The 57,186-nt window shown below is 72.8% G+C and carries 47 protein-coding genes and 3 tRNA genes (2 of these 50 only partly in view); 26 read left to right on the top strand and 24 right to left on the bottom strand.

Annotated elements, in window-relative coordinates; all coding sequences use genetic code 11:
- The 5 genes from AC27LF_RS11625 to AC27LF_RS11605 all read right to left on the bottom strand — a co-directional run.
- Positions 1 to 1,395: the 5' portion of a copper resistance CopC/CopD family protein gene (locus AC27LF_RS11625; protein WP_479656869.1), read on the bottom strand. The gene continues 699 nt to the left of window position 1, outside the view; the window shows 1,395 of its 2,094 coding nt (coding positions 1-1,395); it begins with the start codon at positions 1,393 to 1,395; the stop codon falls past the left edge of the window.
- A gap of 13 nt (positions 1,396 to 1,408) precedes the next feature.
- Positions 1,409 to 1,897, bottom strand: coding sequence for a copper chaperone PCu(A)C (locus tag AC27LF_RS11620; protein WP_479656868.1), 489 nt, complete (start codon positions 1,895 to 1,897; stop codon positions 1,409 to 1,411).
- A complete protein-coding gene (locus AC27LF_RS11615) occupies positions 1,894 to 2,547 on the bottom strand; it encodes an SCO family protein (RefSeq protein ID WP_479656867.1) in 654 nt (217 codons plus the stop codon). Before AC27LF_RS11615 ends, AC27LF_RS11620 begins: the two co-directional genes overlap by 4 nt.
- Positions 2,548 to 2,638: 91 nt before the next feature.
- Complete coding sequence (locus AC27LF_RS11610; protein ID WP_479656866.1) at positions 2,639 to 3,385, bottom strand: YcnI family copper-binding membrane protein; 747 nt, start codon at positions 3,383 to 3,385, stop codon at positions 2,639 to 2,641.
- A gap of 141 nt (positions 3,386 to 3,526) precedes the next feature.
- Entirely contained in the window at positions 3,527 to 4,432 is a 906-nt protein-coding gene (locus tag AC27LF_RS11605; RefSeq protein ID WP_479656865.1) for a hypothetical protein, read from the bottom strand.
- Between the two features lie 182 nt (positions 4,433 to 4,614).
- Between AC27LF_RS11605 and AC27LF_RS11600 the strand changes: the two genes are divergently transcribed.
- A complete protein-coding gene (locus AC27LF_RS11600; protein WP_479656864.1) occupies positions 4,615 to 5,058 on the top strand; it encodes an ATP-binding protein in 444 nt (147 codons plus the stop codon).
- A gap of 83 nt (positions 5,059 to 5,141) precedes the next feature.
- On the opposite strand, the gene AC27LF_RS11595 is transcribed toward AC27LF_RS11600, so the two are convergent.
- Complete coding sequence (locus AC27LF_RS11595) at positions 5,142 to 6,602, bottom strand: aminopeptidase P family protein (protein WP_479656863.1); 1,461 nt, start codon at positions 6,600 to 6,602, stop codon at positions 5,142 to 5,144.
- Positions 6,603 to 7,044: 442 nt separating this feature from the next.
- Positions 7,045 to 8,463 carry a PP2C family protein-serine/threonine phosphatase gene (locus AC27LF_RS11590; RefSeq protein WP_479656862.1) on the bottom strand — a complete coding sequence of 473 codons (1,419 nt, stop codon included), beginning with the start codon at positions 8,461 to 8,463 and terminating at the stop codon, positions 7,045 to 7,047.
- A 612-nt stretch (positions 8,464 to 9,075) separates the two neighbouring features.
- On the opposite strand from AC27LF_RS11590, the gene AC27LF_RS11585 reads away from it, so the two are divergent.
- On the top strand, positions 9,076 to 9,741 hold the full coding sequence (locus AC27LF_RS11585; RefSeq protein WP_479656861.1) for a bifunctional DNA primase/polymerase: 666 nt from the start codon (positions 9,076 to 9,078) through the stop codon (positions 9,739 to 9,741).
- Positions 9,742 to 9,796: 55 nt separating this feature from the next.
- Positions 9,797 to 10,390, top strand: coding sequence for a hypothetical protein (locus AC27LF_RS11580; RefSeq protein ID WP_479656860.1), 594 nt, complete (start codon positions 9,797 to 9,799; stop codon positions 10,388 to 10,390).
- Positions 10,391 to 10,634: 244 nt separating this feature from the next.
- Here the strand turns inward: AC27LF_RS11580 and AC27LF_RS11575 are convergent, their stop codons facing one another.
- The 3 genes from AC27LF_RS11575 to AC27LF_RS11565 form a co-directional block, all read right to left on the bottom strand.
- Positions 10,635 to 11,624 (bottom strand): DUF5926 family protein, encoded by a 990-nt coding sequence (locus tag AC27LF_RS11575; protein WP_479656859.1) that lies wholly within the window; start codon positions 11,622 to 11,624, stop codon positions 10,635 to 10,637.
- Positions 11,625 to 11,951: 327 nt separating this feature from the next.
- Positions 11,952 to 12,590, bottom strand: a complete 639-nt coding sequence (locus AC27LF_RS11570; RefSeq protein WP_479656858.1) for an ATP-binding protein — start codon at positions 12,588 to 12,590, stop codon at positions 11,952 to 11,954.
- Positions 12,591 to 12,779: 189 nt separating this feature from the next.
- Positions 12,780 to 13,607: a glycerophosphodiester phosphodiesterase gene (locus AC27LF_RS11565; RefSeq protein WP_479656857.1), complete on the bottom strand. Its 828-nt coding sequence runs from the start codon at positions 13,605 to 13,607 to the stop codon at positions 12,780 to 12,782.
- Positions 13,608 to 13,895: 288 nt separating this feature from the next.
- Here AC27LF_RS11565 and AC27LF_RS11560 point away from each other — a divergent pair, with 288 nt between their 5' ends.
- Both AC27LF_RS11560 and AC27LF_RS11555 read left to right on the top strand, forming a co-directional pair.
- Positions 13,896 to 15,365, top strand: coding sequence for a S1C family serine protease (locus AC27LF_RS11560; protein ID WP_479656856.1), 1,470 nt, complete (start codon positions 13,896 to 13,898; stop codon positions 15,363 to 15,365).
- Positions 15,366 to 15,426: 61 nt separating this feature from the next.
- Positions 15,427 to 15,513, top strand: a tRNA-Ser gene (locus AC27LF_RS11555).
- A gap of 174 nt (positions 15,514 to 15,687) precedes the next feature.
- Here the strand turns inward: AC27LF_RS11555 and AC27LF_RS11550 are convergent.
- The 4 genes from AC27LF_RS11550 to AC27LF_RS11535 all read right to left on the bottom strand — a co-directional run bounded on the left by AC27LF_RS11550 (position 15,688) and on the right by AC27LF_RS11535 (position 20,313).
- Positions 15,688 to 16,641 (bottom strand): hypothetical protein, encoded by a 954-nt coding sequence (locus tag AC27LF_RS11550; RefSeq protein ID WP_479656855.1) that lies wholly within the window; start codon positions 16,639 to 16,641, stop codon positions 15,688 to 15,690.
- Positions 16,638 to 16,985: a PadR family transcriptional regulator gene (locus tag AC27LF_RS11545; RefSeq protein WP_479656854.1), complete on the bottom strand. Its 348-nt coding sequence runs from the start codon at positions 16,983 to 16,985 to the stop codon at positions 16,638 to 16,640. Before AC27LF_RS11545 ends, AC27LF_RS11550 begins: the two co-directional genes overlap by 4 nt.
- Positions 16,986 to 17,244: 259 nt before the next feature.
- Positions 17,245 to 19,125 (bottom strand): thioester domain-containing protein, encoded by a 1,881-nt coding sequence (locus tag AC27LF_RS11540; RefSeq protein ID WP_479656853.1) that lies wholly within the window; start codon positions 19,123 to 19,125, stop codon positions 17,245 to 17,247.
- A gap of 321 nt (positions 19,126 to 19,446) precedes the next feature.
- Positions 19,447 to 20,313, bottom strand: coding sequence for a bifunctional DNA primase/polymerase (locus AC27LF_RS11535; RefSeq protein ID WP_479656852.1), 867 nt, complete (start codon positions 20,311 to 20,313; stop codon positions 19,447 to 19,449).
- A 373-nt stretch (positions 20,314 to 20,686) separates the two neighbouring features.
- Here AC27LF_RS11535 and AC27LF_RS11530 point away from each other — a divergent pair, with 373 nt between their 5' ends.
- From AC27LF_RS11530 to AC27LF_RS11495, 8 genes are all read left to right on the top strand, one after another.
- Entirely contained in the window at positions 20,687 to 20,998 is a 312-nt protein-coding gene (locus AC27LF_RS11530) for a hypothetical protein (protein WP_479656851.1), read from the top strand.
- 213 nt (positions 20,999 to 21,211) lie between these two features.
- Positions 21,212 to 22,375: an acyl-CoA dehydrogenase family protein gene (locus AC27LF_RS11525; protein ID WP_479657008.1), complete on the top strand. Its 1,164-nt coding sequence runs from the start codon at positions 21,212 to 21,214 to the stop codon at positions 22,373 to 22,375.
- Positions 22,376 to 22,623: 248 nt separating this feature from the next.
- A complete protein-coding gene (locus AC27LF_RS11520) occupies positions 22,624 to 23,649 on the top strand; it encodes a bifunctional MaoC family dehydratase N-terminal/OB-fold nucleic acid binding domain-containing protein (protein WP_479657007.1) in 1,026 nt (341 codons plus the stop codon).
- Position 23,650: 1 nt separating this feature from the next.
- Positions 23,651 to 24,724 carry an acyl-CoA dehydrogenase family protein gene (locus tag AC27LF_RS11515; RefSeq protein ID WP_479656850.1) on the top strand — a complete coding sequence of 358 codons (1,074 nt, stop codon included), beginning with the start codon at positions 23,651 to 23,653 and terminating at the stop codon, positions 24,722 to 24,724.
- 30 nt (positions 24,725 to 24,754) lie between these two features.
- Positions 24,755 to 25,147: a MaoC family dehydratase gene (locus AC27LF_RS11510; protein ID WP_479657006.1), complete on the top strand. Its 393-nt coding sequence runs from the start codon at positions 24,755 to 24,757 to the stop codon at positions 25,145 to 25,147.
- Positions 25,147 to 26,313, top strand: coding sequence for a lipid-transfer protein (locus AC27LF_RS11505; RefSeq protein WP_479656849.1), 1,167 nt, complete (start codon positions 25,147 to 25,149; stop codon positions 26,311 to 26,313). The genes AC27LF_RS11510 and AC27LF_RS11505 overlap by 1 nt, the downstream gene beginning before the upstream one ends.
- A 147-nt stretch (positions 26,314 to 26,460) precedes the next feature.
- The gene (locus tag AC27LF_RS11500) at positions 26,461 to 27,054 is read left to right on the top strand and encodes a SigE family RNA polymerase sigma factor (protein WP_404023808.1); all 594 of its coding nucleotides are present in this window, start codon (positions 26,461 to 26,463) and stop codon (positions 27,052 to 27,054) included.
- A gap of 114 nt (positions 27,055 to 27,168) precedes the next feature.
- Positions 27,169 to 28,845, top strand: a complete 1,677-nt coding sequence (locus tag AC27LF_RS11495) for a long-chain fatty acid--CoA ligase (protein ID WP_479656848.1) — start codon at positions 27,169 to 27,171, stop codon at positions 28,843 to 28,845.
- A 116-nt stretch (positions 28,846 to 28,961) separates the two neighbouring features.
- Here the strand turns inward: AC27LF_RS11495 and AC27LF_RS11490 are convergent, their stop codons facing one another.
- Entirely contained in the window at positions 28,962 to 33,644 is a 4,683-nt protein-coding gene (locus tag AC27LF_RS11490) for a response regulator (RefSeq protein WP_479656847.1), read from the bottom strand.
- A 461-nt stretch (positions 33,645 to 34,105) separates the two neighbouring features.
- On the bottom strand, positions 34,106 to 34,663 hold the full coding sequence (locus AC27LF_RS11485; protein WP_479656846.1) for an SSI family serine proteinase inhibitor: 558 nt from the start codon (positions 34,661 to 34,663) through the stop codon (positions 34,106 to 34,108).
- A 170-nt stretch (positions 34,664 to 34,833) separates the two neighbouring features.
- On the opposite strand from AC27LF_RS11485, the gene AC27LF_RS11480 reads away from it, so the two are divergent.
- Positions 34,834 to 34,924, top strand: a tRNA-Ser gene (locus AC27LF_RS11480).
- A 198-nt stretch (positions 34,925 to 35,122) separates the two neighbouring features.
- Positions 35,123 to 35,195, top strand: a tRNA-Arg gene (locus AC27LF_RS11475).
- Positions 35,196 to 35,459: 264 nt separating this feature from the next.
- On the opposite strand, the gene AC27LF_RS11470 is transcribed toward AC27LF_RS11475, so the two are convergent.
- Positions 35,460 to 36,092 (bottom strand): TetR/AcrR family transcriptional regulator, encoded by a 633-nt coding sequence (locus AC27LF_RS11470; protein WP_479656845.1) that lies wholly within the window; start codon positions 36,090 to 36,092, stop codon positions 35,460 to 35,462.
- A 242-nt stretch (positions 36,093 to 36,334) separates the two neighbouring features.
- Here AC27LF_RS11470 and AC27LF_RS11465 point away from each other — a divergent pair, with 242 nt between their 5' ends.
- Entirely contained in the window at positions 36,335 to 37,156 is an 822-nt protein-coding gene (locus AC27LF_RS11465) for an SDR family NAD(P)-dependent oxidoreductase (RefSeq protein ID WP_479656844.1), read from the top strand.
- Positions 37,157 to 37,208: 52 nt separating this feature from the next.
- Here AC27LF_RS11465 and AC27LF_RS11460 read toward each other — a convergent pair whose 3' ends face one another.
- The 3 genes from AC27LF_RS11460 to AC27LF_RS11450 all read right to left on the bottom strand — a co-directional run bounded on the left by AC27LF_RS11460 (position 37,209) and on the right by AC27LF_RS11450 (position 39,403).
- Positions 37,209 to 38,066, bottom strand: a complete 858-nt coding sequence (locus AC27LF_RS11460) for a hypothetical protein (protein ID WP_479656843.1) — start codon at positions 38,064 to 38,066, stop codon at positions 37,209 to 37,211.
- Entirely contained in the window at positions 38,063 to 38,863 is an 801-nt protein-coding gene (locus AC27LF_RS11455; RefSeq protein WP_479656842.1) for a MerR family transcriptional regulator, read from the bottom strand. Before AC27LF_RS11455 ends, AC27LF_RS11460 begins: the two co-directional genes overlap by 4 nt.
- 183 nt (positions 38,864 to 39,046) lie before the next feature.
- Positions 39,047 to 39,403, bottom strand: a complete 357-nt coding sequence (locus AC27LF_RS11450) for a winged helix-turn-helix transcriptional regulator (protein WP_479656841.1) — start codon at positions 39,401 to 39,403, stop codon at positions 39,047 to 39,049.
- Positions 39,404 to 39,499: 96 nt separating this feature from the next.
- Between AC27LF_RS11450 and AC27LF_RS11445 the strand changes: the two genes are divergently transcribed.
- Entirely contained in the window at positions 39,500 to 40,381 is an 882-nt protein-coding gene (locus AC27LF_RS11445) for an NAD(P)-dependent oxidoreductase (protein ID WP_479656840.1), read from the top strand.
- Positions 40,382 to 40,446: 65 nt separating this feature from the next.
- On the opposite strand, the gene AC27LF_RS11440 is transcribed toward AC27LF_RS11445, so the two are convergent.
- Positions 40,447 to 40,959: a hypothetical protein gene (locus AC27LF_RS11440; RefSeq protein WP_479656839.1), complete on the bottom strand. Its 513-nt coding sequence runs from the start codon at positions 40,957 to 40,959 to the stop codon at positions 40,447 to 40,449.
- 411 nt (positions 40,960 to 41,370) lie between these two features.
- Here AC27LF_RS11440 and AC27LF_RS11435 point away from each other — a divergent pair, with 411 nt between their 5' ends.
- The 9 genes from AC27LF_RS11435 (at position 41,371) to AC27LF_RS11395 (ending at position 53,760) form a co-directional block, all read left to right on the top strand.
- The gene (locus AC27LF_RS11435; RefSeq protein WP_479656838.1) at positions 41,371 to 41,928 is read left to right on the top strand and encodes a YciI family protein; all 558 of its coding nucleotides are present in this window, start codon (positions 41,371 to 41,373) and stop codon (positions 41,926 to 41,928) included.
- Between the two features lie 355 nt (positions 41,929 to 42,283).
- Positions 42,284 to 43,192, top strand: coding sequence for a DUF2797 domain-containing protein (locus AC27LF_RS11430; RefSeq protein WP_479656837.1), 909 nt, complete (start codon positions 42,284 to 42,286; stop codon positions 43,190 to 43,192).
- An 84-nt stretch (positions 43,193 to 43,276) separates the two neighbouring features.
- Complete coding sequence (locus tag AC27LF_RS11425; RefSeq protein WP_479656836.1) at positions 43,277 to 44,176, top strand: amidohydrolase family protein; 900 nt, start codon at positions 43,277 to 43,279, stop codon at positions 44,174 to 44,176.
- A gap of 267 nt (positions 44,177 to 44,443) precedes the next feature.
- Positions 44,444 to 45,184 carry a response regulator transcription factor gene (locus tag AC27LF_RS11420; protein ID WP_479656835.1) on the top strand — a complete coding sequence of 247 codons (741 nt, stop codon included), beginning with the start codon at positions 44,444 to 44,446 and terminating at the stop codon, positions 45,182 to 45,184.
- Positions 45,181 to 46,827, top strand: coding sequence for a sensor histidine kinase (locus tag AC27LF_RS11415; RefSeq protein ID WP_479656834.1), 1,647 nt, complete (start codon positions 45,181 to 45,183; stop codon positions 46,825 to 46,827). Before AC27LF_RS11420 ends, AC27LF_RS11415 begins: the two co-directional genes overlap by 4 nt.
- A gap of 14 nt (positions 46,828 to 46,841) precedes the next feature.
- Entirely contained in the window at positions 46,842 to 49,181 is a 2,340-nt protein-coding gene (locus tag AC27LF_RS11410; RefSeq protein WP_479656833.1) for a bifunctional glycosyltransferase family 2/GtrA family protein, read from the top strand.
- Positions 49,178 to 51,391 (top strand): ArnT family glycosyltransferase, encoded by a 2,214-nt coding sequence (locus AC27LF_RS11405; RefSeq protein ID WP_479656832.1) that lies wholly within the window; start codon positions 49,178 to 49,180, stop codon positions 51,389 to 51,391. Before AC27LF_RS11410 ends, AC27LF_RS11405 begins: the two co-directional genes overlap by 4 nt.
- 100 nt (positions 51,392 to 51,491) lie before the next feature.
- Positions 51,492 to 52,874, top strand: coding sequence for an MFS transporter (locus AC27LF_RS11400; protein WP_479656831.1), 1,383 nt, complete (start codon positions 51,492 to 51,494; stop codon positions 52,872 to 52,874).
- A gap of 112 nt (positions 52,875 to 52,986) precedes the next feature.
- Positions 52,987 to 53,760, top strand: coding sequence for a TetR/AcrR family transcriptional regulator (locus tag AC27LF_RS11395; protein WP_479657005.1), 774 nt, complete (start codon positions 52,987 to 52,989; stop codon positions 53,758 to 53,760).
- 224 nt (positions 53,761 to 53,984) lie between these two features.
- Here AC27LF_RS11395 and AC27LF_RS11390 read toward each other — a convergent pair whose 3' ends face one another.
- From AC27LF_RS11390 to AC27LF_RS11380, 3 genes are all read right to left on the bottom strand, one after another.
- Positions 53,985 to 54,455, bottom strand: a complete 471-nt coding sequence (locus AC27LF_RS11390; RefSeq protein ID WP_479656830.1) for a PPOX class F420-dependent oxidoreductase — start codon at positions 54,453 to 54,455, stop codon at positions 53,985 to 53,987.
- A gap of 49 nt (positions 54,456 to 54,504) precedes the next feature.
- Entirely contained in the window at positions 54,505 to 55,326 is an 822-nt protein-coding gene (locus AC27LF_RS11385; RefSeq protein ID WP_479656829.1) for a YceI family protein, read from the bottom strand.
- Between the two features lie 139 nt (positions 55,327 to 55,465).
- Positions 55,466 to 57,186, bottom strand: the 3' portion of a protein-coding gene (locus AC27LF_RS11380; RefSeq protein WP_479657004.1) for an MFS transporter. 757 nt of this gene lie beyond the right edge of the window; the window shows 1,721 of its 2,478 coding nt (coding positions 758-2,478); the start codon falls outside the window, past its right edge; its stop codon occupies positions 55,466 to 55,468.

Below are 57,186 nucleotides of genomic sequence, written 5' to 3'. Positions count from 1 at the left end.
GCGCTCCTTACCGGCTTGCGCTTTCCCGGCCTGCGTCATCCCGGCTCGGTCCTTCCCGGGCTGCTCCGTGCCGGCCTGCGTCTTCCCGGCACGGTCCTTCTTCGGCTGCTGCTCCTTCTCCTGGCGTGCCCTCCCGGACCGGGCGGTCCCGGCCGCCGCACCGGTCGCGTCCGTGAGCCGGGCCGTCCACCGCCGGGAGATCGACGCGATGCCGACCAGCAGCACCACAAGACCGATCTTGACGATCAGCAACTGCCCGTACCGGGTGTCGGTGAACGCCGACCAGGCGCCGAGCTGCCGCCAAGACTGGTAGACGCCGGTGGCGACCAGCGTGAGCACGGATCCGAAGGCGACGGTGGAGAAGCGGCGTACGGCGGCGGCGTCGACCGGCGTTCCGGCGGGCGCCCGGTACAGCGAGACGAGGAGGGCGACCAGACCGCCCAGCCAGGTGGCGACCGCCAGCAGGTGCAGCACGTCGACCGGCATGGCGATGCCGGGCTGCAGACCGGTCGAGGCGTGCTCGGCCATGGCCCAGCTCGCCGCGAGCCCGGCGGCCACCACGGACCCGCCGACCGCGAGCCCGAAGGTCAGATCGCGCTTCTCGCCGTCCTCGCGCTTGTCGTAGGCGCCGAAGAGGACGGCGATGAACAGCGCGGCGGCGGCGAGCAGCAGCAGCCGGGAGACCAGCGCGGCCCCGGTCTTGGTCTGCAACACCTGACCGAGCAGGTCCAGGTCGAAGATGTCGCCGAACGCCCCGGAGCCGGTGTAGGAGCCGCGCAGGAGCAGCAGCCAGAGCGTGGCCGCGGTGAGCGTGACCCAGCCGCCGACGACCAGCCGCTGCACCGCCCGCACCCCGGAGCCGCGCTGCCAGCAGGCCAGCACGAAGGCGGCCCCGCCCACCAGCACGATGAAGCCCGCGTACGACACATAGCGGCCGAACCCGTAGAGCCAGCCGACGACCCCGCCGCCCACGGTCTCGCCGGACACCGAGACCGTGGTCGTGGACGGGGCGCCCACGGAGAACGTGTAGGCACCGGCGACGGGATGGCTGTCGGCGGAGACGACCTGGTAGGCGACGGTGTACGTGCCGTCGGCCAGGCCGGCGACGAGCCGCACCGCGTACGTCGTGCCGCTCACGTTGGACGGCTCCCCGGAGTCGACCCGCTTGCCCTTGGGGTCCAGGACCCGCAGTGAGCCGCTGCTCATCGACACCTGCTCGGAGAAGGTGAGCGACACCTGGTCCGGCGCCTTGTCGACCACCACCCCCTGTGCGGGGTCGCTGCCGGTCAGCGCGGCGTGCGCGGAGGCCGGACCGGCGCCGGCGAGCAGCGCGCCGGTGACGGCGAGGAACAGCAGCACCAGGGTCCGCAGGCGGGGGGTGATGGTCCGCGTCAAGGGTGATCCCTCCTCAGTGTCCGGTCGACGGGTTGTACGTGGCCGACTTCACCGGCATCTCGACGGTGAGGGGGCCGGATTCGGCGAAGTTCAGCCGGAGCGTGATCGTGTCGCCCTGCTTCGGCTTGCGCTTCAGGCTCTCGAACATCAGGTGGTTGCCGCCGCTGCTGAACACGAGCCGGCCGTGGGCCGGGACCGCGAAGGAGGCGGCCTCCTGCATGGACCCGCCGGTGGTGGAGTGCAGGGTGACCCGCTCGGCCACGTCGCTGCTGGCCGAGGTCAACTCGTCTTTCGTACCGCCCTTGTTCACTATCGTCAGGAACCCGGCCGCCATGTCCGCGGAGACCGGCTGCGGCATGTAGGGGGAGCCGACCGAGAGGTCCGCCGCCGAACCGGCCTTCGCCTCGGCCTTCGCGTCGGCCTTCGCGTCGTCGGAGCCGCCGCAGCCCGCGAGGGCCAGCGCGGCCGCGAGCGCGGCGGCGGGCACGGCCAGACGCCTCACGGTTTGGCTCCCTTGACGATCTCGGGGAGGTCCTTGGTGTAGTCGTCGACCGTGGCGTCCTCGCCGTAGAGCAGATAGCCCCCGTCGGTCTTCGGCGAGAACGCGACGACCTGGGTGCCGTGGACGGAGACCAGCTTGCCGTTCTTGTCCTTGGTCGTCGGCTCGATGGAGATGCCGAGGGAGCGGGCACCGGCCTGGATGGTGGGGAAGTCGCCGGTCAGGCCGATGAACTGGGAGTCGATGCCGTTGAGCCACTTGCCCAGCTCGGCGGGGGTGTCACGGTCCGGGTCGGTGGTGACGAACACCACCCGCAACTGGTCCTGTTCCGCCTTCGGCAGCGCCTTCTTGGCGACCGCGATGTTGTTCATCGTCAGCGGGCAGACGTCGGGGCAGTGCGTGTAGCCGAAGTAGACCAGCGTGGGTTTGCCCTCGGTCTCCGCGCGCAGGTCGTACTTCTTGCCGTGCGTGTCGGTGAGGACCAGGTCGGGCTTCTCGAACGGCTTGTCGAGGATGGTCACGGCCCTGTCCGAGCCGGACTCCTCGGAGACCACGGCGATCGGCGACTTGCCGTCGTCCCCGCTGCCGCAGGCGGAGAGGGTCAGGGCGGCGGCGGCGAGCAGTCCGGCCGCGGCGAACGTCTTCTTGCGCATAGAAAAATGTCCCAGATGTGAGATATCCGGCGGGCACCGGGGGTCGTGTCCAGGACACCCGGCCCCCGGTGCGCGCCGCTGGTGAACAGGCTCAGGCGGTGGTCCGCCGGCGCCCGGCGGCCACGCCGTACCCGACGCCCGCCACGCCGACGACGATGCCGACGATGCCGAGCACGCGCGCGGTGGTGTCACTGCCGCCGGAGGAGTCGGTGGCCTTGGTGTCGGCGGCGGCGTTCTCGGTCTTGCCCGCGGTGTCCGCCTTCTCGGAGGCGGCGTCGGCGCCCGAGGAGTGCCCGTCCTGCCCGGCGGCCGACAGCGCGAGGACCGGGGCCGGGTTGTCCGGTTCGGCCTGGCCCTCCTGCGGCACCTCGATCCAGCGCACGACCTCCTTGTTGGAGTACGTCTGGATCGCCTTGAACACGAGCTGGTCGGTGTCCTCGGGCAGGGCGCCGATGGACAGCGGGAACTTCTGGAAGTAGCCCGGCTCGATGCCCTTGCCGTTGGCGGTCCAGGTGACCTTGGTGACGGCCTCGCTGATCTTCTCGCCGTGCGATTCGAGGGGCTTGTCCAGCTTGGACCTGGTGACCTTCACGTCCCAGCCGGCGACCGGCTGCGGCATCACCGAGGCCAGCGGGTGGTCGGCGGGGAGGTTGATCTCCAGCTTGGTGGTCGAGGCGTTGTCGCGCTCGTTGGGGACCTTGAAGTCGACGACCGCGTAGCCGCCCTTGGCCGCCGTGCCCTCCGGCTGCACGGACACGTGCGCGAAGGCGGGGGCGGACAGGGCGAGGACGGCCGAGCCGGCGACGACGGTGGCGGCGGCGATACGAGAAGCCTTCATGGCAGACAGCACTCCACTCCGAGTGAGTTCCGGTGGTTCCGGTCAGGAAGAGGGGCGCGCGGATGCACGCGCGCGTGCCGCACGACGGCGGCCGGCCCTCTCCTCTCCTTCCGGGTTCCGGTGGAGCGGCGGTCCGTCGCGTCAGGCGGCGAGGACGACTGCGGTGGCGGCCGGGGGACCGCGCCGGACCACCGTGTGCTGGAGTGCGGTCGTGTGCGGGGCGGGCGCTCGGTCCCGCGTGCGCCGGTGGCGCGGACCCGGGCCCGGTTCGGTGCACAGGCCGCCCCGCAGCGCGCGGGTCAGCGCGAGCGCCCCGCGCAGGGAGCGTACGAGCGCCGCCTCGGCGACTCCGTGCGCCGACAGTTCCATCAGACGCAGCAGCGCCACGTCGCCGCGGCGCAGCAGCCAGCCGACGGCGACCGCCGCGAGGACATGGCCGAGCAGCATCGGCAGCGACGGCAGCAGCGCATCCGTCGACGAAGCGGCTGAACCGGCCGAACCGGCGGGGGCGACCGCGTGGTGCACGGCGCCCGGGCCCGAACCGTTGATGACCTGGGCGTCGGCCAGGATCCGGTAGGCATGGGCCGGGGTGATCGCCGCCGCGCCGGCGCCGCACACGAGCCGCGCGGCCTGCTCGACCAGCGTGGCGTCGTTCATCCCGCCCATCGAGCCCATCGACGTCATCGAGCCCATCGACGTCATCGAGCCCATCGGCGCCGTCGACGCGGTCGAGCCCGCCGACACCGCGCCGGACGCCACGGCGGCCGTACCGTGCTGACCCAGCCCGAACAGCACGTGCAGCGCGGTCTGACCGACCGCCAGCAGCGCGGCGATGCCCGGCAGCGAGCGTTCCCGCCCGGCGAGCGGCGCCACGAGCACCATCGAGCCCAGGAAGCCGGCACCCAGCGTCCACAGCGGAACGGAGGCGCAGGAGGCCAGCACATGCCCGGCCGCGGCCAGCGCGACGCAGGCCGCGGCGAAGACCGCGGCCCGCAGGACCCGGAGCTGGTGTCCGGAGCGCGCCGTGCGCGGCTGGGGGGCAGACATGGCGGGCCCATCATCCCACTGGAGCCCCGCGTGTCCCACGGCAGGTCCGAAAGTCCCCCATACACCGATTCCTGCCGGAACGCATCCGCCGTATGGGCGGGGTCACGTCACGGGTGTGCTTACACCGGCGTGCGCGCGGCAATACGTAACGGTATGTCGAGCCGCGGCCAGGAGGCTGGAGCATGAGCATCTGGTGGTCACTCCATCTGCGCCGCGAAGCCGCGAGCGTTCCCCTCGCCAGACGGTTGCTGCTGGGGACCATGGAGACGGCGGGCGTGGACCCCGACATCTCCTACGACCTGTCCGTCGCCCTGAGCGAGGCATGTGCGAACGCCGTCGAGCACGGCGGGGACAGAACGCGCGGCGCCTCGGAGGCGTACCGCGTGACCGCCTACCTCGACGGCGAGAAGTGCCGCATCGAGGTGACCGACTCAGGTCCCGGCTTCGCGCGACCCCCTGCCGTTCGCGCCCCGCGCGCGGACGCGGAGCACGGCCGCGGGCTGTGCCTGATCCGGGAACTCGCCGATCATGTGCACATCGGCGCCAAGCCGGGGCGCGGCGGCACGGTGGTGAGCTTCGACAAGATGCTCAAGTGGACCAAGGACCCCACCTTGCTCACGGCATGAAGAGCGGCACCCGGTGACTTCCCGGAGCCCCGCACAGCCGCCCCTCGGATCGCGCCGACGCGCCCGGCCGTCCGGCTACGGCGTCAGCCCTTCAGCGTGGCCATCCACGCCTCGACCTCGTCGGAGCGGCGCGGCAGTCCGGCGCTGAGGTTCCGGTTGCCGTCCGCAGTCACCAGGATGTCGTCCTCGATGCGGACGCCGATGCCGCGGTACTCCTCCGGTACGGTCAGGTCGTCGGCCTGGAAGTACAGACCCGGCTCGACGGTGAGCACCATGCCGGGCTCCAGGACGCCGTCCACGTACGACTCGGTGCGCGCGGCGGCGCAGTCGTGGACGTCCATGCCGAGCATGTGACCGGTGCCGTGCAGCGTCCAGCGGCGCTGCAGCCCCAGCTCAAGGACGCGCTCGACCGGGCCCTCGGCCAGGCCCCACTCGACGAGCCGTTCGGCCAGCACGCGCTGGGCCGCGTCGTGGAAGTCGCGGTACTTGGCGCCCGGCCTGACGGCCGCGATCCCGGCCTCCTGGGCGTCGTACACGGCGTCGTAGATCTTCTTCTGGATCTCGCTGTACGTGCCGTTGACCGGCAGGGTGCGCGTGACGTCCGCGGTGTAGAGGGTGTGGGTCTCCACGCCGGCGTCGAGCAGGAGCAGGTCGCCGGAGCGCACCGGGCCGTCGTTGCGGACCCAGTGCAGTGTGCAGGCGTGCGGTCCGGCCGCGCAGATGGAGCCGTAGCCGACGTCGTTGCCCTCCACGCGCGCGCGGAGGAAGAACGTGCCCTCGATGTAGCGCTCGCTGGTCGCCTCCGCCTTGTCGAGGACCTTCACGACGTCCTCGAAGCCGCGCACGGTGGAGTCGACGGCCTTCTGCAGCTCTCCGACCTCGAACTCGTCCTTGACCAGTCGCGCCTCGGAGAGGAAGACCCGCAGTTCCTCGTCGCGCTCGGCGGTGACCTTGTCGGTCAGCGCGGCCTCGATCCCGGCGTCGTACCCGCGCACGACGCGGACCGGGCCGGTGGCCTCGCGCAGCGTGTCGGCCAGTTCGCGCACGTCCGCGGCCGCGATCCCGTACAGCGCCTCGGACTCGGCGAGCGAGTGGCGGCGGCCGACCCACAGCTCGCCCTGGCCGGAGAGCCAGAACTCGCCGTTCTCGCGGTCGGAGCGGGGCAGGAGGTAGACCGTCTCCCGGTGGCCCTCGGCGGTGGGCTCCAGGACGAGCACGCCGTCCTCGGTCTGGTCGCCGGTGAGGTACGCGTACTCGACCGACGCACGGAAGGGGTAGTCCGTGTCGTTCGAGCGCACCTTCAGGTTGCCCGCGGGGACGACCAGGCGCTCGCCCGGGAAGCGGGCGGACAGCGCGGCGCGGCGGCGCGCGGTCTGTTCTGCCTGTGCGATCGGCTTCAGGTCGTGCAGCTCGGTGTCGGCCCAGCCGGACTTCATGTTCTCGGCGAGCTCGTCGGAAACGCCCGGGTACAGGCCGTTCTTGCGCTGCTTGATCGGCTCCTCCGACTCAGTCTCCGGGGTCTCCGGGTTGAGTTCGTCGGCCACGGTCATCCTCCTCGATACGGCACGGATCCTCCCCCGAGCACTCGGCGCTCTGGGCTCCGCCCGAGCAGGGGGACCTTCATCATCGTACGGTCGTACCGCGCCGGACCCGGGGCCGGACGACCTGTTGTGCCCGGTCATACGGCCTCCGCACGGCCCCACCCGACGCAAACGCCCGCCGGGACCGGCGTTCGGCGGCAGCGGGGGGCACGGCGTTCGGCGGCATCGGCGGCTCGGAGCACGTTCGGCCGAAGCGGCGCTTGGGACGGTGTTGCGCCGAAACGGTGGTGGGGGCGGTGTTCGGGCTGAGGTGGTGGGCCGGGAGCGCGTTCGGCTGGACCGGTGGGCCGGGTGCGCGTTCGGTCGGAGTGGCGGTCAGGACGTCGAAGCGGCGCTCGGGGCGTGTTCGGTCGGCGCGGTGGTCGGGACGGTGTTCCGTCGGTGGTCAGTCGAAGCGTGCGGCCAGCAGCACGATGTCCTCCTCGCTGTCCGCGGCACCCTGCCCGTCGGGCAGCATGGCCCGCAGTACATGGTCCGCGAGGGCACCGGGATCGCGGCGCAGCGCGCGCGGCGCCCCCGCGCCTGCGGCGTGCAGCCGGGCGAAGGCGCGGTCCATGGCGTCGCCGGAGCGCCGCAGCAGCCCGTCGGTGTAGAGCAGAACCGTCTCTCCGGCCTCGGCCTGGATCTCCGCGCTCGGCGCCTCCCAGCAGGCGAGCATCCCCAGGGGCGCGGACACGGAGGTCTCCGCGAACTCGGTGCGCCGCTCGCCGATCAGCAGCGGGGGGCTGTGGCCGGCACCGGCCAGGGTGACCTTGCGCAGCGCCGGTTCGCAGTAGGCGAACAGGGCGGTGGCGGAGCGGGCGGGCTCGGTCAGGCGCAGCAGCAGTTCGAGGTCGGACAGGACGGCGACCGGGTCCTCGCCCTCCATCACGGCGTACGCCCGCAGGGACGCGCGCAGCCGGCCCATCGCGGCGACCGCGCTCGGACCGGACCCGGTGACCGAGCCGACCGCGAGGCCGAGCGCGGCGTCCGGCAGTGGCAGCGCGTCGTACCAGTCGCCGCCGCCGCGCGGGCCGCTGCTGTGCCGGGCGGCGAGCTGGACGCCGGCCAACCGGGGCAGCCGGGTGGGCAGCAACTCCTCGGCGACGGTGGCCATGCACGCGCGCGTGCGTTCCAGTTCCAGCAGCCGGGCCAGGTGTTCGGTGGCGTAGCGGACGTACAGGCCGGCGAGGTGGCGCTGCCGCTCGTGCGGCTCGGCGGGTTCGTCGTAGAACCAGACGGCCGCGCCCAGACGGCCGGCGGCCGGCGTGGACAGCGGCAGGGCGTAGCTGGCGGCGTAGCCGAGGCGTACGGCCACCTCGCGGTGGCGGGGGTCGAGGCCGTCCTCGGCGAACAGGTCGGGGTGGGCGATCTCGCCGGCGCCGCCGGGCAGTCCGGCCGCCGTGTCGAGGAGCCCGCCGTAGGGCAGGGCGCCGCGGGGCACGGTCTCCATATGGCCGAGATCCGACCGGGCGAGGCCCAGGCCGAGCGTCCTGCCGAGGCCGCGGCCGTCGTCCGGTTCCAGCACGACGAGACCGCGCCGGGCGCCCACGAGGGCGGCTCCGGCGCGCAGCAGTTCCTGGAGTGCGGGGTCGAGCGAGTCGGTGCGGGCGAGACGTTCGGTGAGTTCGTGAAGGGTCGTGAGGTCGGAGACCCAGCCGGCCAGCCGGTCCTGGAGGAGGGCGCCGGGCGGTGGGGCGTGGGGAACGGAGGTCTTCGTCACGGGAGGTGTGCCCGGGGCGGCGGTGACTGGCGCGACAGTGTGTGCTGGCGTGGGGAGTGTTGAATCGATTCCGGCCACTTTCGGAGGGTGCGGGGCGTTCATGGCGTCCGGCCTTCAGACCGGTGCGTATTGCTCCATAGCATCGCAAACCCCCATGTCATTCTGCGCCGCTGGCAATGTCTCCACATGTACACGCACTCGTGAGGGGATGTCCAGCATTGTCCTGCTGGGATTCCTGGTGTCCACGGGTCTGTTGCGGGTTTTCGCCGGACCTCTTGCGCAACGGCAAAGTTGGCTCAAAACTGCCTCGGGTATCGGTTCATTGCGGTCGACTGGCCTTGCTCCACGGAGCGTCACAGCGGTCGTGATGGGTACGTACTCGGAGAAGGCCAGGGGTGGTTGGGGGTCACCCGGAACCTGGCGACGGACCCGGGCGTCTTAACCACCGACGACCGTGCCCCATCCTCCCGTGGCGGAGGCGAAGAGAAACAAGCGTGACGGCAAAGCGCCGAACTTCGCCACCCCCGCGCCGCGGCCGTGTTGTTGACAGACGCAGTAGGGACGCGGAAACGGCCAACGCTTGACCCCTTGGGGACCCCCTTGCCCGGAGCAGGGGTGTGATGCGCCAACAGGTACGCACAGTGAAGTGATCGACACATGGTGTGATGTGGTCCACGGTGTTGCCAGCGGTGCAACGGAAAGGAACGAGCGCTCATGCGCGAGATCCTCGGAAGGCGACGCAGGCTCCTGTCCAGGCGGAACGGCGGGGGGCCTGACCTGATCAGCGCGGCCCTGACCTTCGCGACGGAATGGCAGTGGCCGGTGCTCCCGGGCGTGGCACCGGACCCGCAGGGCCGGGCCCGCTGCGCGTGCCCTGACCCGGAGTGCACCGTGCCCGGTGCGCATCCCTTCGACCCCGGCCTCCTCGCGGCCACCACCGACGCGCGCATGGTGCGCTGGTGGTGGACCAACCGGCCCGGCGCGCCCATCGTCCTCGCCACCGGAGGCACGGCGCCCTGCGCGGTCAGCCTGCCGGCCCTCGCGGCGGCCCGCGCCCTCGACGCCCTCGACCGCCGCGGCATGCGGCTCGGCCCGGTGATCGCCGCGCCCACCCGATGGGCCCTGCTCGTCAAGCCCTACTCCATGGAGCAGCTGGGCGAACTGCTCTACGCCAAGGACTTCGTCCCCGGCTCGCTCCGCTTCCACGGCGACGGCGGCTACCTCGCCCTGCCCCCGTCCGAGACCGGCCAGGGCGCCATCCGCTGGGAGCGCGCCCCGCTGCCCGGCTCGGCCGCGCCCTGGGTGCCCGACGTGGAGGCCGTGGTGGACGCCGTGGTCGACGCGCTCACTCGTACGGGTGTGAGCGCGCCCGAGTTGTAGGGGTGTCGGGCGCGCGCGGCACTCGGCGCCCGCGCCCGCTCGTTATCGTCCGCCCATGAACGTTCGTCTGCTCGCCCTGGCGGGCATCGCGGCATGCGCGCTGGCACTGCCGCTGGCCGTGGCCTCCGCGGGTCCCGTCGGCGACGCAGGCGGAGCGGCCGTACGCCGTTCCCCGCAGGAGGCCGCCCACGGTGCGCCGTACGAGCCCTCGTACGACCGCGCACCGCGCGACGCGCGTGACGACGAGAAGAACTCACCCGCCGCGCCCGGCCAGGCTCCGCTGCTGCTCGGTCTGGGCCTCGCCACGGCCGCCCGCTGCGGCCCGGAACTCTCCTCCCCCGACGGCATCGAGGCGCAGACCTGTGTCCTGACCCAGGGCACGGACACCTGGGCCCGTACCTACTACCGCAACGCCACCGGGGCCGCGCTGGACTCCGTGCTGAGCCTGATGGGACCCGGCGACCGCACCGTGCGGATGCACTGCTCGGTCGGCGCCGACGACATGCCCGGCACCTGCGAGACACCGCGGGAGCGCACCCGGGGCGCGCTGGACGGATACACCGCGGTCACCGAGTTCTCGGAGCGCAGGGGCCAGGGGCCGCTGCTGCTCAGGTCGGGCAGCAACTCCGGCGCCCTGGACGGCAGTTGACGACGACTGCGCCGTGTGCCGGGAGGCGGGGCATGGAAAGGCCCGGTTGCTGGCGACGGGGGATGCACCAGCAACCGGGCTACTGGAACGGTAACAAGAGATCGGCGGTTCGCAAATTCGGCCTTGGCTATTCGGACACCGATTTCCCTGTCCCGACGGGGAGTTGTGACAGGAGTCACCTCACGTGGCGAACCGGTGTGCGGCCTGCCCGACCGGCCGGCCGCACACCGGGTGGCACCCGGCATCAGCTGAGGGTGACCTGCCGGTTGGTCAGGCCCCCGCGCGCGCGACGCTCGTCCGCGGTGAGCGGTGCGTCCGTGGTCAGCGCGGCGGCGAGCCGTTCGGCGAACTCGGCGGCCGGCTTCTCCACGTCCTCGGCCGAGACGGTGCTCGGCAGGTCCCAGACCGGCACGGTCAGCCCGTGAGCGCGGAACGAACCGACCAGGCGGGTGCCCTCGCCGAGGCCTGAGCGGCCCGCCGCGTGCAGCCGGGCGAGGGCGTCCAGAAGACGCTCCTCCGGGTGCGGCATGACCCAGCGCAGGTGGTTCTTCTCCGGGGTCTGGCACCAGTACGCCGCCTCCACGCCGGTCAGTCTCACCGTGGGCACGGCCGCGGCGTTGGCCCGCTCCAGGGAGGCGGCCACGTCCGGTGTGGTGCTCTCCGGGTCCGGGACCCAGAACTCGAAGCCACTGTGCACAACTGGCTCGAAGGCGCCCTCGGGGTCGAGGAGATCCTGCAACCGAGGCCCCTCGGCCGGGGCGCGGCGGCCCTGGACGGGCGTGCCCGGCTCGGCGGAGAGTGCCCGCTGGAGGGTGTCGGCGAGGTCGCGGCTGATGTCGCCGGACGCCGTGTCGTTCTGCAGGCCGAGCAGCACCGAGCCGTCGTCGCGGCGCAGGGCCGGCCAGGCCATCGGCAGCACCGTCGCCAGCGTGACCGACGGGACGCCCTCGGGCAGGCCGTCCTTCAGGGGCAGTTCGACGGTGGCCGCGGGCACCAGCTCGCGCATCGCCACCCAGTCGCACTCGCCGGGCAGGCCCTCGAAGGGACGCTGCACCAGCTCGGTCGCGGCGTGCGCGGCGGCCCGGCCGTGGCACGCCTTGTAGCGGCGGCCGCTGCCGCAGGGGCAGGGCTCGCGGGCGCCGACAACCGGAACCTGCCCGTCAGCGTCTGCGGCGCCGACTCCGCCCGGGGTCTGCGGGCGCTTGGCCTTCGTCTGGGGTCGCTTTTTGGCCATGGTGGGTGTCTCCCGGTTACGGCTCATCTCGTACGGGCGGAGCCTAGCCGCTCGCGCCGCGACCGACCGGAACCTGTGGACAACGCGGCGCTCCGACCGGCACCTGTGGACAAGGTGGCGCCCTGGCCGACGCAACGACTCTCCGCCGACACCGCGCGCACGACCGAGAGCCCGCGGGACGGGCGCCCCGCGGCCCCGCGGCCCGCGTACCCACGGCTGGGGACATCGGCGGTTTGCGCGCCTGTGGTTCGCGAAGTGACTGCGGGTGAAGGGACCGACCGTAAGTGAAGGAGCCTGCCGTAGGTGAACGAAGCGACCGGCCGGAGGTCAGTCCACGTCTTCGAAGGCGTCCGCCAGGCCGAATTCGGGGAGGGCGGAGACGGCCGGCGCCGCGACCCGCGCGGCGAAGTCGTCCCGCCGGTGCCCGGCGTCCGGATCGTGCACGTCCGCGTGGACGACGACCCACACGGTGACCTCGCCCCGGGTGTCGTCCCGCACGCCCCAGTCCGCGGCCAGTGCCGTGATGATGTTGAGCCCGCGACCGCCGTGCGCGGTGACCGACGGGGTGGCCGGAGCAGGGCGGGTCGGACCGCCGCCGTCCGTGACCTCGACGATGAGCCGACCGCGCGGGTCCACCCGCCACGCGGCCCGGACGTCCCCGTCCCCGGCCGACGCGTCACCCAGTGGTCGCCCGTGTTTGCAGGCATTGCTCAAAAGTTCGGAAAGGATCAGTACGGCGTCGTCGATGACCGATTCTGATACGCCACCGCCGCGCAGTTGCTCGCGCATCCGATGTCTCGCTTCCCCCACGCCCGCAGGGCCATGGGGAACGGCCATGCTCGACGACGTGGGCACTTCCTGTGCCACCACCAACGCCACCCCCGAGACCTCCTTCGCCCCACGCCACGGTGTGGATGCCCCACCGGCCTGTACCGGAAACCGGCCAATCCGCGGCCGGTGACGCATTCGCAACGATCGAATACGGACGGAACGCGCCGGAGCACTCCCCGTGACGGAGTCGTCGGAGTGTGGCTTGATTTCGATGCTGTGGCCGAGTCGGGAGGATGCTTCAAGGGTGCGGACGGGGTCAAGGGGTGTGAACCGGCCCTTACGAGATGCTTCGCGGCACGGGCGCTCGCCCGGTGCCGGGGCGTGTCACCGGCCGAGCCGGCGCAGCACCGCCCGGGGCCGGTTGGTGATGATGGCGTCGACGCCCAGCCGGACGCAGAGGTCGACGTCCTCGGGCTCGTTCACGGTCCACACGTGCACCCGGTGACCGGCCCGCTTCAGCCGCTCGATGTAGGCTGGATGGTTGCGCACGATGCGGACCGAGGGGCCCGCGATGCGGACGCCGGCGGGCAGCCGCCCGTCGCGCAGCCGGGGCGAGACGAACTGCATCAGGTAGACCGTCGGCAGCGTCGGCGAGGCCGCCCGCACCCGGTGCAGCGAGCGCGCCGAAAAGCTCATGACCCGCACCTGCGCGTGCTCGGCGGTGGCCGGGGCGTCGAGCCCGAACCGCTTGAGGAGCAGCAGCAGCCGTTCCTCCACCTGCCCGGCCCAGCGCGTGGGGTGCTTGGTCTCGACTGCCAGTTCCACCCGCCGTCCGGCGTCCGCGACCAGTTCGAGCAGCCGCTCCAGGGTGAGCACGGAGGTGTCCGCGCGGTCCTCCGGGCGGACCTCCCAGTCGGGTTCCTCGTCCCGTCCGCGCCAGATGTCGCGGCTCCTGCGGGAGCCGAAGTCCAGGGCGGACAGGTCGGCCAGCTCCAGGGCCGACACCGCTCCGCGCCCGTTGGACGTACGGTTGACGCGCCGGTCGTGGACGCAGACGAGGTGGCCGTCCGCGGTCAGCCGTACGTCGCACTCAAGGGCGTCCGCACCGTCCTCGATCGCCTTCTTGTAGGCGGCGAGGGTGTGCTCGGGGGCGTCCTCGGAGGCCCCCCGGTGGGCGACGACCTGGATGTGGTGCTGTGGTGCGTGGGTCACCGCGTCATGGTCCCATCGTGAGGGGGTACGCGCGGAGGCACGGGCGCGTACGCGAAGCGAACGACGGTGTCGACTTCGCTCCGGAATGGAAATTTTGTCAGAAAAGACCTATATAAAGGGTGGCCTCGGACCCACAGCCACCGCTTATGGTGCTCTGACGGCCCATGGGAAAAGCTGACGTCAGACAAGAGCACATGCACAGCTGCATCGCGCCGGACCGTGAACAATCATGAATGCGCGTGACCGAGTGCGACCGAGAACAACAGCCGTGGATCGAGGAGAAGAGCTGTGAGCACCGAGAACGAGGGCACCCCGGTACCCCCGGCCCCGTCCGCACCCCCCGTGCCGGTGGCATCTCCCGCTGCTTCCCCGCAGGCAGCCCCGCCCCCGGGGAACGCGCCGACGGCTCCGATCCCGCCGGTGCCCCAGGGCGCCCCCGGCGCGACGGAGCACGACGGGGCACCGGCCGCGTACGCCTCGGCCGACCCGTCCGGCGGCGCGTCGGCCCCCGGGCCCGCCCCGGACGGCTCCTGGCCGCCCCCGCCCCCCGCCACGCCCTCCTACGCGGACGGCGGCGCGGGCGCGGGCTCCGGCTGGGGCTCGGCGTGGCAGCAGCCCGCGCCCAAGCCGCGCAACGGACGCGGTGGAATCGTCGCCGCGGTCCTCGCGGCCGCGCTGGTCGCGGGCGGACTCGGCGGCGGACTGGGCTACACCCTGGCCAAGAACAACGACGACACCGGCTCCACCACCGTCTCGGCCAGCGACAACGGCAGCGCCTCACAGGTCAAGCGCTCCCCGGGCACGATCGCGGCCGTCGCGGCCAAGGCGTTGCCCAGCACGGTCACCATCGAGGCGGAGGGCGCCAGCGGCCAGGGCGGCACCGGCACCGGGTTCGTCTTCGACACCCAGGGCCACATCGTCACCAACAACCACGTGGTGGCGGACGCCGTCGGCGGCGGCAAACTGACCGCCACGTTCCCGAGCGGCAAGAAGTACGACGCCGAGGTCGTCGGCCACGCCCAGGGCTACGACGTCGCCGTCATCAAGCTCAAGAACGCCCCCTCGGACCTCAAGCCGCTCGCGCTCGGCGACTCGGACAAGGTGGCCGTCGGCGACGAGACGATCGCGATCGGCGCCCCCTTCGGACTGTCCAACACGGTGACGACCGGCATCATCAGCGCCAAGAACCGGCCGGTCGCCTCCAGTGACGGCAGCGCCAGCAGCAAGGCGTCCTACATGAGCGCCCTGCAGACCGACGCGTCCATCAACCCGGGCAACTCCGGCGGCCCGCTGCTGGACGCCGGCGGCGCCGTCATCGGCATCAACTCCGCGATCCAGTCCAGCAGCGGCGGCGGACTGGGCGGCTCCGGCCAGTCCGGCTCCATCGGCCTCGGCTTCGCCATCCCGATCAACCAGGCCAAGTACGTCGCCCAGCAGCTGATCAAGACCGGCCAGCCGGTCTACGCGAAGATCGGCGCGTCCGTCTCCCTGGAGGACACCACGGACGGCGCGAAGATCACCGACCAGGGCACGGCCGGCGCCGCGGCGGTGGAGGCGGGCGGTCCCGCGGCCAAGGCGGGGCTCAAGCCCGGCGACGTCATCACCAAGCTGGACGACACGGTGATCGACAGCGGCCCGACCCTGATCGGCGAGATCTGGACCCACAAGCCCGGCGACAAGGTCACCATCACCTACGAGCGCGGCGGCCAGGAGCACACGGTCCAACTGGCCCTCGGCTCCCGCGAGGGCGACAGCTGACCCCCACGCGCGTGTGCCGACCGGTTAGTCTTGTCCCCGCGTTGCCCACAGCGCAGCGCGGGGAGGCGTGCCCGAGCGGCCGAAGGGAACGGTCTTGAAAACCGTCGTGGCAGCGATGTCACCGTGGGTTCAAATCCCACCGCCTCCGCGTTGAGAACAGCGCAAACGGCCCCCGATGACTCGGTCGGGGGCCGTTCTCGTGCTCGATGTGGTGCGGGGCTACGGGCCTGGGGGCGTGAACCGGGGCCCACGCAGAAGCGAGGCCCTGGCGGAAGGGGTACGTGCACCGAAGCCAACGCTCGGCGAACGCGTGGGTTCGTGGTCAGGGCGTTGCGTCAGACGTGGCCACCGGGGCGCCTCGTCGGCGTTGCCGTACGGCTCGGACGCAGTACGCGGTCAGGGCGGTCAGGCCGGCGGCGAACGACGCCTGTGCCCACACTCCTCCGGTGCCGTAGGGCATCAGCGGCCCGATCGTCGGGGCGACTCCGAGCACCGCGGCGCCCAGCAGCAGGGCCGCCAGTGCGGGGGCATAGCGCGAGCGGGCCACCGCGAGTGCCAGGGGAATGGCGAAGACCAGGGGGGTGAAGAAGAACAGCAGGTGGAACGGGTCGGCGCGGGCGTCGACGAACGTGTCGGGGCCGGCCAGGGTCTCGAACACGGTGACCGAACCGGCCACCATCGGTACTCCCATGGCGAGAGCGGACAGGGCCATGGCGCGCCGCGCCCGCGGGCCGACCGGCGGAAGGTCGGGAGGCACGGCGAGGACGAAGAGCGCGGCCAGGGCCAGTCCCACGAGGGCGTTGCGGTTCTGGGTGAATCCGTCGGTGCTGTCGGTCCAGTGGACCAGCGGCAGTGACACGAGGGCGCCCAGGAGAGCGAGGCCGGCGCTGATCCGGGCGGCGGTCCAGCGGCCGGCGAGCGCGCAGACCAGTACGGCGATCCAGGGGGCGTAGGCGGCGGGGGTGTAACCGGGGTCGCCGTCCCAGGGCAGCGGGGGCAGTTGCCACACGACGAGCAGGGTCGCGGACAGGGCGGCGCTGACGGCGATCACCGCGGGGGCCGTGGCCGCCAGCAGCCGGCCGCCCGGCCGGGCCGAGTCGAGGCGGGTGCGCAGTCGCAGGGCGTGGCCGACGACGGCGGCCCGCTCCACTGTTCCCGCCCACCGTCCGCGCTCGGCCTCGACCTGGGCGATGGCGGTGCTGACCTCGTCGGCGAACTCATGGCGGCGCGCGGGCGGATACAGACGCGTCGTCCAGTGTTGTGGCGATGTGCTCATGACGTGGCTCCGCCCGGCCGGGGGAAGGTCATGCCGAGACGGCGCGCGGCTTCGTCGGCCGTGGAGCGCAGACGGGCGGCCTCCGTGGCGAGCCGTTCCGTGCCCTTCTCGGTGAGCGCGTAGGTGCGGCGCATGCGGCTGTCCACGATCTCCTCCTTCTCGACGCGGACGAGTTCTTCTTTGAGGAGGCGGTCCAGGGCGCCGTAGAGGGTGCCGGCCCGGAGCCGGACCCGGCCTTGGGAGATCTTCTCGACCTCCTGCATCAGGCCGTACCCATGGCGGGGCGCATCGGCGAGGGCGGTCAGGATGAGGAGCGTCGGCTCCCTCAGGGGTTGGTCGGTCACGCGAGCAGCATATACCGGTTGACGGTATATCCCGCACGATTGAGTCGTGGAGGAGTCCCCGATGTGCGGCAGGTACCCGGAGTCCGGGCATGCGGCCGGGCCGCCGGCCTGATGACCGGCGGCCCAGGTGTGCGGGATGGTGACCCGTTGCTCCCTTGAGCGGTCGGGTGCGGGTGCGTCGTCCGCAGTCGCTTGGGCGGTCGGGTGCGGGTGCGCCCTCTGCACTCCCTGAGAGAGCCTTCCGCACTCCCCTGAGAGATCAGTTGCGCGGGCGCCGTCTGCCGGCGTGCCCGGCCACGGCGACCGTGACGGCGCCGGCCAGTACCAGGGCGAGGCTGCTGGCTGCCAGGCGTCCCGTCGGCAGGGACGCCCCCGTGTCGGCGAGATGGCCGCCCGGCCAGTGAGCGCTGCCGCCCATGCCGCCCGGCTTGTTGCCGGCACCGCCCGGCTTGTGGCCGGAGCCGTGCCCGCAGCGGCGTTTGACGTACTTGTCGGTGACGGAGACGCGGCTGGTGACACCGGCCCGGACCGTGATGCTCCTGGGCGTGATCGTCATCTTGGCGAGTCTCACCTTCTTGTTCTCGCCGGTCGTGCTCTCCGCGACGGTGCAGTGCGTGCCGGCCGGGACGCCGCTGACCACCGGCTGACGGTATGTGCCGGCCTCCGTGCCCGCCTCGATGACGAACCGCCGGTCGAACGTGCCGCCCGGCACATCGCAGTCGAGCCGGATGACCACCTCTCCCTGCTTGCCGGCGCCCGGACCCTTGATGGTCTTGTCGACCTCGACGTCACCCCCGGACTGCTCGAAGGTGTCGGTGACGGTCGCATGCTGGGTCTCGTCGGCCACGATGGTGACCGTCGCCGGTTCGATGACGGGGCTGCCCACCTGGTGGACCTGGTCGTTGTCACCGCCCGTGGGCTCCGTGATCGTGCAGGTGCTGCCGGCCGGGATGCCGCCGATCGTCCGGTTGTGGTCGCCGGCCGTCGCCCCGGCCGGGATGGTCACCGTGTGGTGCTGGTCCTGGCCGGTGTTCGGGTCATGGCAGAGCACATCGATGGTGATCTCCCCTTGATGGCCCGCTCCGCCGCCGAGGATCCGCTTGGTGATCTGCACACCGCCCGCGGCGAACCGTTCGAGCACCGCGCCGGCCCGCACCACCAGCTCGGTCTCCCGGGCCAGGATGAGTTTCTGGGCTTCGTCCAGTCCGGGGTTCGAGCCGTCGTAGAGCAGGACCGTCCCTTCCAGCACGGCGGCCGTCCGTTCGAGGACGAAGCCCTGCGGCTCCGTGTCGGAGACGCTGCGGGCCCACAGGCGCGTGCCGGGCTCCACCACGTCGCCGTCGTGGAGCTGGTTGATGCCTTCGGGGTCGGTGAAGACCTCGATGCCGGTCACCCTGATCGTCGCGGGACCGTCCGAGTTCACCGTGAACGGGCCGACGATCTCCCCGGTCGACGGCGCGGCCAGTTCCGAGGGCGTGACCGACAGTTCGGGTCGTTCCGGTTCCGTGCTCGGCCCGTTGGCCAGCGTGTCGGCGACGATGGCCGCGGTCAGCGAACGGATCGGGCTGGCGGTGTCCAGAACGTATCGGTCGGTGAGGAACCAGATGGCCGCCTGCACCGCGGCGGCCCGCTGGGAGACGCTGACCGATGACGGTTCGTCAGTGGTGGGGTAGTAGTGCTGGAGGATGTACTCGACGTAGCCCAGGTTGGGGACGTGCGTCTCACTCCACTCGCCGAGTTCGTAGTTCACTCCGACCTCGGTGGAGGTGTTCAGGTCGATGCAGTACGTGAGGCCGGAGTGCCCGGTGAGCCGGTCCTGGATCGTGATCGTGCCGGCGAACGCGGGACCGTGGGGCGTGGACCCGGCGGGAATGGTGGCGGGATAGCCGGCGAGCGGGTTGAAGTCCGTGGGCGCGACGGAGCCGGTCACGGTCGATCCGGCCCCGGTGCCGGTGATGGTCGCTTCGGTGAACAAGCCGGGCGGGTCGTTGTACACCGGGGTCGGTTCGAACTCGGCATGTGCGGCCGTGGGGTTGCCGAGAACCACGAGCGCGCCCGCCACACCGACCACGAACGTCTGGGTGGCCCTCCTGGTGAAGGACCGGCAGAGCTGGAGCGCGCGGTTGCGATGCCTGATCAATATGTCCTGTTTCCTACGAGGTGAAGGAGCACCGAGACGACGGTTTCCGCCCCGTATCCTTGATCGCTTCCTATGAGCAGGACATACCTTGACAGATCGTCATATATAGGTCCCGGTGGCGTGGCGCGCACCTGGGATCGTCCACACGTACGGTGGAAGGGCCTCGCGATCCGGCACCGTGACAGCCCCGGCACTCTGACAGCCCCGTCGCCGTGACAGCCCCGGCGCCACGCCGGCCCCGGCGCCCTGGCAGCCCCGCGTCCGCCGTACGCCGGTTCAGCGGCGTGCGCTTTGCCGCTCGCGTATCTCCGGGGCTGGTCGTTACGGCCGGTGTCCCGTCATCCGGGCCGCCGACGCGATCGTCGCCCGCGCCTCGCGCTCCGAGAGGCCGGTGTTGAGGGCCGCCTCGACCAGCGGGGCGACGAGGGCGGGCCCGATGCCGTTCTCGTAGGCGCGGCAGGCGGCCCAGAACAGGCGGGTGTTGCGCTGGCCCTCGTGGGCCGCGAGGACGAACTGGACCAGCCCCCTGCCGTGGTCACCGGACGCCGGGGGCGCCGGATGCGGCGCGCGAGGCGGCGGCAGGAGCAGGCGCAGCAGGGCGGGCGGGCAGGGTGCGGGGGCCAGGTGGGCGGTGCCGGGCGCGGTGGCGTAGACGCCGTGGTCGGTGCGGGAGCCGGGGCCGACGAGATAGCCGCCGGCGCCCCGGATGTCGATGCCGGGGGCGAGCCGGCCGGCCGAGTTGGGGACGACGGCGTCCGGCGGGCCGGTCAGCCAGACGTGACGGCCGCCGCTCGGCGTGAGCACGACGACGGTCTCGGGGATCGTGAACAGATGGCGCAGGGCGAGTTCGCGCAGGGCGGCCGAGGAGTCCGTGCCGGACTTGGTGTCGAGGTCGATGCCTATGAGGTGGTGCGGGGGCAGTCCGCAGGCGATGCCGTAACCGGTGGCCCAGGGCGCGGCGGCGAACAGTTCGCGGATGCGCGCCGGATCGGTCGAGGCGTCGTACACGCCGTGGCCGAGCCGGCCGCACTCGCCGTGGCACGGGGCGGGGTCGGGCTGGTCGCGGTGCGGGGAGCGCAGGGCCGGGAGCTTCGTCCGGGACAGGGGGATGACGGCCAGTCCGCGTTCGGCGGCTGACAGGGCGTGCGCGAGGGCCAGCGTCGTGGCCTGCCGGTCGGTGGTGGCCATGGATCCATGTTCGTACACGCGTTCGAAAAAGGGAAGAGGGGGGCGCGCCGACATGCCGAACGGGGCGGGTTGGCCGGAAATATGCGGAAACGATTCACCGCTTGTGTCGCTTGAGTCCGAGAAGTCCGTACTGGGTGCGAGGGCGTCAAGAGATCACTAAAGACAGCGAATGGGGTTTATCGACTTGTCATCACGCTTGAGTGCGAATTGGGGCCTGTGGGGAGTTCGCCGGGGACGCGATGGGCAACTCTGGATTCGCGACGTCGTGCTCAACCGCCCGGGAGGTCGGCCAACTTCCCTGGCAGTACATGTACTTCACGAATTCCCGTGCTCCCGGCCGGTCGGCCGGTGGGTATCGTCCTGGAGGAACAACATGGCAAGCATCCGTACCGCCCGTGTTCTCGCCGCCGTCTCCGCGCTCCCGCTCGCAGCCGTCCTCTTCACCGGCGTCGCGAGTGCGGACAACGGTGCCATCGCGGACGACGGATCGAACGCCGGCGTGGCGAGCGTCCTCGGCAGCGGTGTCGGCCGCAACAACACCGGCAACTCGTCCACCACGCAGCAGAGCGCGGTCGGCTACGGCGCCTCGAACCAGAGCAACACCGCTCAGGTCAGGGGCTCCGCGTTCACCGCCATCCAGCAGGGGAACAAGAACATCAACATCCACTTCACCCGCCTGTGGTGAGCCGCGACTGACCTCCCGCGGGGGGTGTGCTTTCGGGGTCGCAACACGTCTGCGCGGCGGTGCTTCGGTGCCGCCGCGCAGGCGTTTTCCGTGCTTTCCGCCGTCCCGCGGCGACCTTGACACCCGACGGTTTCTGACGGACAGTCAGAAACCGTCGTGCGTACGGGCCCCGGCCCGTACGAGTCCCGTACCGGGCCGGGAGGTTCCCCCGCCGTGCACCTCGCCCCCACCGAACGCCAGCAGCGGCTGCGCGCCGAACTCCGTGCCTACTTCCGGGACCTGCTGCCGACGGCGCCCATCGGCCCGCGCGAACGGCGCGCGCTGCTGCGCCGCATCGGCGCCGACGGCCTGCTCGGGCTCGGCTGGCCCGTCGAGTACGGCGGCCAGGGCCGGGGCGCGGACGAGCAGTTCGTGTTCTTCGACGAGGCGTACCGGGCCGGCGCCCCCGTCTCGATGGTCACCCTGAACACCGTCGGGCCCACGCTCATGAAGTACGGCAGCGAGGAGCAGAAGGCCCGCTTCCTGCCGCGCATCCTCAGCGGGGAACTGACCTTCGCGATCGGCTACAGCGAACCGTCCGCCGGGACCGATCTGGCGTCACTGCGCACGCGGGCCGTGCGGGAGGGCGACGGATGGCGGATCGACGGGCAGAAGACGTTCACATCGGGCGCCCAGCACGCGGACTGGGTCTGGCTGGCCTGCCGCACCGATCCCGAGGCGCCCCGGCACCGCGGCATCTCGATCCTCCTCGTCCCCACCGACGCGCGGGGGTTCTCATGGACCCCCATCGAGACGGTGGGCGGGCAGACCACGACCGCCACCTACTACGACGGGGTGCGCGTCCCGGCGGGCAACCTCGTCGGGGCCGAGAACGGGGGCTGGTCGCTCATCACCGACCAGCTCAACCACGAGCGGGTCGCCCTCGCCGCGGTCGGCATGCAGGCCGAGGACTTCTACACCGCCGTGCTCACCGCCGCCCGTACCCCTGATCCGGTGACCGGAAGGCGCCGGATTGACGAGCCGTGGGTGCGTGCGCAGCTCGCCGAGGCACATGCCCGGCTGGCCGCGACACGCCTGCTGAACTGGCGTTTGGTGGGCGATGTGGGGGCGGGTCGGCTCGCGCCGGGAGACGCCAGTGGCGTGAAAGTGGCGGGAACCGAATCGGCGGTCGCGGTGTATCGAATATGCCAGCACGCGATCGGGACGGACGGGCTGGCGGGGACGGTGCGATCGGGGTCGCCGGGTGCCTTCGGGGACGGCGAGCTCGAAAGACTGAACAGGGCGGCGCAGATCAACACGTTCGGGGGCGGGGTGAGCGAGGTGCAGCGGGAGATCGTCGCGACGATGCGGCTCGGGATGACGAGGGGGCGGCGGTGACGGGCGCGGAGGGGGAGGCGGTGCGGGTGGAGACGGAGGCGGCGGGGACGGAGGCCGTGGTTACGGCGGCGGAGAAGGAGGCGGTGCGGGCAGGGACGGCGGCGATGCCGGGTGCGGAGGGGGAGGCGGTGCGGGTAGAGGCGGCGGCGACGGCGATCGTGGCGGGTGCGGGTGCCGGTGCGGGTGCGGGTGCGGGTGCGGGTGCGGGTGCCGGTGTGGGTGTGGGTGCGGGCGCGGATGGATTGGGCATGGGCGCGGGCGTGGATGTGGTGGCGGGGGCAGGCGCGGAGGGCGGGGTGAAGGCTGTGGGAGGCACGGGAACCGGCGTGGAGGCCGGGGCGGTGACGGACGTGGGCGCCCCGGATGAGCTGTGGGGCCGGCTCAAGGCGTACGAGGGGCGGGCCGCCGCCGTCGCCTGCGTGGGCAAGGACCCGGTCAACGCGCCGATGATCCGGCACTGGTGCGAGGCGATGGGCGACACCAATCCGGCGTACGAGGGGCCGGACGCCATGGCTCCGCCCACGATGCTCCAGGTGTGGACGATGGGCGGCCTGTCCGGACACGAGGGGCGCACGGACGCCTACGACGAACTGCTCACCCTGCTCGACGAGGCGGGCTGCACCTCGGTGGTCGCCACCGACTGCGAGCAGGAGTATCTGCGGCCCCTGCGCCCGGGTGACGAGATCACCTTCGACGCGGTGATCGAGTCGGTGTCGCCGCGCAAGACGACCAGGCTCGGCACGGGGTACTTCATCACGACCCGCATGGACGTCCGCAGGGGCGCGGACCTGGTGGGCACGCACCGCTTCCGCATCCTCAAGTACGCCCCCACCGCCCGCCGGAAACCGAGGCCAGGGCGCCCACGCCCGGTGGTCAACCGGGACAACGCCGGCTTCTGGGAGGGGGTGGCCAGGCACCGGCTGCTCATCCAGCGCTGCACCGGCTGCGGCACCCTGCGACACCCCTGGCTGCCGGGCTGCAACGCGTGCGGCAGCCTGGACTGGGACACGGTCGAGGCGAGCGGTGAGGGCACCGTCCACTCGTACGTCGTGATGCACCACCCGCCCTTCCCCGCGTTCGACCCTCCCTACGCGGTCGGCCTGATCGAACTGGCCGAGGGCGTGCGGATCGTGAGCAACGTGGTGGGAGTGCCGTACGACAAGGTGCGGATCGGCCTGCCAGTGCGGCTGGAGTTCCGGCGGTACGAGGGGGCGGGCGCAGGAGAGGACCCGCTGGTCCTGCCGGTCTTCCGGGTCACCGAGGACGGAGCCTGAGATGGACTTCACGCCCACGGACGACCAGAGCGCGGCCCGTGACCTGGCCGCGCGGATCTTCGCCGACCTGGCCACGCACGAACGGCTCACGGCCGCCGGCACCGGCAGCGACCCGGAACTGTGGAAGGCCCTCACCGCTGCGGGGCTGGTGGGCGCCGTGGAGGACCTGGGACTGCTCGGCCTGGTCCTGCTCCTGGAGGAACAGGGCCGCACCACGGCCCAGGTGCCCTACGCGGCCACCTGCGTCTTCGGGCTCCTGGCGATCACGGCCCACGGCACCCCGGACCAGCGGGACCGGCTGCTGCCGGGGCTCCGGGACGGCTCACTCGTGGTCACCGGGGCGTTTCCGGCACAGGGCGTCCGGGCCCGGCCGCCGTCCGGGCCCGAGACCGCGGCGGATTCGGGTGCGGCCGAGCTGACCGGCACGGTGCCCGCCGTCCCATGGCTGCGGGACGCCACGCACGTCCTCGTCGCCGACGACCGGCGACGGCTGTGGCTGACACCCCTCGGCTCCGGCGTGACGATCACGCCGGTCGACCTGACCGCCCCCTGGTCGGCCGGCCGGCTCACCCTGGACCACGCCCCCGCGGAACGCCTGGGCACCGGTACATCACCCCGGGACACCGCTGCCTACGACGATCTCCTCGCCACCGCCCGCACCGCCTTCGCCGGGCTTCAGGCCGGCGTCTGCGCGGGGTCGCTCGCCCGGGCCGTGGCGCATGCGAACACCCGGGAGCAGTTCGGCCGACCGCTCGCCACCCGGCAGGCCGTCCAACTCCGGGCCGCCGACGCCCATATGGACACCGAGGCAATACGGGTGACGGCGTACGAGGCGGCCTGGCGGCGGGATGCCGGACTGCCGTACGCCGGCCATGCGCTGACCGCCGCCTGGTGGGCGTCCGAGGCGGGGCAGCGGGTCGTTCACACGGGCCAGCATCTGCACGGCGGCACGGGGGCCGACCTCGACCACCCGGTGCACCGGCACTTCCTGTGGGGGCGGCAGCTGGACGCCTATCTGGGATGCGGGAGCGAAGTGCTCCAGGAACTGGGGGAGTTGATCGCGAGTGGGGAGTGAGTCATGACGCTGACGGCGGACGGGACGGCGCTGACGGCCGGTGTGGAGCTGCCGCCGCTGGAGATCCCGATCACCCGCACGCTGATCGTGTCCGGTGCGATCGCGTCACGGGACTACCAGGACGTGCACCACGACGCGGAGCTGGCCCGGCAGAAGGGCTCCCCGGACATCTTCATGAACATCCTGACGACGAACGGCCTGGTCGGCAGATACATCACGGACCACTTCGGCCCGCGGGCCGTCCTGCGCAGGGTCGCCATCCGGCTCGGGGCGCCCAACCACCCCGGTGACACGATGGTGTTGACGGGCAGGGTCGAGCAGGTGGACGGCGACACCGTGACGGTGCGTGTGGTCGGGGCCAACGCCGTCGGCCGGCATGTGACCGGGACGGTCACGGTCACCGTGCCTACGGGGGGCGCGTGATGAGCGTGCGCGGCGGCGACGGGCTCGGCGGGCGGGCCGCCGTCGTCGGCATCGGGGCCACCGAGTTCTCCAAGGACTCCGGCCGCAGCGAGCTGCGGCTGGCGGTGGAGGCGGTCCGGGCGGCGCTGAAGGACGCGGGGCTGACCCCTGCGGACGTGGACGGGCTGGTGACGTTCACTATGGACACCAGCCCGGAGATCACCCTGGCCCAGGCATGCGGGATGGGCGAGCTGTCCTTCTTCTCCCGGGTCCACTACGGCGGCGGGGCGGCCTGCGCCACCGTCCAGCAGGCGGCGCTCGCGGTGGCGACGGGCGTGGCCGAGGTGGTGGTCTGCTACCGCGCGTTCAACGAACGGTCGGGACGCAGATTCGGCTCGGGCGTACAGCACCGGGAGCCGTCGGCGGAGGGCGTGGCGCTGGGCTGGGCGCTGCCGTTCGGGCTGCTCACCCCGGCCTCCTGGGTGGCGATGGCGGCACAGCGCTATCTGCACGCCTACGGTCTGACGCCCGAGGCGTTCGGGCATGTGGCCGTGGTGGACCGCCGATACGCGGCGACCAACCCCGCGGCGTACTTCCACGGCCGCCCGATCACGCTCGCCGACCACGCCGCCTCCCGCTGGATAGTGGAGCCGCTGAGACTCCTGGACTGCTGCCAGGAGACGGACGGCGGGCAGGCGCTCGTGGTCACCTCCGTGCGGCGGGCGCGTGATCTGCCGCAGGCACCGGCGGTGATCGCGGCGGCCGCCCAGGGCGCCGGCCGCGCCCAGGAGCAGATGACCGGCTTCTACCGCGACGATCTGACCGGGCTGCCGGAGACGGGCGTGGTGGCACGCCAACTGTGGCGCACGTCCGGGCTGGCCCCGGTCGACATCGACGTGGGGATCCTGTACGACCACTTCACCCCGTTCGTGCTGATGCAGCTGGAGGAGTTCGGGTTCTGTGCGAGAGGGGAGGCGGCGGCCTTCGTGGCCGAGGAGCGGCTGCCGCTCAATACGCACGGGGGACAGCTCGGCGAGGGCTACCTCCACGGGATGAACGGCATCGCGGAAGGGGTGCGCCAGCTGCGGGGCACGGCCGCCAACCAGATACCGGGGGCCGGCCGCGTCCTGGTGACGGCCGGTACCGGAGTGCCCACGTCGGGCCTGGTGCTGGCGGCGGACGGCTGAGCCCGCAGGGGTCATCCCGGAGTACGGGTCGTTCCCCGCTCCACCTTCAGGAGGTGTAGTCAACCCCACCCCTACAACCTGAGGGGGACTCTGCTTCGGGACCTGCGGCCGATCCGCCTCACCCGGGCCGCTCATAGCGTGGGAGCCATGACCACACCCGTCTGCACCAGTGCTTCGGACGCCGCCACGGCGGCGAGGCAGACCCTCCCCCACTCTCGGCTGCGTTCGAACGGGGGGACCCCCATGTATCCATCGTTCTCGTCGTACGTGAGGGACCGCCAGCCGGTCCTGCTGCGTACCGCCCGTTCGCTGACCGCGAACCCCAGCGACGCGGAGGATCTGCTGCAGACCGCGCTCACCAAGACATATGTGGCGTGGGAGCGGATCGAGGACCACCGGGCGCTCGACGGCTATGTGCGCCGGGCGTTGCTGAACACCCGGACCTCGCAGTGGCGCAAGCGCAAGGTCGACGAGTTCGTGTGCGACGAACTGCCCGAGCCCGATCCCATGCCCGGCGACGACGACCCGGCCGAGCGCCAGGCGCTGCACGACGCGATGTGGCGGGCCATCACCAAACTGCCGGCGCGGCAGCGGGCGATGGTCGTCCTGCGGTACTACGAGGATCTGAGCGAGGCCCAGACGGCCGAGGTGCTGGGCGTGTCGGTGGGCACCGTGAAGTCCGCGGTGTCCCGGGCGCTCGGCAAGCTGCGCGAGGATCCCGAGCTGGGGCTCGTCCGGTAGGGGTCCGCCCAGGGCGGACCGGGACGGCCCGTGCGGTGATCGATCGTTCGTCCCTAGTGACATACCGCACGGTATGTGCGCAGAATCGGGCCAGCCCTTACTGCCGCGTAGGCAATGTCGCCCCGGGAGGACGCCGTGCTGAGCACCATGCAGGACGTACCGCTGACCGTGACCCGCATCCTCCTGCACGGAGCGCAGGTGCACGGACGGTCCCAGATCACCACCTGGACCGGGCAGGCCGAGCCGCAGCGGCGCAGCTTCGCCGAGGCGGGCGCCCGCGCGGTACGGCTGGCGAACGCCCTCCGCGACGACCTCGGGGTGCGGGACGACGACCGGGTCGCGACGCTGATGTGGAACAACGCCGAGCACGTCGAGGCGTACTTCGCGATCCCCGCCATGGGGGCCGTGCTGCACACGCTCAACCTGCGGCTGCCCGCCGAGCAGCTGACCTGGATCGTCAACCACGCGGCCGACCGGGTGATCATCGTCAACGGTTCGCTGATCCCGCTGCTCGCCCCGCTGCTGCCCCGGCTGACCACCGTCGAGCACATCGTCGTCTCCGGCCCCGGCGACCGCGCACCGCTGACCGCCTCCCGGGCGCGGGTGCACGAGTACGAGGAGCTGATCGCGGGCAAGCCGACCACCTACGACTGGCCGGAACTGGACGAACGTCGGGCCGCCGCCATGTGCTACACCTCCGGCACCACCGGCGACCCCAAGGGCGTGGTCTACAGCCACCGTTCCATCTACCTGCACTCCATGCAGGTGAACATGACCCAGTCCATGGGACTGACCGACCAGGACACCTCGCTCATCGTGGTCCCGCAGTTCCATGTGAACGCCTGGGGCCTGCCGCACGCCACCTTCATGACCGGTGTGAACATGCTGATGCCGGACCGCTTCCTGCAGCCCGCGCCGCTCGCCGAGATGATCGAGGCCGAGCACCCGACCCACGCGGCCGCCGTGCCGACTATCTGGCAGGGCCTGCTCGCCGAGCTGACCGCCAGGCCCCGGGACGTCTCCCGCCTCACCCAGGTCACCATCGGCGGCTCGGCCTGTCCGCCCGCGCTGATGGCGGCCTTCGACCGGCTCGGCATGCGGGTGTGCCACGCATGGGGCATGACGGAGACCTCGCCGCTCGGCACGGTGGCCCGGCCGCCGGCCCACGCGGTCGGCACCGAGGAGGAGTTCGCGTACCGGCTCACCCAGGGCCGCTTCCCGGCCGGCGTCTCCGCCCGGCTCACCGGACCGGGCGGCGAACGGCTGCCCTGGGACGGCGAGTCGGCGGGCGAACTGGAGGTGCGCGGGCCATGGATCGCGGGCGCGTACTACAACGGCCCCGACACCGAACCCCTGCGCCCCGCCGACAAGTTCAGCAAGGACGGCTGGCTGAAGACGGGGGATGTCGGCACCATCAGCCCGGACGGCTTCCTCACCCTCACCGACCGGGCCAAGGACGTCATCAAGTCCGGCGGCGAGTGGATCTCCTCGGTCGATCTGGAGAACGCCCTGATGTCCCACCCGGATGTCGCCGAGGCCGCCGTGGTGGCCGTACCGGACGACAAGTGGGGCGAGCGCCCGCTGGCCACCGTGGTCCTCAGGGAGGGCGCCACCGCCGACTTCGAGACCCTGCGCGCCTTCCTCGCCGAGCAGGGCAGGATCGCCAAGTGGCAGCTCCCGGACCACTGGACACTGATCGAGGCGGTACCCAAGACCAGCGTCGGCAAGTTCGACAAGAAGGTGCTCCGCAGGCGGTACGCGGCCGGCCAACTGGACGTCACCCGCCTGTGACCGAAGCGGTTCCCATCAGCGCCCCGAAGGGGCGCGGGGAACTGCGCGACCAGCCACGACGAGGCCGCGGACAACCGACGGCACAGCGCGGCACACCCAGCGGAGCGCTAAGGCGCTTAGTTGGTGCCGATGCGGGCCAGCAGGTCGACGATGCGGGCCTGCACCTCGGCGCTCGTGGAGCGTTCCGCGAGGAACAGCACCGTCTCGCCGGAGGCCAGCCGCGGCAGGTCGGCCTGGTCGACGGCGGCGGTGTAGACGACGAGCGGGGTGCGGTTGAGCTGCCCGTTCGCGCGCAGCCAGTCGATGATCCCGCTCTGCCGGCGGTGCACCTGGAGCAGGTCCATCACGACCAGGTTCGGCCGTAGCTGCCCGGCCAGCGTCACCGCGTCGGCGTCGCTCGCGGCCCGCGCGACCTGCATCCCGCGCCGCTCCAGCGTCGAGGTCAGCGCCAGCGCGATCTCCGCGTGCTCCTCGATGAGCAGCACGCGCGGCGGATGCTGCTCGCTGTCCCGCGGCGCGAGTGCCTTCAGCAGGACGGCGGGGTCGGCACCGTACGCCGCCTCGCGCGTCGCCTGGCCGAGCCCGGCCGTGACGAGGACCGGCACCTCCGCGGCCACGGCGGCCTGCCGCAGCGCCTGCAACGCGGTACGGGTGATGGGCCCGGTCAGCGGGTCCACGAACAGCGCGGCCGGGAAGGCGGCGATCTGCGCGTCGACCTCCTCGCGCGAGTGCACGATGACGGGACGGTAGCCGCGGTCGCTCAGCGCCTGCTGGGTCGTGACGTCCGGGGCCGGCCAGACCAGCAGCCGACGGGGGTTGTCCAGCGGCTCGGGCGGCAGTTCGTCGTCCATCGGCTGCGGGCGCGGCGGGTCGGCGACCTCGACCGCGCCGCCGGGACCGTCGAGCGGTTCGGGTCCCTCGGCGGCGTTCTCGTCGGGGGCGCCGATGGCGTACGAGCGGCCGGCGCCCTCGGTGCCCGGGGCGAGCCGCGACTGGCCGGCGAGCGACGGCTGCGCCGGCGGCTGCTCGGTCGGCGGGTGCGGACGGGCGCCCTGCTCGGCGCGCTGGTCCGGGCGTGCGGCCGGATCCGGCGGCGTGCCCAGCTTGCGGCGCCGTCCGGAGGCGTTCGGACCGTGCGGGGGAGGCGTGGCCGTCGGCTGCTGCACCTGGGCCGCCTGCCTGCTGAACGGCACACCCTGCCCCAGCGTGCGCACGCTGATCGCCCGGCCCTGCGTCGAGTTCGGGTCCACGGGGGCGCCGGCCGCCTCGGCGGGCAACGGCTGGGCCGCACGCGGCTGGGCACCGGACCGTTCCGCGGGGAGCGGGGTGCCGGGCGCCGGGGTGTCCGCGCCGGGCGCGGGCTGGGCCGGGGGCGCCTCGGCGGCGGGCAGCGCGGCCGGAGCGACGGGGGCGGTCTCCGCGGGCAGCGGCTGGGCGCCGGGCAGCAGACCCGGCTGCGCCGGCTGGCCCGGCTGGCCCGGTAGAGAGTGTCCCGGCAGGGATTGCTGCCCCGGCGTGGCGGTCGGCGGCACGGCTTGCCCGGGTGCGGTCTGGCCCGGCGTGGCGGTCGGCGACATGGGCTGTCCGGGTACGGCCTGGGCCGGCGCCGGAATCGGCTGGCCCGGGGCGAACTGCACACTCTGGCCGACGCTGCCCTGCGCGGACCCGGCCGCGCTCGGCAGGGCCTGCGAACCGGGTGCGGCCTGCGCCGCGACGCCCGGCTGTGCCGCCCCCTCAGCCGGGACGGGCACGCCCTGCGCGGGCGTGCCCGGCGCCGCCGGACGCTCCCCCGGCTGGGCAACGGCCCGCCGCCGACGCCCTGTCGGCGCGTTGGTCGGGTGTGGCTGGGGCGGGGTGTGGTCCTCGGCCTGGTCGTGCGGTACGGCGTCGTGCCGACCGTGGTCCCCCGGCACACCGACGCCGACGCCCTGAGCCTGCCCGGCGACGGGCACCTGCCCCGGAACCGGAACCGGCGCCTGTCCTTGGGCCGGGACCGGCATCTGTCCCTGTGCCGGGACCGGCATGTGCCCTTGGGCCGGGATCGGTGCCTGTCCCTGGGCCGGAACCGGCGTCGAGCCCTGCACTGGAACGGGCATCTGCGGAACGGGCATCTGCCCCGGTACCGGAACCGGCATCTGCCCCGGCGCGGGGACCGGAACCTGCCCCTGGGCCGGAACCGGTGCCTGCCCCTGGGCCGGAACCGGCATCGAGCCCTGGGCCGGGACCGGCATCGCCCCCTGGGCCGGAACGGTGCCCTGCGCCCGAGCCACGGCCGGTGCCTGTCCGGGCGCCTGACCCGGAGCCTGCGGCGGCACGTTCCCCGGTGCCGGCGCCTGCCCGGTCCCGCCGCCGTTGCCGCCGTTGCCGCCGTTGCCGGCACCGGGCTCGGGTGAGCGGTCCGCATCGGCGGGCGGCAGGGCGAACACCGTACGGGCACCCGCCTCCTGCGCAGCGGCACGCTCCGCCGCCGCGGCCAGCGCACGACGCCGCCGCCCGGTCGGCTGCCCACCCTCGCCCGCCCCGGAACCAGCCGCTCCGGAACCAGCCGCCCCCGAACCAGCCGTTCCGGAAGCGGTGGCCTCGGGACCGGCGGCCATGGGCCCGACCGGAGCCGCGCCGAGCGGAAGCGGCCCGGCCTGCGGTGCGTTCGGGGCGCCCGCGCTCGGGAGAGCGGGCGGCAGCGCGGCCTGCGGCTGCTGTTCGCCGCCGTCGCGCCGGCCGGCGGGCCCGGGCACGCCCTGCGGCGGCACGGTCCCGCCGAGGCCGGTGCCCGAGGCGGCGGTGCCCGCCGCATGCTCGGCCGCCGTCATGACGGCGCCCTCGCTCACGCCCTGGTCCCCGTCCCCGGCGCCCTCGGCGGGCCGCCCGCGGCGCCGCCCGGTGCCACTGGAGACCTCCGCGCCCTCCGCGGGCGCCGGCGCAGGCTCCTCGGCCGCGCGCCTCCGGCGCCGCCCGGTCGGCGCGGGCGCCTCCGTGCCGGCGGTGGACTCGCCCTGCACCTCGCTCTCCAGGAAGGCGTCCACGGAGGACCGCCGGGCCCGCCGTCGCCCCCCGCCGGAGGTCTGCTCGGCCGGGGCGGGTGCCGGGGCGGGCACGTCGGCGACGGCCACCGGCAGGGCCGGGGGCGGGACGGCACCCGCGCCCCCGCCGATCGGCACTTCGAGCACGTACGCGCTGCCGCTCATGCCCGGCACCTCGTGCGTCTGCAGCACGCCGCCGTGGGCCCGTACGATCCCGCGCACGATCGGCTGGTGCACCGGGTCTCCCCCGGCGTACGGACCGCGGACCTCGATCCGTACCACCTCGCCGCGCTGCGCCGCGGCCACCACCACGGTGTTGTCCAGATAACCCCCGGCGGACACGGGCGTGTTGCCGGTCGCGTCGACCCCGGCGACGTCCGCCACGAGGTGCGCGAGCGCGGTCGCCAGCCGCTGCGGGTCGACCTCGGCCTCGATGGGCGGGGCGTGCACGGCGAACTGCACCCGGCCCGGCCCGATCAGCTCGACGGCACCGTCGACGCCCGCGGCGACGACCGAGTCGAGCATCACCTTCGTACGGGTGATGTCGTCGGTGCCCGCGTCGAGACGCTGGTAGCCGAGGACGTTGTCGATCAGCTGGGTGATGCGGGAGTAGCCCGCGGACAGGTGGTGGAGCACCTGGTTGGCCTCCGGCCACAGCTGGCCGGCGTCGTCGGCGGCGAGGGCGGCGAGGTCGCGGCGCAGCTCGTCGAGGGGGCCGCGCAGGGAGCCGGCGAGCAGGGTGAGCAGCTGCTCGTGCCGGCCGGACAGCGCCTCGTAGCGGTCCTTCTCCCGCTCGCCGAGCGCGGCGTACCGCTCCTCGTTGGCCGCCAGCTCCTCGGCGTGCCGCTCGCGCAGCTCCTCCAGCTCGGCCACGTGCTGCTGCCGCAGCGCGGTGAGGTCGGAGGCGTGCTCCTCGGAGAGCCGTTCGAGCTCCTGGGCGTGCTGCTCGTCCGCGGCGGCCTTCTCGTCGGCCAGGGCGTCGTACGACCGCCGGTCGGTGAAGGTCATCACGGCGCCGACCAGCTGGTCGCCGTCGCGTACGGGCGCGGTCGTCAGGTCGACCGGCACCTGCTTGTCGCCCTTGGACCACAGCACCTGCCCGCGCACCCGGTGCTTGCGCCCGGAGCGCAGGGTGTCGGCGAGCGGCGATTCCGCGTACGGGAAGGGCGAGCCGTCGGCGCGGGAGTGCAGTACGAGGGTGTGCAGCTCCTTGCCGCCGAGTTCGCCGGCGCGGTAGCCGAGGATCTGGGCGGCGGCCGGGTTGACGAGGACGATCCGCCCGTCGGTGTCGGTGCCCACGACGCCTTCCGACGCGGCCCGCAGGATCATCTCGGTCTGCCGCTGCGAGCGCGCCAGCTCGGCCTCGGTGTCGACGGTCCCGGACAGGTCGCGCACGACGAGCATCAGCAGCTCGTCGCCGGTGTAGCCGTAACCGTCGTACGCCTGCTGCCCGTTCTCCAGGTTCGCGCTGGTGACCTCGACGGGGAACTCGCTGCCGTCCGTCCGCCGGGCGATCATCCGCGTGGGCTTGGTCCGCCCGCGCGGGTCGATGTGATCGGGCCGGCGCATGGAGCCCGGGATCAGACGGGAGTCGAACTGGGGCAGCAGATCGAGCAGCCCGCGCCCCACCAGGGCGGTGCCCGGTGCCTCGAATGCCTCCAGCGCGATGGTGTTGGCGTTGACGACGGTCCCATTGGCGTTGACCAGCACCAACGCGTCGGGCAGCGCGTCGAGTATGGCTGCGAGGCGAGCAGCGCCTCGGGATGGCCTGCTGCTCACGAGACGCTTCCTCCCTGTTACCGCACCTTGCCGACCGCTCGTGCCATCTTGCCAACCGGCCCGCAGCGTGTCACGCGAGGGAGTCTAAGGGCAGCGGTTGCGCTGGGGGCGCCGGATGAGAGGGAGGTCGCACGACGAAGTGACGGGGAACGTGTGACCGCATGCCGTCGGGCGCGAGACCTCCGCGGGACTTTCACGGGACCGGGGTTCGCGCCGTGAACGGCCTGCGCCCCCGGCCCCGGCGGCCGGGTCACCCCATCGCCTGCCCCCGTCCGCCCCATCGCCCGTTCACCCATTCGGCGGACCACCCGCCGGCCCGGTCGTGTCGGACCGTCGCCGCGGACGGCCACAGCGGACGCATGCTGCGGCCGGGTGCCGGGTGCCGGGTGCCGGGTGCCGGGTGCCGGGTGCCGGGTGCCGGGTGCCGTGGGCAGGGGGGTGTGTGACTCGCCGCAGGACCGTCAGGAACCCAGGTCCGGCAGGAGCGGCACCATCCGGTTCCACCGCGCGATCTCACACCCGTCGCTCCGCTTGTACGTGGCGTTCACCGGGCGTCCGGCCCAGCTGCCGGTGACATGGGCGGTCGCCGGTCCGCCGTGGATCATCGTGCAGACGCTGTCCGCCGGGACCGGAGCGAACGGATCTCTGCCCCAGTGGGTGTTCCGGTCGACGGCGGCGCAGGCCCTCCGCGGGTCCGGGTGGCTGCCGGCGGCGGGGTGGCAGACCAGTTCGTACGTCCCGTCGCGCCCGTGGCCTGCGGAGTGCACGGTGACGGTCAGCCGGTCGCCGGAGCCACCGGGCCGGTCCTCGTCCCGGACGGGCGGCGGCGCGGAGACGGAGGCGGTCCCGGAGGCTCCGGACGCGGAGGCGGTCCCGGAGGCGACGCCCCCGGAGGTGACGGCGACGGCGGGTGGGGCGGCGGGTGTGGCGGCGACGGCGGAGGGCGCCGTGACGGAGAGCGCGGAGGCGGCGGCGAGGGCGACGGCGGAGCCGACGGCTCGCGAGGTGACCAGCAACATGACCTGCCCAACGCCTGAGACCGCCGGACGTTGCGCGGCAGGCCCACCGGGCACAGGGCTTTGCTCTGCGGCCCGCCTGCCTAGTACCGTGGGGGGCGATTGGTGACAGCACGCTCGACTGTGTCATCATCTGCACGCACCACTCGCGCGCTCGCGTGAGAGGTAGTGCTGGAGGCGTCGCCTAGTCCGGTCTATGGCGCCGCACTGCTAATGCGGTTTGGGCCTTAAAGCCCATCGAGGGTTCAAATCCCTCCGCCTCCGCACCTGATCACCGAGGCCCCGGTCCCCATGGACCGGGGCCTCGGTGTCGCTGGCCCCGCCACCCCGCCGTCCGGGTGTTTTCGCAGGTCACAAGGGGTAAGAGCAATGGATTTCACATGGCGGCGGCAGTCATGTAATGTTCTTCCTGTCGCCGCAAGCGGGCCGGAAGGACCGAGAGCGGCAAGAAAAACAACACAAGCACTCGTAGCTTAACGGATAGAGCATCTGACTACGGATCAGAAGGTTGCAGGTTCGAATCCTGCCGAGTGCGCACAGGTCGAAGGCCCCGGAGTGATCCGGGGCCTTCGGCGTTTCGGGGGCGTGCAGCCGTGAGTCATCGAGGCGCCGACCGGGCAGGGCCCCCGGATCGGGTCCGGGGCACCGACAGGGTGGGCGAAGTCAGCGGACGTCGACGAAGTCGCCGGGCCAGGCGGCGGCCTTCCAGGCACCGGCGAGGGAGTTACGGCCGGCCCGCTCCAAGGTGAAGTGCTGGAGCCTGTGTTCGACGTGGGCCCACCGAGCCGAACCACTGCGATCAGGGGGTGGTGGGGGATCGCCAGTCCGTGGTGAGCATGGTGTGCAGCACCGTGTCGACCAGGGTGTCCACCTCGTCGGGGGCGGTGTCGCCGAGGCGGCCGTCGAGCAGCAGCAGGCTGAGCCCGTGTGCCAGGGCCCACGTGCCGATCTTGAGGGACGTGAGCTGCTGGGGACCGGCGAGGCCGGCGATCCGTTCCATCACGACGGCCAGGGCCGCGTCGGACGCCTCGGTCACCGCGGCATGGCTGACGCAGGGGTGCCCGAACATCAGCCGGAAGAGCCCGGGGTGGCCCAGCGCGTAGTGCACGGTGGCGCGCACCAGGGGGGCCAGGGCGTCCGCGGGGGTCGTGGGGGCATCCGCGTGCCGCGGGCCGGTGGTCGCCGGGCTTTCGGGTACGGCCTCGAAGCGTGCCCGGAGTTCGGTGAAGCCGTGCACGGCCAGCGCCGCCAGGAGCGCTTCCTTGTCCTCGTAGTGGCGGTAGGGCGCGTTGGCGGACACACCGGCGTGCCGGGCCACCGCCCGCAGCGACAGCGCGTCCGCGCCCTCGGTGTCCAGCAGCCGGAGGGCGGACTGCAGCAGGGCGGCGCGCAGATCGCCGTGGTGGTAGCTCCGTCGGTCCGATGTTGACACTGTACGCTCCTGGAGTCATTGTTGACGCTGCACACATCGCTGCACATATTGTGCGCCGCTTGCTCGGTGCCGTCCGGCGTTCGGGGCGTGATTCCTGCCCCGGTCCGATGATCCCCCCTGTCCGCCGACGGCCCGCGCCTGCCCGCGCATCGCTGTGCCGCGCCCGTCCCGGCGGCCGTCCGCCCGGCTTCCAAAAGTCCGCCCCGTGCTCCGCACGCCGACACCGAAGGGCTTTCCGCCTCATGCACAGCTACCGCGGCACCACCACGTTGGTCACCGGAGCCTCCAAGGGGATCGGCCGGGCCTACGCCAGAGAACTCGCCCGGCGCGGCTCCCACCTGGTCCTCGTCGCCCGTTCACGCCCGGCGCTGGACCAACTCGCCGCCGAGATCCGCGCGGAGCACGGCGTCGAGGCCCGGGTGATCGCGGCGGACCTCGCGGACCCGTCGGGCCCCGCCGCGGTCGTCGACGAGCTGAACGGGCAGCGGATCACCGTCGACCTCCTGCTCAACAACGCCGGCATGGGGTCCGTCGGCCCCTTCTTCGACCGCCCCTTCGCGCAGAGTCTGCAATCGGTCCAGGTGAACATCACCGGCCTGATGCGGATGACCCGGCTGATCGGCGCGGGCATGGTCGAGCGCGGCTCGGGCGGCATCATCAACGTCGGTTCGACCGCCGCCTTCCAGCCCCTGCCCTACCAGGCGAGCTACGCCGCGACGAAGGCGTTCGTCCTCTACTTCACGGAGGCCCTCGCGGAAGAGCTACGGGGCACCGGCGTGCGGGTCATGGGCGCCCATCCCGGGGCGACCGACACCGGATTCTTCGACAACACCACCGCGAGCATGGACTCAAGGGTGACCGACAGGCCCGAGGCGGTCGCCGCGAAGACCCTGGACGACTTCGCGCGCGGCAGGGCGGCCTCGTATCCCGGCCGGCGGCTCCATCGGGTGAGTTCATGGGCGGCGCGGTTCCTTCCCCGTACGACCGTGACACGCCTCGTCGCCGTCCTCAACCGCTCGCTGGGCTACCACGAGGTCCAGGACACCGGCGCCCCGGCGAGCTGATCGCCGCCGTACGGGATCTTTCCGTGTCCCGAGCCCGTCTGGAGCGCGTCGGCTACGGCTCCGAGGCGGTGACGGGGCTGCCGCCCGCCCGCAGCGCTGCGACCGCGGACACCGGGTCGTCCGCGTAGAAGCGGAAGGCGCGGGCCTCGGCGGGTTTGCCGAAGACACGTACGTACCGGACCGGCTCGGTGAGTTCGACGGTGACCGTCGTCAGGCCGGCCACCGCCACATCGGCCACACCACTCGCATCCGCCGCGGCCAGTCTGCCGTCCGGGAACTTCCGGTCCACACGGACGGCGGCCACGCGGTCGGCCGGGACGCGGATGTCCAGCAGCGCGCCGTAGCGCAGCCGCAGCGAGCCGTCGGCCCCGATCACATGCGGGCGCACCACGCAGGAGGCGTGCAGGGCGAGGAGGAAGAAGCAGCCCCACAGGTCGAGGACGAGGGCGACGGCGTGCACCACCGGCCAGGGGATCACCAAGGCGAGGGCGACGGTCTCGACGACGCAGACGAACAGCAGGCCGTACATCGTCGCCGTCTGGGCCGGCGCGTACGGGACGGGGCGGTCGCCGCCGCGCACTCCGTGCGGCCCGCGGCGGGTCACCCAGCGCACAAGGCTGGTGGCGAGGGCGATCTCGTGGCCGACCAGCCCGCGCACGGACGCCGGGACGCCGTCGGCGAGCGCGGCCAGGAACGCGGGGCGACGGTGCAGACCCGTGCGGCGGTGCCGCCGGTAGTCGAAGAGGAGCAGTGCGCTCGCCGTGGCCATGACCGCGAGCACCGCCGCCTCCGCCGCCCACCGGGCCGCCGGGGGCACCCGCGCCCCGCCGACCGCACACAGCACGATCACGGCTTCGCAGGGCGCGAGCGCGGCGAAGCCCCAGCGCACGGCCCTTCGCAGCGCCTTCACCCGGCACGCTCCCTGAGCAGGTCGATGGCGCGGCGCACGGCCGCCGCCTGGGCAGGGGCGAATTCGGCGAAGAGGGCAGCCGCGAAGCCGTCCTCCTCCCCCGATCCCTCCTTGCCGTCCGCGGCCGTCAGCGCCTGGGCCACCTCGTCCGGGACGCTCTCGGCGATGGCCCGTGCGGTCTCATCCACCCGTGGGTCGTCCTCGGCCGCCTCGGCCAGCGCGTCCATCTGGGCGTATGCCGCGTAGGTGCGCCGTACGGCCTCGGCGTCGGCACTCAGGCTCCGCCCCATGGCGTGGAGCCAGCCGCGGTCGCCGCCCGGCGAGCCGGTCTCCAGCAGGGCCAGCAACTCCCGCTCCCTGGCCGCCATCGCCGGTTCCGGCCCGGGCAGCCGCGCCGCCGCGCCGGCCATGGTGTCGAAGAGGGCGGCGAGTTCGGGCGAGACCGGGGCCTCGGCGGGCAACCGCCCGGTCCGCTCGGCCTGCTTGAGGAGCTGCCTCAGGCGGGCACGGCGCTCTCGGACGGCCTCCTCCTGGCGGGCCAGGTCGGCGTCCAACTCGGCGAGGATGTCCACGAAGTCCTTGCCCGCGTCGTCCGCCAGCACGTCCTTCACTTCGTCCAGGCTCAGGCCCAGCTCGGTCAGCCGGCGGACGCGGGCCAGTTCGACGGCGTCGCGCAGCGTGTACTCGCGGTATCCGTTGGGCTGCCGCGGCGGCTCGGGCAGCAGCCCGATGCGGTGGTAGTGCCGCACGGCGCGGGTGGTGACGCCGACGACGCCGGCGAGTTCTCCGATGCGCATGGCACCAGTAGAAACGTTGTCGCTACGACAAGGTCAAGCGGTGCGGTGCACGGTGGACGACGCGGACCACGTGGACGACGCGGACCACGTGGACGAACACGGACCAGGCGGACCACGCGGACGGCCTTGGCTGTACGGGGCGGTGAGGAAGGGCGGTTCGCCGGCTGGCCGTACGAGTCCGCGTCAGGCGTCGGCCGGTGGTACGGGCGTGGGGCGGGTGCGGCCCCAGGCCGCCAGGGGTTGCAGGGCCTCGTTGAGGCGGGTGCCGTCGTCGGTCAGTGAGTACTCGACGCGGGGCGGGACCTCGTCGTAGGAGATGCGGCGCACGATGCCGTCCGTTTCCAGCTCGCGCAGGTGCGAGGCCAGCACCTTCTCGCTGACCCCGGGAAGCAGCCGGCGCAGTTCGCCGAAGCGGCGGCGCGGGTGCTCGTGGAGCGCCCAGAGGATCAGCACCTTCCACTTGCCGCCGATCACCTCCATCGCGGCGTCGATCCCGCAGACATGCCCGTCCGGTGCGCCCGGCCGGTTCAGCGTGGTCATGCCCCACCCTTCCGACGTGCTCGCTCACCCCAGGGTAACCACCCACTCCGAAGTGCGTACTTGATCGGCTGCGGGCCTGTGACCAGCCTGTTCGCCATGACACCGAACACTGTTGAGAAGACACCCGTCACGCTGCTGGGCCTCGGCGCGATGGGCACCGCGCTGGCCCGTGCCTGGCTCGTCGCCGGGCACCCGCTCACCGTCTGGAACCGCACCCCGGCCCGCGCGGCGGCGCTCGCCGCCGAGGGCGCGACGGTCGCGGACAGCGCCGCCGCGGCCGTCGCGGCGAACTCCCTGGTCGTGGTCTGTCTGCTGGACGACGCCTCGGTCGGCGAGGCGCTGGCCGGCACCGACCTGACCGGCCGGGACCTGGTCAACCTCACCACCGGCACCCCCGCGCAGGCCCGCGCCCGCGCCGCATGGGCCGGCGAGCGCGGCGCCCGTTACCTGGACGGCGGGATCATGGCCGTCCCTCCGATGGTCGGCGTCCCCGAGGCCGGCGGCTACGTCTTCTACAGCGGCTCCCGGGAACTGTTCGAGCGGCACCGGCAGACGCTGGGCATCCCCGTCGGCACCACGTACGTCGGCCAGGACGCGGGCTTCGCGGCCCTGCACGACGTCGCCCTGCTCAGTGCCATGTACGGGATGTTCGCCGGGGCCGCGCACGCCTTCGCCCTGATCCGCAAGGAGGACATCGACCCCACGTCGCTCGCGCCGCTGCTCGCCGACTGGCTCGTCGCGATGGCGCCGGCCGTTCACCGGACCGCGGAGCAACTGCGCAGCGGCGACTACACCGAGGGCGTCGTCTCCCGTCTCGCGATGCAGGTGGCGGGCACGCCCACCTTTCTGAGCACCGCCGAGCAGCAGGGTGTCAGCCCGGAACTGCTCAGCCCCTACTTCGCGTTGATGCGCCGGCGGCTGGCCGAGGGCGGCGGCGACGAGGATCTGACGGGCGTGGTCGACCTGCTGGTCCGCTGACCGGCCGGCTGGTCCCCTGATCGGCCTGCCGTGTCCCGGCCCTTGCCGTCCCCGCGCGGGCCGGGTCAGTCGGGCAGGCCCAGGTCCTCGCGCATGATGCGGCGCATGGCGGTGAGCCGGGGCTCCGCGGCCTTCAGGTCCAGGAGTGCCTGTTCGGCGCTTTCCCCTGCGCGCGTCAGGCCGCGATCGATGCGCTTGGCGGTGGCGTCGGCCGCGGCCAGCACGACGTTCACCTCGCGGGACGCCCTGAGCACCGTCTCGGGGACGATCATCTGGGCCTCGGCGTAGCGGTCGCGGTAGTCGCGGCGGGCCTCCTCGACCTGGACGCGGTCGTCGTCGGTGTAGACCCCGTCCCGCAGCCGGTGCAGGGCGTCCTTCAGCATGGTGTGGAAGTGACGGGAGGCCCGGTTCATCGCCGTGTAGGCGGAGCGCCGCTCCTCGAAGCGCCGTCTGTTCTCCTCGGTCTGACGCTCCTCGGCCCGTTGCCGCTTGGCCGCCCAGGTCGTGACCAGAGGCGCGAAGAGCGTGCCGAGGACCCCGACGACGGCAGTGACCATGGCGGCTATGGCGGCACCCATACGGCGACCCTAGCCGCAACGCGCCGCGCACCGTCCGGTGGTGTGCGGCGGCGGGTGTGCGGGATGGGTTCGGTGGACCCGGGCGTGCGGTGGCGTGTGGGAGCGGGGTACGTGAGGCGGGTCTGGCGTAGCCGGGCGTGTGGTGGTGTGCGGGAGTGGGGTTCGTGGGGTTGGTGTGGCATAGCCGGGCATCTGGTGGCGTGTGGGAGCGGGGCCATGGGGCGGGCGTGGGGGAGCCGATCGTCTGGCGGTGTGCGGGAGCGGGGTTCGTGGGGCGGCCCCAGCCGCAACGCGCGCGCACCGTCCGGTGGTGTGCGGCGGCGGGTGTGCGGACGCGCGGCGGCGGGAGCCACGGGGCCGGCTTGGCGGGCCCGGGCGGCCGTGCGGTGTGCGGCAGTTGAGACTGGGGGCATGGAATTCTTCTGCTACCACCGTGACCGTCCTGGCTCCATGGCGCTGCGCACGGAACTCGGGGAGGCGCACTGGTCCTACATGGACCGGTACGCCGACCAGCTGATCGCCCGCGGTCCGACCTTCGCCGCCGACGGCGACACCCCCACCGGCAGTGTGCACATCGTCGACCTGCCCGGTCCCGCCGCCGCCCGGGCGTTCGCCTTCGACGAGCCCAACTACCAGGCCGGCGTATACCGGGACGTACTGCTGCGCCGGTGGCGCAATCTGCTGGGGCGCACGATGTGGGAGTTCCCTGGTGGCCGCGACGGAGGCAACCGGTATCTGGTGCTCGGCCTCGGTTCGGGCCCGGGCGTCGACCTCACCGTGCCGAGCGGCACCGACGGCACTGACGGGCTGATCGCGTACGGACCGCTGCTGTCCGACGACGGTGGTGCCTGGCTGGGTACGGCGGCGCTGGTGCGTGCGCCGGACCGCGATGCGGCCCGCGCCGTCCTGACCTCGGACGGGTACGCCGGAATCGAGGTCCACGACTGGGAGTTCGGCGGACGCCGATAGAAAACCGGGACGCTCCCCGGCCGAGACAGGGGCCAGCCGGCGGGCGACGGCGACGGCGACGGTGGCGACGCCGGTGGCACGGCGGCGGTGGCGACCGGTCCGGTCCCAGAGAACCCCTGGCCGGTGGTCGCGGGGCCGGGAGCCGGTCGGCGGGCCCCGGCGGGGCGACGAGGCGAGGGCTGTTGTTCCGCCCGGCCGAAGCCATGAGAACAGAGAACAGACGCCAGCGGCCGGACAGACCAACACAGACCAACGGGGAGACAGCCCAGCAGGACGTCAGTCAGTGGGAGAGCCACGACCACCGGAACATGCCTAGCAGTATCAATGTCAGTGGGTGGGTCTAGTGTCGGGGGTGATGGCACAGGCGTGGAAGTGCGCGGGGCTGCGGTGGGCCGTGGACGGCCCCGTGCTGGCGTGGGACGGGGGGCGTAAGAGCGCGCTGCCCCAGGGGAAACGGGTGGCCTTCGGGGTCCTGGAGGGAGGTGTGCGGACATGTGTGGGAGCGCGCGGGCATCCTTGCCCGGTGCGGGCGGCCGTGCCGGGGCGGAGCACGGGGGCGCGGTGCGAGGAGTGCGCGCGGCTGGAGCGGGCGCACTCCGTGGCCGCCGACACCGTCGTGGACGACCCCCGGCCGTACCACGTATATCTGGCGTGGTTCGGCCCGGGCCTGGTCAAGGTCGGGATCACCGCCGAAGAACGGGGCTCGGCGCGCCTCCTCGAACAGGGCGCCGTCTGCTTCAGCTGGCTCGCCCGCGGCCCGCTGATGGCCGCGCGGCGCTCCGAAGAGCTGCTCCGGGCCGCGCTGCGGGTGCCTGACCGGATCCCGTACGGCCTCAAAAGGGCGGTGCGCTCGGCGCTGCCCGGCACGCCGGCCGAGCGCGCGGCCGAGATCGAGTCGCTGCACGCGCGCGCCGTGGCGCTCGACGCCTGGCCCGAGGCGCTGGACAGGGAGCCGTTCCGGCCCGTCGACCATGCCGGGGTGTTCGGGCTGACGGCGGGTCTCGCGGCCGCGTACGGGGAGGTCGGTGAGCTGGTCGCGGGCGGGGGTGTGAGCGGTGCGCTGGTCGCCGTGGCCGGGCCCGATCTGCATCTCGCCACCGAGCGCGGGACGGTCGTCCTGGACACCCGGCTGATGACCGGATGGGAACTGGTTCCGGCCCTGCCCGGGACCGGAGGGGCAGGCGGGGGCGGCGGGGTCGGCGGGGTGACGGTGCCCGTACGGAGGTTCAGGGAGGAGGCGGGAGTTCAGGACGAGCTTTTCTGAGCGGTTCCCACGGCGGGCGTGGACAGCCCGGGTGCCGTCGGCGATCGTGGGGAACATGAACGATCACCGCTGGGGAGCGCGCGCGTGACGGGTACGGAGGCGGCGTCCGCCGTCGAGGCCGCCGAGGTCAGACGGTTCTGGGGGCGGCTCGGGCTGCCGGGCCTTGTGGACGTGCACACGCACTTCATGCCCGAGCGGGTGCTGCACAAGGTCTGGGCGTACTTCGACGGGCTCGGCCCGCTCACCGGCGGCCTCGCATGGCCGATCACCTACCGCACCGAGGAGGACGAACGGACCGCGCTGCTGCGGGAGTTCGGCGTACGGGCCTTCACGGCGATGCTGTATCCGCACAAGCCAGGCATGGCCCGCTGGCTCAACGGCTGGGCCGCGGACTTCGCCGGCCGCACACCGGACTGCCTGCACACCGCGACCCTCTTCCCCGAGGAGGACGCCCCGGACTATGTCCGCCGGGCGCTCGACGAGGGCGCCCGGGTCTTCAAGGCGCATGTGCAGGTGGGGGCGTACGACCCGGCCGACCGACTCCTCGATCCCGTCTGGGGGTTGCTCGCCGAGGCCGGGGTCCCGGTGGTGATCCACTGCGGTTCGGGGCCCGCGCCCGGCAAGCACACCGGTCCCGAGCCGATCGCGCGGGTGCTGGCCCGGCATCCGCGGCTGCCGCTGGTCGTCGCGCACCTGGGCATGCCCGAGTACGAGGACTTCCTCGCGCTGGCCGAGCGGTACCCGCGGGTGCGGCTCGACACGACGATGGCGTTCACGGACTTCAGCGAGGGCCACGCGCCCTTCCCGCGGCGCGCCCTGCCCCGCCTGGCCGACCTCGGCGACCGCGTCCTGCTCGGCTCCGACTTCCCCAACATCCCCTACCCGTACGTCCATCAGCTGCGCGCCCTGGAACGGCTCGGCCTGGGCGACGCGTGGCTGCGGGCGGTGTGCCACGACAACGGGGCGCGGCTGTTCCGCCTGTGAGCCGGACTGCCTTCAGGTTGTGAGCCAGACCGCCTCCCGGCTGTGAGCCGGGCTGCCTCCCGGTTGTGAGCCGGACCGGCTCCCGGTTGTGAGCCGGACCGCCTCCCGGCTCTGAGCCGGACCGCCTTCCGACCGTGAGCCGGGCCGTCGGCGCCGGGGTGGGGCGGGCCGTTCCCAGGAGTTCCCTGAGCGGCGCCTGTGGGTTTCTCAGGGAAATCACAGACACCTGAAAGGGCGCTCTCAGAGCGCCTGGCAAGGGTGTCCACCATGACCACGACCTCGCCCCAGGGGCGCACCGAACTGCTGAGGCCGGACGGGAGCCCCGTCCGCGTGCTTGTGGTGGACGACGAGCTGTCGATCACCGAACTGCTGAGCATGGCTCTGCGATACGAGGGCTGGCAGATCCGCAGTGCGGGTGACGGGCAGGGCGCCGTGCAGAGCGCCCGTGAGTTCCGGCCCGACGCCGTCGTCCTGGACATGATGCTGCCCGACATGGACGGGCTGACCGTGCTGGGCCGGCTGCGCCGCGAGCTGCCGGACGTACCGGTCCTGTTCCTGACCGCGAAGGACGCGGTGGAGGACCGGATCGCCGGACTCACCGCGGGCGGCGACGACTATGTCACCAAGCCGTTCAGCCTGGAGGAGGTCGTCGCCCGGCTGCGCGGCCTGATCCGGCGGTCCGGCGCCGCCGACCGGCGCTCCGACTCCGTCCTGGTCGTCGGTGACCTCACCCTCGACGAGGACAGTCACGAGGTCGCGCGGGCCGGCGAGAACATCCACCTCACCGCGACCGAGTTCGAGCTGCTGCGCTTCCTCATGCGCAATCCGCGCCGTGTGCTGAGCAAGGCGCAGATCCTCGACCGCGTGTGGTCCTACGACTTCGGCGGCCAGGCCAACGTGGTCGAGCTGTACATCTCCTATCTGCGCCGGAAGATCGACGCCGGGCGGGAGCCGATGATCCACACCCGGCGCGGCGCCGGTTATCTGATCAAGCCAGCCGCGTCGTGAGCGGGCGCCGGCGGCCGCGTACGCAGCGACGTGGGGGTCCCCCCGCTCAAGCGAAGCCGAGAGTGGGGAGAGGGCAGCCGCGCACCCTGCGGACGCGGCTCGTCGTCGCATCCGTCGTGCTGATCGCCGTCGTCTGCGCGGTGATCGGCACCGTGACCACCCTGGCGCTGCGTTCGCACCTGTACCAGCAGCTCGACGGCCAGCTCGCCGAGGTCGGGGCGCGCGCCTCCGGCCTGTTCGCCCCGCCCGTCCAGGGCAAGAGCGTCCCCCTCCCGGACGACTACCAGCAGGGCAAGGCGCTCGACCTGTCCGACTTCGTCACCCGGGGCCCGCAGCCGCAGTACACGATCGCGGCCCAGGTCGAGAACGGCGCCGTCACCGAGGGCAAGGTCGGCCACAAGTCCGACCACACCCTGGACATGAGCCCCAAGGCGCTGACCGGGGCCCAGCTCGCGGCCCTCGGCGCCGTCACCCGGGACGGCGGCATGCACACCGTGGACATCCCCGGCCTCGGCAGCTACCGCGCCCAGTACGTCACCGGCCCCAAGGGGAGCTACTACGTCGCCGTACCGACCAAGGACACCGACGACAACATCAACACCCTGATCCTCGTCGAGGTCAGCGTCACCGCCGCCGGTCTGGTCGCCGCCGGGATCGCCGGCCATGTCCTGGTCGGCGTCGCCACCCGCCCGCTGCGCAAGGTCGCCGCCACCGCCACCCGGGTGTCAGAACTGCCCCTGCACACCGGCGAGGTGAACCTCAGCGAGCGGGTCCCGGAGTCCGAGTGCGACCCGCACACCGAGGTCGGCCGGGTCGGCGTCGCGCTCAACCGGATGCTCGACCATGTGCACGGCGCCCTGCACGCCCGCCAGCAGAGCGAGACGCGGGTGCGGCAGTTCGTCGCGGACGCCAGCCATGAACTGCGCACACCGCTGGCCTCCATCCGCGGCTACGCCGAACTGACCCGGCGCGGGCGGGAACAGGTCGGCCCCGACACCCGGCACGCGCTTCGCCGCATCGAGTCCGAGGCGGGCCGGATGACGCTGCTCGTGGAGGATCTGCTGCTGCTCGCGCGGCTCGACGCGGGCCGGCCCCTGCAGTTCGAACAGACCGACCTCGTCCCGCTCGTCGTGGACACCGTCAGCGACGCCCGCGCGGCCGGCCGGGACCACATCTGGCGGCTCGACCTGCCCGACGAACCGGCCCTCGTGACGGCGGACGCGGCCCGGCTGCAACAGGTCCTGGTCAATCTGCTGGGCAACGCCCGCACCCACACCCCGCCCGGTACGACGGTCACGGCCCGCGTGCAGCGGCGCGGACCGTGGCTGTGCGTGGACGTCGAGGACGACGGCCAGGGCATCCCGGCGAAGGTGCTGCCGCATGTGTTCGAACGGTTCGCGCGGGGCGACTCCGCGCGGTCGAGAGCCACCGGGTCGACCGGTCTGGGCCTGGCCATCGTGCAGGCCGTCGCGACCGCGCACGGCGGTGCCGTCACCGTGGACAGCGTTCCCGGGCGCACGGTGTTCACCGTCCACCTGCCCGCACCGCACCCCGCGCCGTCCCGGACGGCCGCCGAAACGCGGCGGTCATCGCACTCACAGGCGCAGCACAGTGCCGGCACATGGGCGGAACAGCGCGCCTGACGACAGTCGGGGACATGCGAACCGACACTTCTCCCGGCACCCTGCCGGCGCGGGAGCACCTCCCGGCCGGCGACGCCGGTACGCCTGTCCTGGACGTAGTGATCCCCGTCTACAACGAGGAGAAGGACCTCGGGCCCTGTGTGCGCAGACTCCACGAGCACCTGACGCGCACCTTCCCGTACGCGTTCCGCATCACGATCGCGGACAACGCGTCCACCGACACCACGCCCGAGGTGGCGGCCCGCCTCGCGGCCCGGATCCCCGAGGTCGTCGACGTCCGCCTTGAGCAGAAGGGCCGCGGGCGTGCCCTGCGGGCGGTGTGGTCCGCCTCGGACGCCCCGGTCCTCGCCTATATGGACGTCGACCTGTCCACCGACCTCAACGCGCTGCTGCCGCTGGTGGCCCCGCTGATCTCGGGCCACTCCGACCTCGCGATCGGTTCCCGGCTCAGCCGCTCGTCGCGGGTGGTGCGGGGCGCCAAACGGGAGTTCATCAGCCGCTCCTACAACCTGATCCTGCGGGGCTCGCTGCAGGCCCGCTTCTCCGACGCGCAGTGCGGCTTCAAGGCGATCCGGCGTGAGGTCGCCCAGGTGCTGCTGCCGCTGGTGGAGGACACCGGCTGGTTCTTCGACACCGAGATGCTGGTGCTCGCCGAGCGGGCCGGGCTGCGCATCCACGAGGTGCCGGTCGACTGGGTCGACGACCCGGACTCGACGGTGCACATCGTGCGGACGGCGACGGATGACCTCAGGGGCGTGTGGCGGGTGGGCAAGGCACTGGCCACCGGTTCGCTGCCGCTGGACCGGCTCACCCGGCCGTTCGGCGACGACCCGCGCGACCGGGAGATCGGCGACGTACCGAGGGGGCTGGCCCGGCAGCTCGTCGGGTTCTGCGTGGTCGGCGGTCTGTCGACGCTCTTCTACCTGCTTCTCTACAGCGTCTTCCGGCAGTTCGCCGGCTCCCAGGTGGCCAACGCGCTGGCCCTGCTGGTCTCGGCCGTCGCCAACACGGCGGCCAACCGGCGGCTGACCTTCGGGGTGCGGGGGCGCGGCGGCGCGGTGCGGCACCAGGCGCAGGGCCTGGTGGTCTTCGGCATCGGCCTCGCCCTGACCAGCGGGTCGCTCGCCGCCCTCGACGCGGCCACCACGGCCTCCGGGCACTCCACGGAACTGGCGGTGCTGATCGCCGCCAACCTCGCGGCGACGATACTGCGCTTCCTCCTGTTCCGCGCCTGGGTGTTCCCCGACCACCCCACCCCCGACGCCGCGTTCCCCGGCGGTCCCGTATCCGCTTTCGCCGACGGTCCCGCCTCCGAGTCCGGCCACGGGCCCGGCTCCGGGTTCGGCGGTGGGTCTGGTCGCGAGCGTGGCCCGGAGTGCAGCGGTGGGTCTGGCTGTGGGTCTGGTTCCGGGGTCGGTGACGGCTCCAGCTCTGGGCTCGGTCGAGGGGCCGGCTGGGAGTCCGGCTCCGGTGTCGGCGAGGAGCCCGGCCGCGAGTCCGGCTTCGAGTTCGGGCATGTGTCTGGTGGTGGGCCGGGCAACGAACCGGGCTCCGAGCCTGGCCGTGGGTCCGGCTCCGAACCCGACCTCGAATCCCGCTCCGAGGTTGGCCGCGACCTCGGTCCCGAGCGCGGCTTCGAGACCAATTCCGGGCCTGGCTCCGGGGTTGGGCGTGGGGCCGGCTGCGGAGGCGGCGGTGGGGCGGTGGTCGTGGTGGGCCGGCACTCGGTTCGGCCGGGCTCTGTCGACCCGGGCCAGTCCTCCGCCTACCCGGTCCGCCCGGGCTCTCCCGATCGGTCCCCCTCCGACGCCGCCCACCTTCCCCCGGGGCCCCGCCAGCCCCGGCCGAGCGGCCCGCTGCCGCGACGCCCCGCGCCGCGCCCGCGACAAGCACAGCAACCGCAGCAGCCCCAGCACCCGCAGCAGACGCCAGTCCGGCAAGAGGACCAGAACGCGCGAGAGGCCCAGGGTCAGCAACAGACCCCGCAGCCGCAGTCGGCGCAAGTCCAAGAGCAGGGCGAGAACTTGAGGGAGGCCCAGGGCCACCAGCAGGCCCCGCAGCCGCAGCAGGCGCAAGTCCGGCAGCAGGGCGAGAACTTGCGGGAGGCCCAGGCCCACCAGCAGGCCCCGCAGCCGCAGCAGGCGCAAGACATGAACCAAGCCCAGCGTGCGCAGCAACCGGCGCAGCGAGCACAGCAGACGCGGCGCGCCCGAGAAGCACAGCAAGGCGAGCAACCGCCCTACCACAGCACCCAGTTCCGCGTCGGTGACGGCGTGGGCGGCAACTGGAGGGACGTCACTGGGCGACGGCGCCCGGTGGGCCCTCATGACACCGACCCGGGGGATGCCCGATGACCACCCACTACGACCAGCCGACCGACCGGACCGGACCGGGCTCATGGGGCCCGCCCCCCGCCGCGCCACCGCCGCAGGGCCCGGCCCAGGACCCCGGGTCGGGCCAACCCAAGCAGCCCCTCGCCCGCAGGGTGTGGCGCGGACGTCCGGGGGACCCGCGCTGGGCGCGCCCGGCCCTCCTCGGCCTGCTGCTCGCCACCGCGCTGCTGTACCTGTACAACCTGAGTGCGTCCGGCTACGCCAACTCCTTCTACTCGGCGGCCGTCCAGGCGGGCAGCAGATCCTGGAAGGCGTTCTTCTTCGGTTCGCTGGACGCGGGCAACGCCATCACCGTCGACAAGCCCTCGGCGTTCCTGTGGCCGATGGAGCTGTCGGTGCGGATCTTCGGCCTGAACTCTTGGGCGATCCTCACCCCGCAGGTGCTGATGGGCGTCGGCACCGTCGCCGTCGTGTACGCCGCGGTGCGGCGCCGGTCCGGCCCGGTGCCCGGTCTGATCGCGGGCGCCGTGCTCGCGCTCACCCCGGTCGCGGCGCTGATGTTCCGGTTCAACAACCCGGACGCGATGCTGGCCCTGCTGACGGCGCTGGCCTGCTACTTCGTGATGCGTGCCGTGGAGGACGGGCGGACTTGGTGGCTGGTGTGGGCGGGCGTCGCGATCGGCTTCGCCTTCCTCGCCAAGACCTTGCAGGCATTCGTGATCCTGCCGCCGTTGGCGGTCGTCTATGCGGTCTGCGCCCCGGTGCGGCTACGCCGGCGGTTCGGCCAACTGGCCCTCGCCACGGCGGCGATGGTCGTCGCGGGCGGCTGGTGGGTGGCGGTCGTGGAGTTGTGGCCCGCCTCGTCCCGCCCGTACATCGGCGGCTCGCAGAACAACTCCTTCCTTGAGCTGACCTTCGGCTACAACGGCCTGGGGCGGCTGAACGGCGAGGAGACGGGCAGCGTCGGCGGCGGTGCCGGCCCGGGCGGCACCGGTCAATGGGGCCAGACCGGCTGGGACCGGATGTTCAACGCGGAGATCGGCGGCCAGGTCTCGTGGCTGATCCCGGCCGCGCTGATCCTGCTGGTGGCCGGCCTGTGGGCGACCCGGCGGGCCCGGCGTGCCTCGGTGACCCGGGCCGGATTCCTGGTCTGGGGCGGCTCGCTGCTGATGACCATGACCGTCTTCAGTTACATGGCGGGCATCTTCCACCAGTACTACACGGTCGCCCTCGCCCCCTACCTCGCGGCCGTGATCGGCATGGGCGCCGGTCTGCTGTGGGAGCGGCGGGCCGAGACCTGGGCGTCGATCGCCCTCGCGGCCTCCGTGGTGGCGTCCGCCGCCTGGGGGTACGTCCTGCTCGACCGCACCCCGGACTATCTGCCCTGGCTGCGCTGGCTGGTCCTGATCGGCGGCCTGGCCGCCGCGCTCGGCCTGGTCTTCGCGGGCCGGATGCCGCGCCGGGCGGCTCTCGGGGCGGCGGCCGTGGGACTCGTCGCCGCGCTGGCCGGGCCGACCGCGTACACCCTGAGCACGGTCGGCTCGGCGCACACCGGCTCCATTCCGACGGCCGGTCCGGCGGGCGCGAGCGCGATGGGCTTCGGCGGCGGCCGTCCCGGCGGCGGGATGCGGGGCGGCTTCGGCGGCGGCATGCCGGGCCAGAACCAGCAGAACGGCAACGGCGGCACCCAGAACGGCAACGGGGGCACCCAGAACGGCAACGGCTTCCCCGGCGGCGGCACCGGCGGCTTCCCCGGCGGCGGCCTGCCCGGTCAGAACCAGCAGAACGGCAACGGCTTCCCGGGCGCCGGCGAGGGCGGCTTCCCGGGCGGCGGTATGGGCGGCGGCGTAGGCGGTCTGCTCGACGGTGCCACGGTCGGCTCCGAGGCCAAGAAGCTGCTGGAGGCGGACGCCGGGTCGTACACCTGGGTCGCCGCGTCCATCGGCTCCCAGAACGCCGCGAGCTACCAACTGGCCACCGGTGAACCGGTGATGGCGATCGGCGGCTTCAACGGCACCGACCCGTCCCCGACGCTGGCGCAGTTCAAGCAGTACGTGGCGGACGGGAAGGTCCACTACTTCATCGCCGGCGGCGGCATGGGCGGCGGTATGGGCGGCAGCGGCAGCGGCACCGCCTCGCAGATCACCTCGTGGGTCGAGAGCAACTTCAAGAAGGTGACGGCCGGTTCGGCCACCTTCTACGACCTCACGCAGCGGTCGAGCGGCGCCTGAGAGGCGACTGGACGGAGCGGGGTGCCGGCCGGGACCGCGGCCGGCACCCCGCCCCCTCTTCTGTTGTACGTCGTATAGGAACTGCTTTACGGTGTACGGCATGTCGGTCTCATCGGCCCATCCCCAGCGCTGGCTGATCCTCGGCGTCATCTGTCTCGCCCAGCTCACCGTGCTGCTGGACAACACCGTCCTGAACGTGGCCATCCCCTCGCTCACCCGTGAACTGGGGGCCAGCACCTCCGACGTCCAGTGGATGATCAACGCGTATTCGCTGGTGCAGTCCGGACTGCTGCTCACCGCGGGCAGCGCCGCCGACCGCTACGGCCGCAAGAAGATGCTGCTCGCGGGAGTGGCCCTGTTCGGCGCGGGCTCGCTGCTGGCCGGACTCGCCGGTACCACCGGTCAGTTGATCGCCGCGCGGGCGGGCATGGGCGTGGGCGGCGCGCTGCTGCTGACCACCACCCTGGCGGTGGCGATGCAGATCTTCGCGCCCGAGGAACAGCCCAAGGCGATCGGCATCTGGAGCGCGGTCAACGCGCTCGGCTTCGCCGGCGGCCCGCTGATCGGCGGGTTCATGCTCAACCACTTCTGGTGGGGCGCGATCTTCCTGGTCAATCTGCCGGTCGTGGCGCTGGCGCTGGTGGCGGTCGTGGCGCTGGTACCGGAGTCGAAGAACCCCCAGGGCGACCGGCCCGATCTGCTCGGCGCCGTGCTCTCCACCATCGGCATGGCCGGACTGGTCTTCGCGATCATCTCCGGTCCGGCGCACGGCTGGTCGTCGGCCCGGGTGCTGGTGAGCGCCCTCGTCGCGGTGGTCGTCCTCGCGTGCTTCGCCCGCTGGGAGAGCCGCGTCCCGTATCCCATGCTCGACCCGCACTTCTTCCGGGACCGCCGGTTCACGGGCGCGGTGAGCGGGGCGGTGCTGATCAGCTTCGGCCTGGGCGGGGCGCTGTTCCTGCTCACCCAGCATCTGCAGTTCGTCCTCGGCTACGGCCCCCTGGAGGCCGGTCTGCGCACGGCGCCGCTCGCCCTCGCGATCGTGGCGCTGAACTTCTCGGGGCTGTCGGCGAGGTGGTCGGCCAGGCTCGGCACGCCCGTCTCGATCGTGCTGGGTATGGCGCTGATGGCGGCGGGGCTGGTGTCCATCGCCCTGCCGGCCACCGGGGGTTACGCCAAAACCCTGCTCGGGCTGCTGCTGATCGGCGCCGGCTGCGCGATCGCCAACCCGGCCATGGCGCACGCCGTCATGAGTTCGATCCCGCCGGCCAAGGCGGGCGTCGGGGCCGGGATCAACGGGACGCTCGCGGAGTTCGGCAACGGGCTCGGGGTCGCGGTGCTCGGCGCGGTGCTCAGCTCCCGGGCCGCGGCCGACGGGCTGGCCTCGGGCCTGGAGGCGGGTCAACTCGTGGGCGCGGCAGCCTTGTTGGCCGGCGGGCTGGTGGCCGGTGGGCTGCTGCGGCGGGCACAGCACCCGCTCGCCTGACGGTCCGGGCCGCGCCCGGGGCCGCGGTCGAGGGATGATCGCGGGGGGTCGCCGAGGCCGTCGCGGGCCTAGCATCGTGATGAAGTGGTCGGAGATCCAGGAAGGTGCGTCGATGGCGGAGGCGGCCGGGCGAACGGCGCGTACCAGTGTCTGGCTGGAGGGGAAGACCCGCCGTGGCGGGCGCGGCGGCGGGCAGCCGTCCGGCCTGGACCGGGAGCGGATCACCGAGGCGACCGTGCGGCTGCTGGACGCGGAGGGGCTTGCCCGGTTCTCCATGCGGCGGCTGGCCGCCGAACTGAGCGTCACCGCGATGTCCGTGTACTGGTACGTCGACACCAAGGACGACCTGCTCGAACTCGCCCTGGACGCGGCCTTCGGCGAGCTGCGGCTGCCCGGGCCCGAGGAGGCGGGCGAGGACTGGCGGGGCCGACTGCGGGCGCTGGCCGGGGAGTACCGCGCGCTGCTGGTGCGGCATCCGTGGCTGTCCCCGCTGGTCGGCCGCTACCTCAACATCGGCCCGAACGCGCTCGGCTTCTCGGGCCGGGTGCAGCAGATCATGCGGCGCTCCGGGCTGCCCGCGCACGGCATCACGGGCGCCATCTCGGCCGTCTTCCAGTTCGTGTACGGCTTCGGCACGATCGAGGGTCACTTCGCGGCCCGGGTCGCGGCGACCGGTATGACCCCGGACGAGTACCACCGCACCGCCATGACCGCGGTGACCGCGGCCCCGCAGGCCGCCGAGGTCATCAAGGAGTCCTGGGACATCATGGAGGCCCGCGGCGGCGACACGGTCGAGGAGATGCTGGAACGGGACTTCACCTTCGCCCTGGACCTCCTGATCGCCGGCATCGAGCAGATGACCCGGAGAACCACCCCCGACCAGTAACCGCCCGACGAGGTGCCATGACCGGGGGCCGGGACCGCGATGTCCCGCGGATGCCCCGGCCACGGCTCCCACCGGACCCGGTGTGAGCCACCCCGCGCCCCTGATCTTGCCTGTGCGGGAGCGCTGTGGCTTGGCGCTTCCCCGCGCCCCCCAGGTCGGCCGTCCCTGATGCCTCTCGCAGAGGCGGCCGTTTCTGTCCGGTCAGGGTCGCCGGCCCAGCGGGGTCAGTCCTGGTCGACCAGGCGGGGTGGGAAGCCGCCGGTGGCCACCGGGCCCCAGCGGGTGGGGGTGATGCGGATGATCGACTTGCCCTGCTTCAGCATCGCCGCGCGGTACTCGTCCCAGTCCGGATGCTCACCGGCGATGTTCCGGTAGTACTCGACCAGCGGCTCCACGGAGTCCGGGCTGTCGATGACCTCCGCCGTCCCGTCGACCTGGACCCACGGCCCGTTCCAGTCGTCGCTGAGCACGATCAGGCCGACCCGCTCGTCCCGCTTGGCGTTACGGGTCTTGGCGCGCTCCGGGTAGGTGGAGACCACGATCCGGCCGGAGTCGTCGACCCCGCAGGTCAGCGGCGATGCCTGGGGGCCGCCGTCGGTCCGCCGGGTGAGCAGGACGGCCCGGTGCCGGGGCCGTACGAAGTCCAGCAGTTCATCGAGGGAGACGGTGGTGTTCGTCGCGATGTTCGGTGCCATGCGGGCAGCCTAGGGGCAGCGGCCCCCGTTCTGGCTGACCCTGCCGTTCCTATGCCTGTGGCAGCGTTTCGCCCTGCACCGCCTGGACGTCCAGCTCGACCTTCAGGGTGGTGCCGATGGCCGCGATGCCCGCCTGGACGACCTGGTTGTAGTTCATGGCGAAGTCCTCGCGGCGCAGTTCCGTCGTGGCGCGGAAAGCGGCCCGGGTGCCGCCCCACGGGTCGGCGCCGGTGCCGAGGTAGGCCAGGTCCAGATCGACCGGGCGTACGACACCGCGCATGGCCAGCTCGCCGTGGACCGTCCAGCGGTCCCGGCCGGCCTCCGACAGCCCCGTCGAACGGTAGGTGATCTCCGGGTACCGCTCGACGTCCAGGAAGTCCGCGGACCGCAGATGGGTGTCGCGCATGCCGTTGCCGGTGTCGATGGAGGACGCCCGGATCACCGCCTGGACACGGGACTTGCCCACGTCGTCGGGCGCGATCTCGATCGCGCCCGCGAAGTCGGTGAACCGGCCGCGCACGCTGGAGATGCCCAGGTGCTGGGCGACGGCGGCCACCGTGGAGTGCGCCGGGTCGATGGTCCACGGACCCGGCGGGGGCAGCTCGGTGCCGCCCTGCCGGGCCAGCGTCACCGTGCCGACCTCGGCCCGCCCGCTCGCGGTGACGATCGCGCTGGCCGCGGCGGGCGCGTACCCGACGGCCGTGACGATCACCGTGTACGCCCCGGGCGCGAGCGCGGTCGCATCCCGCACGGCGCCCTCCGCGTCGGCCTCGGCGCGCAGCACCTGCGTGCCCGTCATGTCGGTCACCGTGACGACCGCGTGCGACACGGCCCATCCGTCCCGGGTGTGGATCCTCGCGGTCAGTCCCATCCCGTTTTTCTCCCTGCGAAGCCATGGACCGAACATCCATGGCGGCCTCGAAAAGCCGTACAAATTGGTCGTAAAGTGTCCGGCCCGTGGCCGGGCGCGCCGCCGCTCGGAGCGCGCCCGCCACGGGCCGGGTGCCGGGCTACTCGCCGGGGTGGGCGAGTTCGATGTCGTGCCCGTCGGCCCCGGCGCCCTGCACCGTCAGGGCCGTCGCCACCGGCGGGTAGCCGGTCGCGATGACGGTGTAGTCGCCGGAGTTCAGGTCGGTGAAGGCGTACGCGCCGTCCGGTCCTGTGGTGGACGTGCCGACCACGTTGCCCGCCGCGTCCACGAGGGTCACCCGGGCGTCGGCCAGCGGGCCGTGCGGGGACCGGACGACACCCTGGAGCCGGGCGCCCGCCTCCAGGTCCACCTCGATCCGGGTGACCCCGGTGGTGCCGATCTCGACGGGCAGCGCCCGCGGCCGGAACCCGGCGGCGTTCACGGCGACGGTCACCGCGCCGGGCACCAGCTCCCCGAAGGCGAACTGGCCCTGTTCCCCGGAGGTTCCGGTGGCCAGCAGATCACCGCGCACATCGGTGACGATCACCATCGCGTCCTTGACCGGCAGCGCGCTGCCGGCCGCCCGGACCACACCGCTCAGCCCGCTGGTGCCGCTGAGCAGGACGTCGTAGGACACCGGGTCCTCGTGCACCACGATCGTGGACGCCTGCGGCTGGAAGCCGTCGGCGGCGGCGATCAGGACGTACGAGCCGGTGCCGGGCGCCTCCAGCGTGTAGGAGCCGTCGGCCTGGGTGACCGAGCGGCCCAACTGGCGGCCGGACAGGGAGATCAGAGTGACCGCGGCCTGCGGGACCGGGGCGCTCTCGGCGCCGCGGACGAAGCCGTGGACCGGGGTGCCGCCGGAGGAGGGCTGCTCCGGGGCGGGCACGGTGGCGACGGCCGTCAGCTGCCGTGTCGCGGCCGGTTCCGTGCCGTCCGTGCCGTCCGTGCTGTTGTCGGGGCCCGCCACGACCGGGGAGGCCCAGCTGGGCACCTTCTCCGCGGCCGGCACGGCGGTGGCCGCGGCGGCCGGGGTCTCGGCCGGTGCTTCGCTCTCGGCGGCGGCCTGCGCCAGCGCGCCCTTGGTCCGCAGCGGGACCTCCTTGATGAACAGCGTGATGAGGAAGGCGACCGCCGCCAGGCAGCCGGCGATCAGGAACACGTCGGCGATGCCGTGCCCGTAGGCGCTCTCCATGACCGTGCGCAGCGGCGCCGGCAGGGCGTTCATGTCCGGGATGGCGTCCGTGGAGCCCGAACCGGACAGCCCCTTGGCGTACTTCGGGTTCAGGTCGGCGAGGCCGTCCTTGACGTAGTCGGTGATCCGGTGGGACATCACCGCGCCGAGCGCGGAGACGCCGACCGCACCGCCGAGGGAACGGAAGAAGGTGACCGTGGAGCTGGCCGAACCGAGGTCGCTCGGCTCCACCTGGTTCTGCGTGCACAGCACCAGGTTCTGCATCATCATGCCGATGCCGAGGCCCAGCATGGCCATGAAGACGGCCATCTTCCAGTAGTCGGTGTCGTAGCGGATGGTGCCCAGCAGGCCGAGCCCGGCCGTCACCAGCACGCCGCCGCTGACCAGCCAGCCCTTCCAGCGGCCGGTGCGGGTGATGAACTGGCCGGAGACGGTGGAGGAGACGAACAGGCCGCCGATCATCGGGATGGTGAGGACACCCGACATCGTCGGGGACTTGTCGCGGGCCAGCTGGAAGTACTGGCTGAAGAAGACCGTGCCGCTGAACATCGCGATGCCGACGAACAGCGAGGCGAGCGACGCGAGGGTGATGGTGCGGTTGCGGAACAGCCGCAGCGGGATGATCG

This window comes from Streptomyces diversicolor (assembly GCF_057537855.1).
This window is presented reverse-complemented; position numbering and strand designations above follow the sequence as displayed.

Bases quoted from the DNA above. Each gene is read 5' to 3' on its own strand.
- AC27LF_RS11600 (WP_479656864.1), top strand. From the start codon at position 4,615: ATGAGCATCTGGTGGTCACTCCATCTGCGCCGCGAAGCCGCGAGCGTT.
- AC27LF_RS11440 (WP_479656839.1), bottom strand. From the start codon at position 40,959: ATGGGTGCCGCCATAGCCGCCATGGTCACTGCCGTCGTCGGGGTCCTC.
- AC27LF_RS11495 (WP_479656848.1), top strand. From the start codon at position 27,169: ATGTCGCCCCGGGAGGACGCCGTGCTGAGCACCATGCAGGACGTACCG.
- AC27LF_RS11400 (WP_479656831.1), top strand. From the start codon at position 51,492: ATGTCGGTCTCATCGGCCCATCCCCAGCGCTGGCTGATCCTCGGCGTC.
- AC27LF_RS11385 (WP_479656829.1), bottom strand. From the start codon at position 55,326: ATGGGACTGACCGCGAGGATCCACACCCGGGACGGATGGGCCGTGTCG.
- AC27LF_RS11615 (WP_479656867.1), bottom strand. From the start codon at position 2,547: ATGCGCAAGAAGACGTTCGCCGCGGCCGGACTGCTCGCCGCCGCCGCC.
- AC27LF_RS11605 (WP_479656865.1), bottom strand. From the start codon at position 4,432: ATGTCTGCCCCCCAGCCGCGCACGGCGCGCTCCGGACACCAGCTCCGG.
- AC27LF_RS11530 (WP_479656851.1), top strand. From the start codon at position 20,687: ATGGCAAGCATCCGTACCGCCCGTGTTCTCGCCGCCGTCTCCGCGCTC.
- AC27LF_RS11590 (WP_479656862.1), bottom strand. From the start codon at position 8,463: ATGAACGCCCCGCACCCTCCGAAAGTGGCCGGAATCGATTCAACACTC.
- AC27LF_RS11570 (WP_479656858.1), bottom strand. From the start codon at position 12,590: ATGCGTCACCGGCCGCGGATTGGCCGGTTTCCGGTACAGGCCGGTGGG.
- AC27LF_RS11515 (WP_479656850.1), top strand. From the start codon at position 23,651: ATGGACTTCACGCCCACGGACGACCAGAGCGCGGCCCGTGACCTGGCC.
- AC27LF_RS11450 (WP_479656841.1), bottom strand. From the start codon at position 39,403: ATGACCACGCTGAACCGGCCGGGCGCACCGGACGGGCATGTCTGCGGG.
- AC27LF_RS11575 (WP_479656859.1), bottom strand. From the start codon at position 11,624: ATGGCCAAAAAGCGACCCCAGACGAAGGCCAAGCGCCCGCAGACCCCG.
- AC27LF_RS11445 (WP_479656840.1), top strand. From the start codon at position 39,500: ATGACACCGAACACTGTTGAGAAGACACCCGTCACGCTGCTGGGCCTC.
- AC27LF_RS11410 (WP_479656833.1), top strand. From the start codon at position 46,842: ATGCGAACCGACACTTCTCCCGGCACCCTGCCGGCGCGGGAGCACCTC.
- AC27LF_RS11465 (WP_479656844.1), top strand. From the start codon at position 36,335: ATGCACAGCTACCGCGGCACCACCACGTTGGTCACCGGAGCCTCCAAG.
- AC27LF_RS11585 (WP_479656861.1), top strand. From the start codon at position 9,076: ATGCGCGAGATCCTCGGAAGGCGACGCAGGCTCCTGTCCAGGCGGAAC.
- AC27LF_RS11535 (WP_479656852.1), bottom strand. From the start codon at position 20,313: ATGGCCACCACCGACCGGCAGGCCACGACGCTGGCCCTCGCGCACGCC.
- AC27LF_RS11505 (WP_479656849.1), top strand. From the start codon at position 25,147: ATGAGCGTGCGCGGCGGCGACGGGCTCGGCGGGCGGGCCGCCGTCGTC.
- AC27LF_RS11455 (WP_479656842.1), bottom strand. From the start codon at position 38,863: ATGCGCATCGGAGAACTCGCCGGCGTCGTCGGCGTCACCACCCGCGCC.
- AC27LF_RS11435 (WP_479656838.1), top strand. From the start codon at position 41,371: ATGGAATTCTTCTGCTACCACCGTGACCGTCCTGGCTCCATGGCGCTG.
- AC27LF_RS11500 (WP_404023808.1), top strand. From the start codon at position 26,461: ATGACCACACCCGTCTGCACCAGTGCTTCGGACGCCGCCACGGCGGCG.
- AC27LF_RS11390 (WP_479656830.1), bottom strand. From the start codon at position 54,455: ATGGCACCGAACATCGCGACGAACACCACCGTCTCCCTCGATGAACTG.
- AC27LF_RS11520 (WP_479657007.1), top strand. From the start codon at position 22,624: ATGGGCGCGGGCGTGGATGTGGTGGCGGGGGCAGGCGCGGAGGGCGGG.
- AC27LF_RS11420 (WP_479656835.1), top strand. From the start codon at position 44,444: ATGACCACGACCTCGCCCCAGGGGCGCACCGAACTGCTGAGGCCGGAC.
- AC27LF_RS11610 (WP_479656866.1), bottom strand. From the start codon at position 3,385: ATGAAGGCTTCTCGTATCGCCGCCGCCACCGTCGTCGCCGGCTCGGCC.
- AC27LF_RS11550 (WP_479656855.1), bottom strand. From the start codon at position 16,641: ATGAGCACATCGCCACAACACTGGACGACGCGTCTGTATCCGCCCGCG.
- AC27LF_RS11405 (WP_479656832.1), top strand. From the start codon at position 49,178: ATGACCACCCACTACGACCAGCCGACCGACCGGACCGGACCGGGCTCA.
- AC27LF_RS11580 (WP_479656860.1), top strand. From the start codon at position 9,797: ATGAACGTTCGTCTGCTCGCCCTGGCGGGCATCGCGGCATGCGCGCTG.
- AC27LF_RS11395 (WP_479657005.1), top strand. From the start codon at position 52,987: ATGGCGGAGGCGGCCGGGCGAACGGCGCGTACCAGTGTCTGGCTGGAG.
- AC27LF_RS11430 (WP_479656837.1), top strand. From the start codon at position 42,284: ATGGCACAGGCGTGGAAGTGCGCGGGGCTGCGGTGGGCCGTGGACGGC.
- AC27LF_RS11485 (WP_479656846.1), bottom strand. From the start codon at position 34,663: ATGTTGCTGGTCACCTCGCGAGCCGTCGGCTCCGCCGTCGCCCTCGCC.